Annotated in this window: 54 protein-coding genes and 2 pseudogenes (1 of these 56 running past the window's edge); 23 read left to right on the top strand and 33 right to left on the bottom strand. The window is 47.1% G+C overall.

The features are described 5' to 3' along the window. The 9 genes from DWZ47_RS20765 to DWZ47_RS20720 all read right to left on the bottom strand — a co-directional run. On the bottom strand, positions 1–2,313 hold the 5' portion of the coding sequence (locus DWZ47_RS20765; RefSeq protein ID WP_117514517.1) for a family 78 glycoside hydrolase catalytic domain. Its footprint begins 258 nt before the window's first position; the window shows 2,313 of its 2,571 coding nt (coding positions 1–2,313); the start codon lies at positions 2,311–2,313; its stop codon lies beyond the left edge, outside the window. A gap of 695 nt (positions 2,314–3,008) precedes the next feature. After that, positions 3,009–5,096, bottom strand: coding sequence for a beta-glucosidase family protein (locus DWZ47_RS20755; RefSeq protein ID WP_117514515.1), 2,088 nt, complete (start codon positions 5,094–5,096; stop codon positions 3,009–3,011). Between the two features lie 50 nt (positions 5,097–5,146). Continuing rightward, a complete protein-coding gene (locus DWZ47_RS20750; protein ID WP_158570395.1) occupies positions 5,147–7,741 on the bottom strand; it encodes a heparinase II/III family protein in 2,595 nt (864 codons plus the stop codon). Between the two features lie 12 nt (positions 7,742–7,753). Then, the gene (locus tag DWZ47_RS20745; RefSeq protein WP_158570394.1) at positions 7,754–9,706 is read right to left on the bottom strand and encodes a heparinase II/III family protein; all 1,953 of its coding nucleotides are present in this window, start codon (positions 9,704–9,706) and stop codon (positions 7,754–7,756) included. A 9-nt stretch (positions 9,707–9,715) separates the two neighbouring features. Further along, on the bottom strand, positions 9,716–11,413 hold the full coding sequence (locus DWZ47_RS20740; protein ID WP_147330793.1) for a hypothetical protein: 1,698 nt from the start codon (positions 11,411–11,413) through the stop codon (positions 9,716–9,718). Positions 11,414–11,496: 83 nt separating this feature from the next. After that, complete coding sequence (locus DWZ47_RS20735; RefSeq protein WP_117514508.1) at positions 11,497–13,443, bottom strand: heparinase II/III family protein; 1,947 nt, start codon at positions 13,441–13,443, stop codon at positions 11,497–11,499. A 33-nt stretch (positions 13,444–13,476) separates the two neighbouring features. Next, positions 13,477–14,823, bottom strand: coding sequence for a glycoside hydrolase family 105 protein (locus DWZ47_RS20730; protein ID WP_158570393.1), 1,347 nt, complete (start codon positions 14,821–14,823; stop codon positions 13,477–13,479). A 37-nt stretch (positions 14,824–14,860) separates the two neighbouring features. Beyond that, positions 14,861–16,651, bottom strand: a complete 1,791-nt coding sequence (locus DWZ47_RS20725; RefSeq protein ID WP_117514504.1) for a RagB/SusD family nutrient uptake outer membrane protein — start codon at positions 16,649–16,651, stop codon at positions 14,861–14,863. A gap of 18 nt (positions 16,652–16,669) precedes the next feature. Beyond that, the gene (locus DWZ47_RS20720) at positions 16,670–19,603 is read right to left on the bottom strand and encodes a SusC/RagA family TonB-linked outer membrane protein (protein ID WP_158570392.1); all 2,934 of its coding nucleotides are present in this window, start codon (positions 19,601–19,603) and stop codon (positions 16,670–16,672) included. Between the two features lie 322 nt (positions 19,604–19,925). On the opposite strand from DWZ47_RS20720, the gene DWZ47_RS20715 reads away from it, so the two are divergent. From DWZ47_RS20715 to DWZ47_RS20695, 6 genes are all read left to right on the top strand, one after another. After that, the gene (locus DWZ47_RS20715; RefSeq protein WP_117514501.1) at positions 19,926–23,777 is read left to right on the top strand and encodes a hybrid sensor histidine kinase/response regulator transcription factor; all 3,852 of its coding nucleotides are present in this window, start codon (positions 19,926–19,928) and stop codon (positions 23,775–23,777) included. Continuing rightward, positions 23,716–23,988, top strand: coding sequence for a DUF4861 family protein (locus DWZ47_RS31400; RefSeq protein ID WP_410492098.1), 273 nt, complete (start codon positions 23,716–23,718; stop codon positions 23,986–23,988). Before DWZ47_RS20715 ends, DWZ47_RS31400 begins: the two co-directional genes overlap by 62 nt. 2 nt (positions 23,989–23,990) lie before the next feature. Further along, on the top strand, positions 23,991–24,128 hold the full coding sequence (locus DWZ47_RS30440; RefSeq protein ID WP_158570390.1) for a hypothetical protein: 138 nt from the start codon (positions 23,991–23,993) through the stop codon (positions 24,126–24,128). Positions 24,129–24,476: 348 nt separating this feature from the next. Beyond that, the gene (locus DWZ47_RS20705) at positions 24,477–25,700 is read left to right on the top strand and encodes a site-specific integrase (RefSeq protein ID WP_117514497.1); all 1,224 of its coding nucleotides are present in this window, start codon (positions 24,477–24,479) and stop codon (positions 25,698–25,700) included. A 31-nt stretch (positions 25,701–25,731) separates the two neighbouring features. After that, positions 25,732–27,021, top strand: coding sequence for a site-specific integrase (locus DWZ47_RS20700; RefSeq protein WP_117514495.1), 1,290 nt, complete (start codon positions 25,732–25,734; stop codon positions 27,019–27,021). A 28-nt stretch (positions 27,022–27,049) separates the two neighbouring features. Further along, complete coding sequence (locus DWZ47_RS20695) at positions 27,050–27,415, top strand: hypothetical protein (protein WP_007559043.1); 366 nt, start codon at positions 27,050–27,052, stop codon at positions 27,413–27,415. A gap of 36 nt (positions 27,416–27,451) precedes the next feature. Here DWZ47_RS20695 and DWZ47_RS20690 read toward each other — a convergent pair whose 3' ends face one another. Next, positions 27,452–27,763: a helix-turn-helix domain-containing protein gene (locus DWZ47_RS20690; RefSeq protein WP_004295430.1), complete on the bottom strand. Its 312-nt coding sequence runs from the start codon at positions 27,761–27,763 to the stop codon at positions 27,452–27,454. After that, positions 27,760–28,053, bottom strand: a complete 294-nt coding sequence (locus DWZ47_RS20685) for a helix-turn-helix domain-containing protein (RefSeq protein WP_004319131.1) — start codon at positions 28,051–28,053, stop codon at positions 27,760–27,762. Before DWZ47_RS20685 ends, DWZ47_RS20690 begins: the two co-directional genes overlap by 4 nt. 543 nt (positions 28,054–28,596) lie before the next feature. Between DWZ47_RS20685 and DWZ47_RS20675 the strand changes: the two genes are divergently transcribed. Genes DWZ47_RS20675 through DWZ47_RS20640 form a run of 8 tightly spaced genes read left to right on the top strand, consistent with a single transcriptional unit; the run spans position 28,597 to position 32,638 of the window. Beyond that, entirely contained in the window at positions 28,597–28,848 is a 252-nt protein-coding gene (locus tag DWZ47_RS20675) for a hypothetical protein (RefSeq protein ID WP_004303766.1), read from the top strand. Positions 28,849–28,860: 12 nt separating this feature from the next. Next, positions 28,861–29,853: a hypothetical protein gene (locus tag DWZ47_RS20670; RefSeq protein ID WP_117514493.1), complete on the top strand. Its 993-nt coding sequence runs from the start codon at positions 28,861–28,863 to the stop codon at positions 29,851–29,853. Positions 29,854–29,898: 45 nt separating this feature from the next. After that, positions 29,899–30,309 (top strand): PcfK-like family protein, encoded by a 411-nt coding sequence (locus DWZ47_RS20665; RefSeq protein ID WP_009132163.1) that lies wholly within the window; start codon positions 29,899–29,901, stop codon positions 30,307–30,309. A 2-nt stretch (positions 30,310–30,311) separates the two neighbouring features. Beyond that, positions 30,312–31,595: a PcfJ domain-containing protein gene (locus DWZ47_RS20660; RefSeq protein WP_040311991.1), complete on the top strand. Its 1,284-nt coding sequence runs from the start codon at positions 30,312–30,314 to the stop codon at positions 31,593–31,595. A 41-nt stretch (positions 31,596–31,636) separates the two neighbouring features. Beyond that, a complete protein-coding gene (locus tag DWZ47_RS20655) occupies positions 31,637–31,954 on the top strand; it encodes a hypothetical protein (protein WP_117514491.1) in 318 nt (105 codons plus the stop codon). Positions 31,955–32,000: 46 nt separating this feature from the next. Beyond that, positions 32,001–32,267: a DUF6956 domain-containing protein gene (locus DWZ47_RS20650; RefSeq protein ID WP_117514489.1), complete on the top strand. Its 267-nt coding sequence runs from the start codon at positions 32,001–32,003 to the stop codon at positions 32,265–32,267. Between the two features lie 4 nt (positions 32,268–32,271). Continuing rightward, a complete protein-coding gene (locus DWZ47_RS20645; protein WP_004295439.1) occupies positions 32,272–32,451 on the top strand; it encodes a hypothetical protein in 180 nt (59 codons plus the stop codon). Continuing rightward, the gene (locus tag DWZ47_RS20640) at positions 32,435–32,638 is read left to right on the top strand and encodes a hypothetical protein (protein WP_004295440.1); all 204 of its coding nucleotides are present in this window, start codon (positions 32,435–32,437) and stop codon (positions 32,636–32,638) included. Before DWZ47_RS20645 ends, DWZ47_RS20640 begins: the two co-directional genes overlap by 17 nt. Before the next feature lie 56 nt (positions 32,639–32,694). On the opposite strand, the gene DWZ47_RS20635 is transcribed toward DWZ47_RS20640, so the two are convergent. After that, positions 32,695–33,081 carry a hypothetical protein gene (locus DWZ47_RS20635; RefSeq protein ID WP_117514488.1) on the bottom strand — a complete coding sequence of 129 codons (387 nt, stop codon included), beginning with the start codon at positions 33,079–33,081 and terminating at the stop codon, positions 32,695–32,697. Continuing rightward, positions 33,059–33,256 (bottom strand): hypothetical protein, encoded by a 198-nt coding sequence (locus tag DWZ47_RS20630; RefSeq protein ID WP_004303784.1) that lies wholly within the window; start codon positions 33,254–33,256, stop codon positions 33,059–33,061. The genes DWZ47_RS20635 and DWZ47_RS20630 overlap by 23 nt, the downstream gene beginning before the upstream one ends. Before the next feature lie 197 nt (positions 33,257–33,453). On the opposite strand from DWZ47_RS20630, the gene DWZ47_RS20625 reads away from it, so the two are divergent. Together DWZ47_RS20625 and DWZ47_RS20620 are read left to right on the top strand one after the other, a co-directional pair. Then, the gene (locus tag DWZ47_RS20625) at positions 33,454–34,308 is read left to right on the top strand and encodes a hypothetical protein (protein WP_042971400.1); all 855 of its coding nucleotides are present in this window, start codon (positions 33,454–33,456) and stop codon (positions 34,306–34,308) included. A gap of 11 nt (positions 34,309–34,319) precedes the next feature. Further along, positions 34,320–34,997: a hypothetical protein gene (locus DWZ47_RS20620; protein ID WP_117514485.1), complete on the top strand. Its 678-nt coding sequence runs from the start codon at positions 34,320–34,322 to the stop codon at positions 34,995–34,997. Between the two features lie 33 nt (positions 34,998–35,030). Here the strand turns inward: DWZ47_RS20620 and DWZ47_RS20615 are convergent, their stop codons facing one another. From DWZ47_RS20615 to DWZ47_RS20525, 19 genes and pseudogenes are all read right to left on the bottom strand, one after another. Next, on the bottom strand, positions 35,031–36,992 hold the full coding sequence (locus DWZ47_RS20615; RefSeq protein WP_117514482.1) for a DUF4116 domain-containing protein: 1,962 nt from the start codon (positions 36,990–36,992) through the stop codon (positions 35,031–35,033). 63 nt (positions 36,993–37,055) lie between these two features. Continuing rightward, positions 37,056–37,499, bottom strand: coding sequence for a DUF3872 domain-containing protein (locus tag DWZ47_RS20610; protein WP_004295445.1), 444 nt, complete (start codon positions 37,497–37,499; stop codon positions 37,056–37,058). Between the two features lie 13 nt (positions 37,500–37,512). Next, positions 37,513–38,097: a conjugal transfer protein TraO gene (locus tag DWZ47_RS20605; RefSeq protein ID WP_004295446.1), complete on the bottom strand. Its 585-nt coding sequence runs from the start codon at positions 38,095–38,097 to the stop codon at positions 37,513–37,515. 1 nt (position 38,098) lies between these two features. Next, positions 38,099–39,019: a conjugative transposon protein TraN gene (gene traN / locus DWZ47_RS20600; RefSeq protein ID WP_117514480.1), complete on the bottom strand. Its 921-nt coding sequence runs from the start codon at positions 39,017–39,019 to the stop codon at positions 38,099–38,101. Between the two features lie 72 nt (positions 39,020–39,091). After that, positions 39,092–40,372 carry a conjugative transposon protein TraM gene (gene traM, locus DWZ47_RS20595; protein WP_117514478.1) on the bottom strand — a complete coding sequence of 427 codons (1,281 nt, stop codon included), beginning with the start codon at positions 40,370–40,372 and terminating at the stop codon, positions 39,092–39,094. Then, the gene (locus DWZ47_RS20590) at positions 40,359–40,646 is read right to left on the bottom strand and encodes a TraL conjugative transposon family protein (RefSeq protein ID WP_117514476.1); all 288 of its coding nucleotides are present in this window, start codon (positions 40,644–40,646) and stop codon (positions 40,359–40,361) included. Before DWZ47_RS20590 ends, traM begins: the two co-directional genes overlap by 14 nt. 4 nt (positions 40,647–40,650) lie before the next feature. Next, positions 40,651–41,274: a conjugative transposon protein TraK gene (gene traK / locus DWZ47_RS20585; protein ID WP_004295450.1), complete on the bottom strand. Its 624-nt coding sequence runs from the start codon at positions 41,272–41,274 to the stop codon at positions 40,651–40,653. 11 nt (positions 41,275–41,285) lie between these two features. Beyond that, on the bottom strand, positions 41,286–42,365 hold the full coding sequence (gene traJ / locus DWZ47_RS20580; RefSeq protein ID WP_117514474.1) for a conjugative transposon protein TraJ: 1,080 nt from the start codon (positions 42,363–42,365) through the stop codon (positions 41,286–41,288). Positions 42,366–42,384: 19 nt separating this feature from the next. Next, positions 42,385–43,005 (bottom strand): DUF4141 domain-containing protein, encoded by a 621-nt coding sequence (locus DWZ47_RS20575; protein ID WP_007851777.1) that lies wholly within the window; start codon positions 43,003–43,005, stop codon positions 42,385–42,387. A gap of 35 nt (positions 43,006–43,040) precedes the next feature. Further along, positions 43,041–43,355 carry a DUF3876 domain-containing protein gene (locus tag DWZ47_RS20570; protein WP_004303798.1) on the bottom strand — a complete coding sequence of 105 codons (315 nt, stop codon included), beginning with the start codon at positions 43,353–43,355 and terminating at the stop codon, positions 43,041–43,043. Positions 43,356–43,369: 14 nt separating this feature from the next. Further along, positions 43,370–44,947, bottom strand: a pseudogene (locus tag DWZ47_RS20565) (TraG family conjugative transposon ATPase); the annotation flags it as partial. Between the two features lie 113 nt (positions 44,948–45,060). After that, complete coding sequence (ltrA, locus tag DWZ47_RS20560; RefSeq protein ID WP_004319152.1) at positions 45,061–46,722, bottom strand: group II intron reverse transcriptase/maturase; 1,662 nt, start codon at positions 46,720–46,722, stop codon at positions 45,061–45,063. A 601-nt stretch (positions 46,723–47,323) separates the two neighbouring features. Further along, positions 47,324–48,244 (bottom strand): annotated as a pseudogene (locus DWZ47_RS20555) (TraG family conjugative transposon ATPase); the annotation flags it as partial. Beyond that, positions 48,241–48,567: a DUF4133 domain-containing protein gene (locus DWZ47_RS20550; RefSeq protein WP_032558190.1), complete on the bottom strand. Its 327-nt coding sequence runs from the start codon at positions 48,565–48,567 to the stop codon at positions 48,241–48,243. The gene DWZ47_RS20550 and the pseudogene DWZ47_RS20555, both read right to left, overlap by 4 nt. A 20-nt stretch (positions 48,568–48,587) precedes the next feature. Continuing rightward, positions 48,588–48,890: a DUF4134 domain-containing protein gene (locus DWZ47_RS20545; RefSeq protein ID WP_004303800.1), complete on the bottom strand. Its 303-nt coding sequence runs from the start codon at positions 48,888–48,890 to the stop codon at positions 48,588–48,590. Positions 48,891–49,035: 145 nt separating this feature from the next. Then, entirely contained in the window at positions 49,036–49,776 is a 741-nt protein-coding gene (locus DWZ47_RS20540; RefSeq protein ID WP_117514472.1) for a hypothetical protein, read from the bottom strand. Next, the gene (locus DWZ47_RS20535; RefSeq protein ID WP_004303802.1) at positions 49,773–50,192 is read right to left on the bottom strand and encodes a DUF3408 domain-containing protein; all 420 of its coding nucleotides are present in this window, start codon (positions 50,190–50,192) and stop codon (positions 49,773–49,775) included. Before DWZ47_RS20535 ends, DWZ47_RS20540 begins: the two co-directional genes overlap by 4 nt. Positions 50,193–50,235: 43 nt before the next feature. Then, positions 50,236–50,658: a DUF3408 domain-containing protein gene (locus DWZ47_RS20530; RefSeq protein WP_004295459.1), complete on the bottom strand. Its 423-nt coding sequence runs from the start codon at positions 50,656–50,658 to the stop codon at positions 50,236–50,238. Between the two features lie 6 nt (positions 50,659–50,664). Then, positions 50,665–51,417: a ParA family protein gene (locus DWZ47_RS20525; protein ID WP_015547221.1), complete on the bottom strand. Its 753-nt coding sequence runs from the start codon at positions 51,415–51,417 to the stop codon at positions 50,665–50,667. A 70-nt stretch (positions 51,418–51,487) separates the two neighbouring features. Between DWZ47_RS20525 and DWZ47_RS20520 the strand changes: the two genes are divergently transcribed. The 7 genes from DWZ47_RS20520 (at position 51,488) to DWZ47_RS20490 (ending at position 56,948) form a co-directional block, all read left to right on the top strand. After that, entirely contained in the window at positions 51,488–51,730 is a 243-nt protein-coding gene (locus DWZ47_RS20520; protein WP_008620133.1) for a hypothetical protein, read from the top strand. Positions 51,731–52,120: 390 nt separating this feature from the next. Continuing rightward, entirely contained in the window at positions 52,121–52,543 is a 423-nt protein-coding gene (gene mobA / locus DWZ47_RS20515) for a conjugal transfer protein MobA (RefSeq protein ID WP_004295462.1), read from the top strand. Further along, on the top strand, positions 52,537–53,682 hold the full coding sequence (gene mobB / locus DWZ47_RS20510) for a conjugal transfer protein MobB (protein WP_004319166.1): 1,146 nt from the start codon (positions 52,537–52,539) through the stop codon (positions 53,680–53,682). Before mobA ends, mobB begins: the two co-directional genes overlap by 7 nt. A gap of 37 nt (positions 53,683–53,719) precedes the next feature. Next, complete coding sequence (gene mobC, locus DWZ47_RS20505) at positions 53,720–55,729, top strand: conjugal transfer protein MobC (protein WP_004319168.1); 2,010 nt, start codon at positions 53,720–53,722, stop codon at positions 55,727–55,729. 154 nt (positions 55,730–55,883) lie between these two features. Then, positions 55,884–56,165: an Imm17 family immunity protein gene (locus DWZ47_RS20500; protein WP_004295465.1), complete on the top strand. Its 282-nt coding sequence runs from the start codon at positions 55,884–55,886 to the stop codon at positions 56,163–56,165. A 4-nt stretch (positions 56,166–56,169) separates the two neighbouring features. After that, positions 56,170–56,565 (top strand): hypothetical protein, encoded by a 396-nt coding sequence (locus tag DWZ47_RS20495; RefSeq protein ID WP_004295258.1) that lies wholly within the window; start codon positions 56,170–56,172, stop codon positions 56,563–56,565. Beyond that, positions 56,562–56,948, top strand: coding sequence for a hypothetical protein (locus tag DWZ47_RS20490; protein WP_004319173.1), 387 nt, complete (start codon positions 56,562–56,564; stop codon positions 56,946–56,948). The genes DWZ47_RS20495 and DWZ47_RS20490 overlap by 4 nt, the downstream gene beginning before the upstream one ends. A gap of 28 nt (positions 56,949–56,976) precedes the next feature. Here the strand turns inward: DWZ47_RS20490 and DWZ47_RS20485 are convergent, their stop codons facing one another. Then, positions 56,977–57,567, bottom strand: coding sequence for a DUF4948 family protein (locus tag DWZ47_RS20485; protein WP_004295259.1), 591 nt, complete (start codon positions 57,565–57,567; stop codon positions 56,977–56,979). Between the last annotated feature and the right edge of the window lie 104 nt (positions 57,568–57,671).

The raw sequence follows: 57,671 nt of genomic DNA, 5'->3' as shown, positions 1-57,671 counted from the left end.
GGTTTCCCAAATCCATTCACATACGCATCCGTAGGCATAATGATTGAAGCTGTTCATGCCGCGTGGTCCCATTCCTTTGTCTATCATATAGCTGTTCCACCGTTCCCAAATGGTGGTGGCTCCATTGTCCACAGAATACAGCCAGCTTGGGTTCTTACGTTGAAAGAGTAGTTCATAGGCAATGTCTTCCATGCCATTCTCCGTGAGGGTAGCCATGAGAATGGATGTGCCCAAGAATCCGGTCTGCAAGCAAAGATCGTGCTGTGCGAAGTTTTCACGCAGGCGGTCTATCATCTTCGCTTTGGGTTCGCCTTCCAAAAGCTGGTTCTTTAGGGCAAACAAGGCAGGAGTTTGCATGGTGTTGAGGATGGCGGTTTTGAAGGTGCCGTCCTCGTTGAGGAAGTTCTTTTTGATGTATGCCTTTGCCGAATCGGCCATTTGCTGGTACTTGGCGGCATCGCGACCGGTGGCGGCAGCCATATCCCGCATCATGAAAGCATCTATCACCCAGTAGGAAGCGCTCAAATAGTTCCAATAGCTGACGGCATCAGGAAGCGGACCTTGGGGAGAGAAAGCCAGTCCGCTACAACTTTCCAGCGGTTCGTAGCTCAACCAGTCAGCCCATTGGTAGTTGCCGTTCTCACCGCAGAGGGTCTCGTGTTTATATTTGGTGTCGTTGATGTGGTTCATAAACAGGTCCATGGCGTTCCAGCTCTCCTCAATAATTTGCGTATCACCGAATTGCTTCCATACCGTCCAGGGCACGATGATTCCGGCATCGGCCCAACCCAAACGCATTTTCTCATCACCGTATTGTGCCAAGGGAGCCACTCCGGGGAATCCGCCCAAACTGTTTTGGGTGTCGCGCATGTCACGCATCCACTTGTGGAAGAACTTCATGGTGTTAGCAAAGAACGTACCGGTTTCGGCAAACACTTGTGTGTCTGCTGTCCAGCCCAAGCGCTCGTCGCGCTGCGGACAGTCGGTAGGTATGGAGAGGTAGTTGGATAGCTGCCCCCAATAGGTGTTGGAAATGAGCTTGTTCACAAGGTCGTTGCCTGTGGTGATAGTGCCGGTCTCCAGTTCCTTTGTGATAGAAGTAACGGGGATGGACTTCAACGACTTGATAGAGACATTTCCGGTGGCAGTTATGGAGACGTAGCGGTAGCCGAAGAAGGTGCAATGAGGGTAATAGGTCACATAATTATCTCCGGCAGCAAAGGTGTAATCCAGGCGGATACCAGTGTGGGGAATGCGCAGGTTTTCGCGGTGGCAACTTCCTTCCGGACCGTCCATGCCACGAATCTTAGCACCGTTGCCGTCATTGAGCAACTCTGCGGGAAGGCAGGTCAACACTGTTCCCTCGGCAGCTTTGAATACGAAAGAGGGTACACCGGCACAGTTTTGCCCGAAGTCCACCACTAACGTCTCTCCCGGACTTACGGTCATCTCCTTGCCCGATGCGAACTCACGGGCGATAATCACCTTACCGAACTCGTTCTCTTTCGCTCCTTCTATATTCTTCCAAATATATGCTCTGATAGGAGCAAGAGCAAGATCTGTACGCAGATAGACTTCCGCTCCGTCCGAAGGCAGAATGTCGCCAGAAAATTCGGTGTTCTCTTCGGGTATGGAGAGTTTGTCCACACATTCGAAGCCCATCGGTTCGCGTGCATCGTACTCTTCTCCGTCAAAGATACCGGCATGTTTCACCGGACCGGCAATTCCGGCTTTCCAGTTTTCGAGATCGGTACCGTAGCGCTTCTTGCTTCCGTCAGAAAAAGTCAGTTCCAGTACACCGCGAAAGGCACATTTCTTGCCTATCATGCCGTCATGTCCTCCGGGGGTTATGATTTTATCAGCCCACCATCCCGGCGTCACCTGTACGGAAAGCATGTTCTCGGCGTTTGACTTGGTATGGATAACGTCTGTAATATCATAGGTAAAAGAACGTTTGGTCTTGGCATAGTGTGTGAAGCCCGGTTTCAGGAATTCCCCACCTACAGTTTTCCCATTCACATACAACTCGTAAACTCCCAGTCCAGCAGTCATCCACTTGGCGGAGACAATTTTCTGTTCGTTTTTCACGGTGGACACGAACCAACTGGCACCATCAGCTGCGCGACCGTTGTTATGTCCTTTCACTATAGGGGCGTCTACTGCTGAAATCCATTTGGATTCGTTCCAGGCTGATGCTTCCAATGCGTCAGTACGTTTTCCGACTTCGGTTGCGTTTATCAGTCCGCTATTCGAGAAAAGCGCGAGAATCATTATCGGGATAAGATTCGCAAAACAATGAAGATTCATTTTCATACTTATATGTATTTTTTAGTATTAAAAGATTAACTTGGAAATGCTGTTTAGTTTTACAGGGCTTGCACAACAAAATTACAGAATTATATGATATGACAGACGATTTCTGCATTTTTTTTGACTCAATGCTGGTTTCTATTCAATCCGGAACTGACTCATAAGTCCGATCTGATTGAACAGACGACAGGAGCTTTGTACATTGAATGATCGATTATCAAGCAAAACAATGATATATTGTAAAATAATATAATCAATACAATCATTCAGCCTATTGTACCTATTATTTACCAAATAAGAAAAGAAGATGCCAGTTATTCATTGCAATCATTCTTTCTTCTTTACACAAAAACCTCGAAATCGAATAAACTCTATTCAAGTTTTTAATAAATAACGAAGGGGTTTATTATAAACGGTATCCAAGTTTATTATAAACTCTTTTTTGACACTTTCAATACCTAAAATAGAATTATTGCAACAAAAATGGGCAAGAACCTTCACAGTTTCTTGCCCATTCGTTATCCTCGTTATGCAATTCGCATATTAACCTATTGAATTTTATGTAATAAAATTTATATATCTCATTGTTATTTCTTTATTATTATTGACCTCAAATGTACAAAATAAAAAGAAGAAAGTCAATAGGGAAAGACAGATTTTCTAAACCTTAATATCAAAAACAATAACTTATTCTCTTACTATTTTTCAATGACAAATGACAAGCTGTGTTCAATTGCTTTGGAAGATGTTCCCAACATAATGGTATATCGTCCGGGATTAACTTTCCAGCCATGCGATTGCTCATCCCAAAAAGCGAAATCCTGTTTGGTTAGTTCAAATTCCACAATTCTTTTTTCACCAGGAGATAACGCTATTTTATCAAACTGTTTGAGTTCTTTTACCGGACGCAGCAATGTCGGATTATCTTCCCGGACATACAACTGAACCACCTCAGATCCTTTTCTTTTACCGATATTAGTCAATACGACAGTACATTTTATAGGTTGGCTACCCGTTATCTTTTTCACTGTCAATTCTGGTTTTGTTAAAGAGAAAGTAGTATACGACAATCCGTGACCGAAAGGATATAATGGTTCTATATTCTGGGTATCATACCACCGGTATCCAACGAGTATATCCTCATTATAATGTATATCATATACCTTTATCATAAACTCATTTTTACATTCATTATATAAAGAAGCTCCCTTGGGAAGATACCCCCATGCCGGAGAATCCTTAAAGTCCTTTTCAATGCTTATTGGCAGTTTCCCCGAAGGATTGACTTTTCCTGTTATGATATCGGTCAAAGCCTCAAACCCGGATTGTCCTCCATACCATCCATATATTAATGCTGCCACCTTATCATTCCATGCAGACATATTAATAGCGGAACCTGAATTAATGACAGCAATAACATTTTTATGATTACTTGTGATGTAGCGCATAAATCCTTCTTCCTCATTTGGTAGAGTGAACGGTCTTTCCACCGCTTCCCTATCTCGTGTACCCATACTTAAAATTACAATATCAGCTTCCTGTAACTCAGCTACAGTGGGATGTTCTATGTAATATACAGTACGTCCGAATTCCTTTTGCAAAGCATCTACTAACCGAACATTGTTGTAGCCTATAACTTCTGCCGCCCCATAACCACGTGGAATTTCGGAAACAAATTTACCCGTTAACAAGATCTTTCTGTTAACCGCCGGATCTAATGGCAAAATATTATCTCTGTTTTCTAACAATACAATGCCCTCTTCTGCCACTCTTTTGGCTATTTTTTCATGCATGGGAAAGGTTGATAGCAGAGAAGGCTCATATTTAGGCCTTTTATAAAAATTCATAGCTATGCATGTCGCTAAAGTAGGCAACAGCATATTATCCAGATCTTTTTCCGTTATTTTACCCTGATTGAATAACTCTACTATGGATGTTCCGAAATCATAACTGCCGGGCATTTCAACATTCTGACCGGATTTTACCACCTTTTCCAAATCCCAGACAGAATTCCAGTCACTCATCACCAACCAACTGAATCCAAGTTGTTTTCTCAACAATTCTTTTATCGCATAAGGATTTTGACCTACCCAGTCTCCATTTAATTGGTTGTAAGAGGTCATTACACACATAGCCCCCGCATCTATTCCTGCTTTAAATCCAGGTAAATAGATTTCATTGATTGCCCGTTCACTAATGATAGAATTACTCCGTTTACGATAAAATTCTGTATTGTTACCCAAAAAATGCTTCAAGCAAGCAGCAGTACCCGTACTTTGCATACCTTTTACATATTCCTCAACCATTCTAGCTACAAGATATGGATCTTCTCCGAAATACTCAAAATTACGGGAACATTGCGACTGTCTATAAATATTAAGCCCAGGTCCTAACAGAATTTCGATCCCTCCAGCTCTACATTCCTCTCCAACGGCTTTTGCATATTGATATGACAATTCCGGCGAAAACGTTGAAGCCAATAGAATGGGAGCTGGAAAAGCGGTAGACTTTTCCAGCTGTTTCACCATATTGGGATTCGGTAAGTTGGTACGGATATTAACTCCTTGTGTCGCATCCGACAGGTAAATAGGAGGAATTCCTTTTCTCTCAATACCTTTCAGAAAAAAACTGTTATATCCCCGTACCATTGATGCTTTTTCTTCAAATGTCAAGGTTTGTAATAACTTGTTTGCCTCTTCATAAGCTTCTTTTACATTCATCTCTCGCTGGGCATACAGCCCAACGAGATTGAATAATAAAAGAGCGGTCAAAGCTAGTTTATTCATGGAATTTGTATATAATATATTGAAAACTGATTTACTATAACGTTATCCCTTTATTCCCATACCAAATGATTGAACCCGGGGGGAAGAAGGGTAGAAACGATCCCTGTAGAATCATCGTATTCAAAATCTTGATCTACCCGTGCCATACGTGATTCTATTTTCGCATAATTTTTAAGTCCGGTATAAAAACGGGCTTTCTCTATTTTGTTGTCAAACTCAGGATTGTGTAAGGAGGGAATAGACTCATTGGAGCGCTCTCTTACCATTTTAACAGGTCTCTTGCCTGTATAAAATGAAACTTTGACACGGATGGGAACCGGTGGTTCTTTTCCCTCTTCTATCTTGGGATCATGAATTAATACATATTCATTCCATGGATCCGGCTCCAGGACAAAAGTGGCTCTTTGGGATTTCAATCCCACCAATCCTGTCACTTTATGTTTATATAACTCTTTCCATGGCAAGGAGTATAATTCCGTCTTTATCAATGTACGCCCGGAGACAGACAATTCGTAACCGTTACTTAAAGTATACTCCTGTGGCTGCATAGCACTGTTATTGCAGACGACTGCAAATCGGCCATTTACAAGAAGCTCTTTTTCGTTTGTTTCCTCTGAAATTAAAATATGTCCGTACGCAGATGAAAGTTTCTTACCCTTTTTACCCCAATTTCCTATTGTATAAGGATTCGTTTTATGAAAAGGTATCAATACATTGAAGAAAGCGGTAGAATCTGCTTTTTGAGATTTGACCATAAGCGTATAATTAGCCCATCGTGCATTAGGGCCATCCCAACGAGGTTCATCCTTGAAGTCATTCCGAAATGGATAATAGTAATCGGGAATTCCTTTAGTACCTCTCCCAATTATTGTTGTGGGACTTTGTTTTCCGACTTCGACAATAGCCAATCGTGCTTTTTCATCACCAATGATATAATTTTTATCTGAAGATATCAAATGACCGACAGGATTAAGATACCATTCGTAGTTTTGCATATAAGGACTGGTGAGATTGTCATGCACAATCGTCAGTGAATTCTCACGAAACCAGACAATGGAACGCTCATGTTCCACATTTTCGTAGGTGGTTGCTTTGGCTGACAATAACACAACATCTTCTACATCAGAAAATGACATCAGACGTGTTGAGTTACGATAGGTGTTAATCTGCTCCTTTTCGTACCTGAATTCTTTACCATGCTTATTGATATGTTCCTTGAAAAGTCCGTCTGTACGGCTATATCCATAATCATTCCCCAGTCCGACGGTATTATGCGCAATAGTTGCCTTCCAAAATCCCCCATAAGTCTCATAGTTAGCGTATACCCCCCGATAACCTCCGTCAACAAACATTGGAATGCCATGGTACAACATTTCAATTCCCATACAGTCCTGATGAGAATGTCCGGCAATGACCGGCTTCTTTTCTATTTCCCTGCGTCCGGCCCAGGTAGGCCCGTATTTCATCATGATGAAGTTATCATCCGCATTCCATCCGGAACGGTAAATACCATATCCGCTCCATATATAGTTAGCATAATTATATTGTGGTTTTTCAAGTCTGAATGAAGCGTTGAAGGTGAGCAACTGTTGAGGAGATAAAAGATACCCGCCATGTACCCGTTCGTGGATGGATTTGACAATCCATGCCAATGTGTGGTCTTCCAACAGGTAAGCGGCGTCTAATAATTCTTTTGAACCGACTTCACACCTGTGTGCATCACCTATGGCAACTTTCCGCCCATCTGTAGTCGTAAGATTAGCACGCCATCTCATAAACTTCTGAAAAAAGTTCCTGAATGTATAATCTTTCATATAATCCTTATATCCCAAGTTGTGACTGGCAGTGATATAAAGAAGTATTCCATCTGTGGTCGGAGCCCAATAATGGATAGAGTTCTCCCCATAAGCACCGTCTGCAAAATTCTCAGTCAGCAACAATCGGGTCACTTGATCCTGCGCCTTTTCTACCCAAAGTGCAGATTCTTCAAACTCGGGAAAATACATGCCTATGATACCAAGCATACAAATAGGGTAATACTTGATATTGAAACAGTAGGTTTGTCCTTGGAAAATATAGTTGATAGGACTTTCAAGAGTCCACGCCTCCAAAAAACGTGCGGCTTGATGCAACTCTGATATGATAGCTTCATGTTCTTCTTCCGAAAAGATGGATAGATGACAGGCAATATCATACGCCTGAAGGAACCGTCCCAGCCTTTCACCCTGGTGGATACCTAATTCACGCCAAGAACCTTCATCTTTATGAATACCAATTTCGTATAACATTTTCTCCCGCAGAACGGTTGCTACCTCTTGACTCGGATAGAGGATCATTGCCGCAGATTCAGTCATTAAATCTGGCCGTGTCTTGGTTATTTTGGCTATCTCGAACAATTCGTTCATGGAGTAGGGTGTTGCCCGTTCCGGTATCATCTTTCTCCAGGAACGAAGATTCTTTTCCAGCGTTTGTTGTAATGATTCCACACTCCTTCTTAAGTCCTCGTTATGTACGACTTGTTGTTTGGCCCGATTAATTTGCTGTTCATTGATAAACATATATGGTCTTTGAGCAACCTTACCGGACAACACAGGAACGGAAAAGAAAATGAGAAGCGTTATAAAGGATATTTTTAAATTATACATACTCAAGTTCATTTAGTTATTTGCATATTCAAATGTGTGACTTCCCTTTTTTATATTAATTCCATTCTTAGTAAAACGGATAATGTCCTTACGACCGTCGATTTCTATTTGCAATTCTTTGTTGGAACTGTCATATGAAGTCTTTAACGGTTTTATACCTTTCTTGCGAGGATGAAGAACCGTAATATAGTTTTCACTGGCCTCTCCTTTTATTTCAATGTATTTTTGCGTTTTGAATTTATACCAGCTACGTGTATCTGCAATCTTAGATGTCCAGGCTCCAATCTGGCCTTCACGCTCGTTAGGCTGGAGCTCCCGTTCCGGGAGAACAGCATGTACGTCAAGCCATGTTTTCCAAGGAGTATAAAGACTGAATGAATGCTTATCCCATTCTATACGCTCTGCCGGCGAATGGATCAGAAATGAACTTTCCCTATTTGATTCTATTTCATCCATAATCACAAAATATTGTGGTTTAATAAACACGACATGACGAATATATTTTTCAACTTTGTTGGGGATGGAAGCATCCGTTACCGAATAGTCTATCTGATCGTTACTTTGCCAATTGATTATTTTACCATCTTCCCAAGCTGAACTGTTATATTTCTCTGGGTCTGTTTCACCTGTTTTTCTGAATATGACCAAGTTATGGGCTATTGATCTCTTATTCCATTTTTTATGGTTGGGATCGCCATAATCTCCGGAACCGGCATCAAGCGCAAGCGGAGTACCAAAAGCCATTAAGGAAAATGAATTAGCATCCCCGTTTTCATGTCCGCAAAGCGAAGCCTTTCCACATTTTAGAAGAAACCATATTTCGTCTTTAGTATCATGTTTGTCACGCATAAGAATATGCCCCTTTTGAGCAGCTATGGTACTTTTCAAATGAACATTTGTAGCAGGGAGTGACGGATTAATCAATAAGTCAGTGACTAACTCTTCCGAAAACTTGAATCCTGTCCGTTTCCAAAGCCACATGAGCTCTTTAGAAAGTTGCGGATCGCTGTCTTTAAGATAATACGCACAGATATTGATAACAGACATGTTTTCTCCCCAAGTGGAATCTCCCAATCCTAATGACATTACTACTCCTTTGGAAACATTTGCTGCCGCTCCTGCCACCAAATCCCGTGGAGTAGAGAAATCGATACACCATTTGGCTAAAGATTTCATTGCCGGATGAGTGAAAAGATTAATGCCCGTACGATTGAAAAGAGCAATGAAGAAATTGGAAGTTGTTTTCATCTGATAAAGATGATAACGGGGACATTCGTGCCAGGCACCGTCCCAAGTACCATTTTCTAATATCCACAGAATCTCTTTTACAGAAAAATTAAGCCATTTCTCAGCTTGTGGAAGTTCTGGAAAAGCCAATGCCACAGTCCCGGCCGACAAGGCGACATCTGCCCAGATATTGGATACCCGCCAACCATAAAGTTTTTGACCGGGAAGTTTCAAATTATCGGGATTGCTTCCCAAAGCATATTCTACTGTACGGACTAATGCATCACGAAATTCCAGTCTGTCTTTTTCTGTGAGATACCCATAGCTCTCTACCAAGTCATATAAATGGATACACCGCCATATCCCTCTCATTGATACTCCATCAGGTTTCTCACGTTCAATATTTTCACGCGACCATCGCTTCGTATAATTTTTCCAGTAACGGATAAATTCTCGTGTCGCTGCTTCGCGATCATTTTCATTATCTGAAAACCAAGCTCTTACGATCTTATTTCGTTTTGCATTCGAATCATCGGGAAGTTGTTCGAAATTCCGGCGCAACATTTCATAATCCTGAGCCCTGACAATAATAGCGGGATATTGTTCTATAGATGTCAGAGTAATATGTTCGACAGGGTATTCAGGCACGCCCATTGGAGTGGATAAGGTTTGTGCCTTGCTGCCCAAAGGCAGCAAGGAGCAAATAATCCCAAGTAAAGATATGATATATTGTCTCATAAGCATATTTTAGTTGTTCTTGATTTGGACTGCCTCATCCCAGGTACGTCCTACACGTATGCTACCAATCTGACAGTTGACATTGGCATTATTGGTGTTTTCAAGCGTAAAGAGCGTCCTGACTCTAGAGGCAGTGTTCGTATCATTTTGTGGATTGTTTGTTTCCAAATCTATATAAAGAGTAGGTTCGGGTTGGGCATGGGTCAAAGCCGGATTGATAAATAAGTCAAATCGTTTTGTACCAACATTATATTTCAGGACAATGAAAAAAGTTTGATCGGTTTTATCGAAGAACTCCTTGTCATACCACAATACTTTGCCACCGTTGTTAGAGGCAAGTGTAAGCCCGAACCTATATTTCTCTTCACGCTCCACTTTACCTACCCAAAAAGAGGCTATACGGCTTGTTCCACTGTCAGAGAAGCCCAAAACAGAATATTGTACCGCATGATAATTCCCGGAATTATTATCTCTATAAGGAAGTTGGTCTAATTTAAATAAGAAAGACGCATAGATTTCCCCTTCTGTAATTGGTGTAAACGTAGGACTGACATGCTGGACAGATATAGAATTTTTATCTGCATAATAATTCCTTTGAATAGTACGTCCTATGCCTGAAAGGATATATTCCCCGTTACTGTCACTGTATAATAAAGGTGTCTGATTGAAGGTAAGTGAAGTGTATTCCGCTTTATCTCCTTTGGTACGTTCCCAGACATTTGCAAAATCGGATTCTCCCGTACTGAATGTCTCTTCAAATAATACCTGGCTTCTGGATATGACAATCCCTTTTTCCAGCATCGTTAATCCAGTGGCTTCGCCTATACCTATAATGTTATATCGCGCCGATGTATCAAAAGAAAGACCGTCTGCATTGACAGTTATTGTAAATGAAGCATTCCGGGTTTGGTTATCCGCATATTCCAAGGCAGAAGCACTAATCAGATTATTCGGATCCTGCGCTTCAAGTTTTTCAGAAAGGGCAATTGTACCTTGCGCCATATTGGTAGTGACGTTTACAGTTTCATTTATATTTTTATCACTGACTAAGATAATAGTTTTATCCAGTTGCACAAAGGGTACCTGTTGTCTGATTCCCAGTATCATATTACCTTGTGAAGTATTTTGTATGCGCAGGGCTCCGTTTCTGTCTGTTACCCCATCTCCATTTTTCCAATTGGCAGCAGTCACAATTACTTTTTGTGTGGACTTATCATAAGTATATGTCAACCAGTCATCCCCCACTAATTTGTCAACAACAATTTCTTTTCCGCTTGCCGGAGCCACTTCTAATTCGTATGTTCCTCCTTCCGGATAAAACTCAGTTTCTTTTTCAACGACCTCTCCTTTTGTGTTTTGTACAACCGATAACGAACTGGTACCATCTGCTGATTTAACAACATAATACTCTTGTACGGACGTTTCTTTCTCATTATTCTGAAGCGCGCTAATTTTCAGTTGATATCCCCCTTCAACAGCGATCATCTCATACTTCAAGTTATTAATACTTTGATAATTATTCTTTTTTATTTCATTGTTGTTTATTTCAATAATCGATTCAGTATTAACACTAACCCCATCTATTGAAGTGTAAATTTTGAGATAACTTACACTCGTTTGAATATTTACCACGTCAGAAGAACCGGCCAAGTAATCAAGATTAATCTCGGATTTATCCAATTTGAGAACGAGGCCCTGGTAATTCATATTTTCCGTTTCACAACCAATCATGGTTATAAAAACTATTATTGATACTACTAATGATTTGATTTTCATACTATTTTCATTAATTATTTATATTCGGAAATAATGTTTTTGCTCCCGATCGTAACGTTTATACCTTTCTCTGTGAATGAGATTTGATCTTGACGTCCATCTTTTGTTATATTCAATGTTTGCCCATTGTCACGTGAAGTAACAATCAGGCGTTTTGCTCCGTCTTTCATGGGATGAAGTACAGTGACGATATTCCCGGTTGCAGGTGCTGGAAATTGTATCGTTTGCTGATACTTGAACGGGTAAATAGTTGTATTTCTATCCGGACGTTCTTCTGTCCATGTCCCAAAATGTCCCGGATTCTGATGTTTTACCAATACCGTTGACGGAGAAACAACATGTACATCAAGTGCTGTCCCCCAGGAATTCCGGCAATATATATTATGTTCCTCCCATTGAATATCCTCACAAGGCGTTTGCATCATCCATACAGCTTCTTTACTAGCGGCTGCATTCACCTGATCTCTGATAACAAAATAATCCGGTTTCACAAAAATGACTTCCCGCATATACTTGGAAACTTTAGCAGCTTTTGAAGCATCTGTCACAGAATAATCCATATCATTCTGAGAATCCCAGTGTACTATGACTCCGTCTGTTGCATTCTGACTATCGTATTTGTTGATGTCTGTTTCTCCTTTATTTCTGAAAGTGACAATATTATGGGAGATTGATTTTTTATTCCAGTTTTTGTGTCCCGGATCATTATAATCGGCCGCACCTGCATCAAGTGCCATAGGAGTACCATAAGCAATCAGCGAAAAAGAATTTTTATCCGCATGATCGTGCATGGATGTTTTACCACATTTCAGTAAAAACCATATCTCATCTTCAGTCTCAAACTTGTCACGCATCAATATATATCCTCTTTGGGGACATATATCGCTGCCCATATTTTGGGGAGCAGCGGCAGGAAGCGAACGGTCAATCAAAAGGTCGAGTACCGGTTCTTCAGAATATATATACCCTGACAATGACCAAAGCCACATTAACTCAGCAGATAATTTCGGATCAGTCTTGGCATAATGCGATGCATATTGGTTGACAGGAGCCAGATTTTCCCCCCACGCTGCGTCTCCCAATCCGGGGAATAATTTGACTCCGTCCGCTATGCCGACATTCAAACCGGCCACTTTATCACGCGGACTATTGAAACGTACGAACCAATATGCGAGTTCTTTATTCTTCTCATGCTGAAACATATCTATTCCGGTACGGTTATAAAGAACTTCCATAAATTGTCCCATAAGCTTCATAGTGTAAGCATGATATCTTGGAGTCTCATGCCAACATCCGTCCCATACACTGTGTGACAGTTGCCATTTCAACTCTGCTAAAGCGTAGTTGACCCAATCCTTACTTTGGGGCTGATCATAAAATGTCAGTCCTACCAATCCAGCGGCTAAATATACATCCGTATAAATATTCCCCGAACGGAAATAATCATCCGGAATCCGGGGATTTTTACTATCCGTACCTATCGCCCATTTTATAGCCTGTACCAAAGCCGTTCTGAAATCATTTTCTTCTCCCGCTTTAAGATATCCAAAGCTTTTTACGATATCATACAGATGTATGCACCGCCATACACCCCGCAATGAAACTCCATCGGGTTCTGGTCTTTCCAAGACTTCTTGAGTCCATCTGGATGCATAGTCTTTCCAATACGAAATAAACTCTGCCGTAGCATTCTTTTTTTCGGTTTCCGAATCAGAAAACATTGCTTTGACAATTTTATTTTTTTTTGCAGGACTATTTACCGGAAGCATTTCAAAACGCTGTTTATAAATATCATACATTTCCGCACGTAGAATCAGTCCCGGATAGTTTTCAACAGGCTTGAGCTCTGTTATATCTTCAGGAATATTTTCTTGTGGCGGTTCGCCTGTAATAGTATCTTCTTTGCAACTGTACAATGCAACAGAAAAGAACAGGCTTATATAAATTAGCTGGCGTTTCATATTATTTTGTTTATAGGTAATCTCTTAATTATATCAAGATTCTTCATTATTCAGATTGACTCTGATTGTAATATCCTTCACAATATCTGTATAATTCTGTTTTAGTCTCATAACTTCTATCCCAGCCTCAATAAGTGCTCCCAATCCATGTTTTTCATTAATGCCACATGGACGTGTGTAATAGTATTGCAGATCCTCATGTACTTCAGTACCTTCACATATATTTTTCATATCACCATTGCCAGTAAGCATGTGTTTTTTCAGACCTTCCCATGCAGTAATCGCCAATGATGCATATCGGCTGTCCAGCCATTTGTTATTTACCGCGGAAGCAATAGAATAAGTAAACATAGCTGAAGCAGAAGACTCAAGATAGGAATCATTACGGTCGATGATTTGATGCCATAATCCTTCAGGACTCTGATAGCGGGCAAGACCGCAGACTTGTTTGTTAAGCAAGTCTATTACCATTTGTCTGCGGGGATAATTCTCAGGAGTATGTTTCAATAATTCTATTTTAGCGAACATGAGCCAGCCGTTACAGCGTGCCCAGTGCGCAACTCCATTTCTTTTGAGGTCAGTATAATAAGCATGATAATATAATCCTCTTTGCGAATCCCATAACAACTGATCAAAACTTTCTATCTGATTCAATGCATCATTCAAATAAGTCTCATCACCTGTGATTTGGTATAATCTTACCAATAAAGGTACACTCATATAAAGGTCATCTCCCCAAAGGGTATTCTTCTGCGGAAAGGAACGTACAAATGTTCCATTTTCAGTGCGAAGTTTTTTATCTTTAAGAAACTTTCCCATCTCCATTGCATAGTCAAGATATTCCATTTTTTTTTCACCTAACGGATGCATATAAAGATCAAGCGTACTAGATATCATAGCGCCAAAATCATCAAGTTCGAGCGTATTGAAAAGTTCCCCTAGAGGATATTTCCAATGTTTACCATGCTTCTCCGGTTGGTATCGTGGCTGAAAATACTTGTAATTATCAAATCCGAAAGCAATATGATTGCGGACAAAATCAACATATTTAGGCTCTTCAACAAAGTCAGCGAGGTGAAGCATTGCTATGTTCAACACCCCATTTGTATAATGCCAGTTACAATACTTGTTTTTAAATCTCAATTCTGCATTTTCAGGAGCATCCCAAGCAGAAGTATATTCTTTTTGAGTGTTCGTATCTATAAATTTGAGATCAGCTTTCTCGCATAGATTGTCGGCAATCGTACACAATATTTCTTTATCATCCACATCGGCCATATTATCAGGCGAAGATACTTTCTTGTTGGAGGAGCATCCGCAGAGACATATATAGACTGATATGATAAACAGACTTATGGAAGTTTCAGTTAATATTTTCATGATATAAACCAATGTTGTTATTTTATAAGTTTGATAATTATTGCCCATATCCGGGATTTTGGTCTACTTTATTTGACAAACGGCTAGTCCACTCAAATGGCAACGGGCGTAAATAATGTTTCTCACTGATATTACATGTATTGACATGTCCTGCTTGCAAATTGTATTTCTTGACACGTTCAATGAGTTTGCCTGTCCGTTTCAAGTCTACCCAACAATGAGCCTCTCCGGCAAGTTCACGACCCCGTTCATCAAGAATCAAATCTATATCAACCTCGTTTTCGGACAATTTGTATTCGTCTTTCCAATCTTTCCCGTATGCTCTCTTTCGCAGCTGATTGATGTACGAAGCCGCTTTATCCGGTTCATCATTCTTGTAATAAGCTTCAGCTGCTAACAAATACACTTCTCCGAGACGCAACAGGAACAAATCCCTGATTCCTTTGGCATCATCATACATACCTGGTTCCCAGAATTTATTAAGGAGCGGACGGGCATTATTGGCATCTCCTGCCCAATCATTTGACGTGCGTCGATGATACATATTGTTATTGAGTACTGTATATCCTGCTTTATCTATCCTTTCAAAACTCCATGGCTCATTAGGGTATGGCATATAGATAGCAGTGTCATTTTTTACAATTGTCTTCTTTACATTCGCTTTTTGTGGATTGGCTCCTACTTGCGGAGAATAATTTTTAGCATCTTTGTCAGCTAGTAACATACGTAGGAATGTTCCGTCAAAACGTTTGTCGATTTTAAAACTGGATTGCGGTGGCAAATTCACAACAGCGATTCCATCCGATGTCCCATTTGTTATTTCTGCAGTAAGCGGCTTACCTGTACTTTGGTCCACTCCAAAAAGATATATAAGAAAGAAAGATTCCGAAAATTTATTTAATCGTCTGTTGTAACGAGTTGAACGGTCCATACCTGTCCATCCATCATATGAGCCAAAAAGCGTATGAGTAGTATTTCCTTTACCATTTGTCGTAAGGTCTGAAGAATATTGTACGGAGAAAATTATTTCCGAATTTTCTTCATTTTCCGGGACAAACAAATCCGAATAATCTGTCAGAAGCGAATAAGGGCCTTCGTCAATGACCATACGGGCATATTCTGCCGCTTTTGAAAAGTCCGTACTTTCGGCATAAGATTTATAGCCACGTGTCAGATAAAGTTTCGACAGTAGTGAATATGCCATTCCTTTACTGACACGACCGAACTTGTCTACCTGCCAGTCGAGTGCATATAATACATTTTCTACATCAGATATAATCTGATCGTATATTTTTTCTTCCGGATCCCTTACTGCAGTAGTATTTATATCCTCAGTATGCTTTAACATTAATGGTATGTCCCCGAATTGCTCAACAAGATAATAATAATATAATGCCCGCAAAACAGTAGCTTCTGCCAACCGTGTCTGTTTCAGCTCTTCGTCCATTTCAATGTCTTTGCATTGATCCAGTACAATATTGGTTCTATTTATTCCCTGATAACAACGAGTCCAGAAATTATAGAATACTTTATTGTCAGATGTATGCGTTTGGGTACTATAAACATTAAAATCAGTAGCGGTCCAATTGGCACTTTCCGGAATACCACTTCTTCCGAACAGATCTGTTCCATCAAGCCATAATGTCTTGTCTTCATGTATATCCCTTAAAGAAGAGTAACATGCATTTAGAGCAAGTTCTAGACCTCCAGCAGTTGTGTAAGTGGTTTCAACTGTTCCAATATGAGACGGATCCTCTTCCAAAAAAGAACAACTGTTTAATGATAGTGCTGCAATAAATGCTGTCAGCAAATATTTTTGAAATTTCATATAGTGTGTGTTTAATGGTTAAAATGATAGATTTATACCTCCCATAATAGTCGTATTGGCCAAAGCACTACTATTTACCGAACGTTCTGCCCATTCGGGATCCCACCCGTCATATTCGGTGAAAACAAATGGATTTAAGGCAGTGAGATAGACTCTTAACCGCTCAAGTTTTAAATTCCGTAACATTTTAGGATTAAATTCATATCCTAGTGTAATATTACCGACTTTAACGAATGAACAGTCCTTATAGTTAGCAGCTTTACGGATTTCACTATTTGCCTGCGAACCCGGTGCCCAATGTTTCGCCCCTTGGTTTTCCGGAGTCCAGTAATCATAGTTCAGTACATTGAAACGACCAGAATAATCACTCGCAAATGTTTCATGGAATGTACTCAATTTTTGTTCACCAATACGTGCATAAACAAATACAGACAAATCAAATCCTTTATAGTTGAAGGTATTGGTCATTCCACCTGTCCATTTCGGATCCATATTACCTATAATCTGCTTGTCATATTCTGACGAAATAACTCCGTCATTATTGAAGTCTTTCACCTTAGGCTGTCCGGGAAGCTGTCCGTATTTGTTAGTCGTTGTAAAAGTTGGAGTACCATTAAAATTGTCACGTAAGGCCTCTCCAATCTGCCAGATACCGTCATATACATAAGCATAATTTGTTTTTACCGAATGTCCTATAAAAAGCCCATTGCCAATATCATCTGCATTATCTCCATATAGTCTCTTGATTTTATTACGATTCATTGCAAAGTTGATATTGGTTGTCCATTGAAAATCCTTTGTCGTGATATTCACAGTTGTTAAAGATAGCTCTATTCCCTTGTTATTCAGTGCTCCGACATTATCACTTACTTGATCATAGCCGATATGCGTGGGCAGTTTACGAGTTAAAATCAAATCTTTCGTATCTTTGGTATATATGTCAGCACTGAATGATACCCGATTGGAAAATAATCCTATATCAAGTCCCAAGTTAAACTCCTCGCTCTTTTCCCAACGCAAATTTTTATTAGCGAGAGTTGTTGGGATGAATCCTACTCCGGGTTCTCCTGCGAAATCGTAATCTGCACGTGATAGTAACATATATGAGGAATAGGATTTTGCACGGTCATTTCCACTGATACCATAACTTGCCCTTAATTTCAAATTAGACAAATTTGTAAATCGTTTCATGAAAGCCTCTTCACTAATAATCCAGCCAAGTGCCGCTGAAGGGAAAATTCCCCATTGGTTATCTGTTGATAAACGTGAGGAGCCATCAGCACGCCCGGTCACAGTCAACAGATAGCGATTGTTATATATATAATTAATACGCATCATGGCCGACATCAGGTTTGATTTGGTCAGAGAACTGTCTATGCCACGAACTTTATCTGCAGCTCCCATATTATTCCATAACGTATTCCACAGCATACCTTCAGCTTCCATATTATTCCAATCAGACTCACTAGATTGCATACTGAACAAACCCGTTGCCGTAATTTTGTGATTTCCATATGTCTTATTGAAAGTTAACGTATTATCCCAAGTATATGCATATGATGTCTGCTTTCTGAGTGATGAATATGCCGGATTTCTACCCGCATTGGCTTTGGTGTAAACATCTTCAAAGATTCCCGAACGTAAATAGCTGAAACTTGGATTAATACTAGTCTGAAATGAGAGAAACTTCCAAGGTTTGATATCGACATATATTTTTCCCCAAGCTTGAATTTTCCTGTTCTCACGTGTTGAATTTTCTTTTTCAAAGTATGGATTCGGTATCTGTTGTTCCCACGTATTCAACCAAAATATTGGTTCGGCATTATCGTCAAAGCAACGAGTAGTAGGTCTCGTTCTATATATGGAACGTAATGCTTCACCTCCTGCCAAATTAGTATTTGTATAGTTTACGTTAATACTTCCACCGACATTTATATACTTACCTACCTTTGCCGACATTTTCAGGTTGGCAGATAAACGTTCAAATCCTTCCGGTTCAAGATTTCCTTCTTCCTTTGTATATCCCAAACTCAAATAGTGGGTAGATTTATCATTCCCGCCAGATACTGAAACGTTATGTGAAGTCTGCATACCATTGCCGATTAAAAAGTCTATCCAATCGGTGGTAGTCCCATTCAACACATTATTTCGTTCTTGATTATCAATGCGGTGTTGCCTGTTGACATTCCCCCAATAAAGATCCATAACGTCGTGCATACGAAGAAATTCTTGTGCTGTCATCATATCGGGTTTGTCACGCACTATTTTTACGCCAAAGCTACCATCATAACTAATTCTGTTTTTGCCTTTCTTGCCACTTCTAGTCGTTATGATAATAACCCCGTTGGAGCCTCTTGAACCATAAACTGCTGTTGCCGATGCATCTTTAAGTACATCCATTTTTTCAATACTGTTCGGATTTAATACAGAAAACATTGAAATATCCCCTTCAACTCCATCAATAATAATAAGAGGAGGAGAATCTTGTCCGATAGTATTAGTTCCCCGAATCTCAATCATCATCTCCGAACCAGGCTTACCACCTGTATTCACCACATTAACACCTGCTATTTGTCCCCTCAGCGCTTCGGCTGCGGAAACAGTGGCTTGTCTCGCTATCTCATTTTCTCTCATTGAGGCAACAGAACCGGTCAAATCAGACTTCTTTTGCACTCCATAGCCCACTACCACTACCTCATCAAGAGCTGCTACATCTTCACGTAAAATAATGTCGAGCATCGGTTGCTTTCCCACCTTGACAGTTAGTTTTTGAAATCCCAAATAAGAGAATATCAAAGACTCATCTGGTTTTACTCCTTTAATTGTAAAATGTCCGTTAGCGTCTGTAATTACTCCGTTTTGCGACTCTTTCACTACTATGGATACTCCCGGCAGTGGTTGTTGCTGTGAATCACGCACTATCCCCTGTATGGATTTAGTTTGTGCGAACATTGTAAAAGATGTAAATAGAGCGATTAGCAAAAAAACGTCTTTTAGCAGTTTCCGTTCTCTAAAAAATAGGTGCATAAATTTAAGTTTTAAAAAGGTAATAACTAATCTGTGTTTCACTAAGATAAACCTCGAGTGTATTTATCATTGGCAAAAGTATCGAGTAATAGAGCATAATATTATAAATATTCTTGCAATTGCTACTACTTTCTTTGCATAAAATATTTCTATGTTCTTATTAACAGAAGATTTTGAGAAAAAATATCTATGTTTGTATTACAGTTATGAAAAACCAATATTTTAATCAACGTTCAAATCTTAAGTTATGAATTTCCTGCTGGCATTGATGACACTATTTACCTCCACTAATATGCTAGGGCATAAATATGAGAGTATCACGGTAGACGACGGATTAAGTAATATGATTGTAAGATGCACGTCCCAAGATAATAATGGAGTATTGTGGTTTGCTACCAATAGTGGCATGCAATCTTTTGACGGTACTAATTTTACAGATTACCATATTCAGAATATGGATGGTGCAAGTAGTTCCGATAACCGTTTTCAGCAAGTCTTGACTAACAAACAAGGGAAACTTTTTGCTATCAACCGTTCAAATGTATTCAAATATAACAGACTGTCTGATCGCTTTGAAGCTATTTTCTCCTTTCAGGGAGATTCTACCTATACAGGAATCATTAACTTAATCAACATTTTGGAGAAAGACAGAATATTCGTCTCAACAAATCATGGCTTATATATATCACGTTCTTCCGGTGAACTACCATATGAATATCTTCCTATAGGAGATTGCAACGGAACTGCAGTTTATGATAATAACATTTTTGTAGCAACATCTAATGGAATAATAAAACTCGAAGTTTATGCAGATAAATACCAACCAATTGCCAAACATCGGTTTACTTCTCTTGGAAATGCTCCGGTCAGGTTTATATATGCCGACCGTCACGGAAATATTTGGTTGCAACAAAAAGGAGGCGGAATTGTCTTTTTTGATACAAAAGGAAAAAAAACAATTCCCGAATGGAATTCTGTCCTAGCTAATAAACCTGTACGTGCAATCACTGAGTATGATGGTTTATTTGTAATTGCCATTGATGGTTTGGGATTACTTTATTGTGATTCTCAACTTCATTTTATCGCTATTGACAAACCAAACGATGACGATGAACATTCTTTAACTATCGACGGTATTTATCATCTTTTCAGGGATAGAGACAATTATTTGTGGATATCAACTTTTGCAGGAGGAGTAAACTATATAAATCCTAATTCATGGGGATTCCATCATATTAAACATGAGTTGAATAACAAAAATAGTCTTTCTAACAATAGTGTCAGAGCTATAATGGAAGATAGTGATGGTAATCTATGGTTCGGCAATAAAAATGGAGTAAGTTGTCTAAATGAGAGAACCGGAAAATGGAAGCATTTGAGACAATTACCTTCCAATACCGTATTGGCACTGGCTGAAGATATTGATAATAATATTTGGATATCCGCTTTTTCGGCAGGAATTATTGTTTGTGATAAGAAACTTAATATTCTACGTACGCTAAACCGGGAAAACTCTTCACTTTTATCAGATGATATTTTTGTCATTTTCCGGGACTCGGATTCAGACATGTGGCTGTCTGGAGAAAATGGAATTCTATCTTTAGTTAAAACATCATCAGAGAAAATAATAGAATATAAAACAAATAATGTAGTAAGAAGCATCATCGAATTAAAAACCGGAAAAATTATAGCTGCCGGTTCTGCAGGTATTGATTTGATTCATAAAGAAACAGGAAAAGTCGACAGAATTTATCCCCCTACTACCGGAAACTCAAAAGTATCGATGATTTATTCTATCATTGAGGACAATCGAAAACACCTATGGATTGCATCGGAAGGGGATGGAATAATGAAAATTGATACTATCGGAAATATTCTCGAACATATATCCACAAAGGAAGGTCTTATTTCAAATGTAGCCTATGGTCTGGAACTGTCTCCGAATGGCCATTTATGGATAAGTACCAATAAAGGATTGTCACGTTATGATATCAATAACAAGTCTATTATTAATTTCACAAAAGATGCGGGGTTGGGAATGAGTGGTTTTATGTACTGTTGTCACACTCCTGTCAGTAACGGAAGACTAGCATTTGGAGGAATAGGAGGAGCCGTTGTTTTTAATCCGGCAAATATACATTATTCATACAAAAAACGCCCACTTATATTTACCCATCTCCACGTTTCGAATCAGTTAGTAACTCCGGGCAAAGATGCTCCAATAAAGAAAGCCATTAATGAATGCGAGAATATCATATTGAAACATTATCAAAATGCTTTCTCAATAGGTTTTAATACTGTATCTCCCATTGACGATGTTTCCCAAGAATATGAGTGGATGCTGGAAGGTATTGACCGGGAATGGTCTCCTTCATCTGCAGATAATATGGCAGTTTACAATAATCTTCCTTCAGGAAAATATCTGTTTAAGGTACGTACTTCTCATGTACATTCGGAAGAAACCGTGCAACGTGAAATCAGTATCATAATTTTACCAGCATGGTGGGAAACTTGGTGGGCTTATTTACTGTATACACTTTTCGTTATAGGAACAGCTTTATTTGTTTTTCAGCATCTGCAAGGAGTAATACGTTCCCGGGTTAATGCCAATAAAGTCAAACTGTTTGCCGGCATAGCTCATGATATAAAAACTCCTTTATCAATTATCCGGTTGTTGCTGTCTAATATTAGACATAGATTGCCTGATAATGATTTAGAATCGCATAAAGATATAAAACTGGCTATCTCTCACTCCGATCATTTAGCTGATTTAGCAAATAAATTACTCGAAGTGGAGAAATCAACCAATGAAGTCATGCCTGTAAAGGTTGCCAAATATAGGATTGAAGCTTCCATTGATGGAATTTCATATGCTTTCGCTTCGATTATCGCACATAAAAATATTCAATTAGAATTCAAGTTTCCGGACACACCTACCTGGGCTTGGTTTGATATGAATATGTTCCAAAAAGTTATATACAATTTATTGGATAATGCTATTAAATACACTCCTAATGGTGGAAAAGTAATAGTCAGCACAAGCATAATTTCCAAAGTCTGCCGGATTATTATATCTGACACTGGAATAGGTATTCCTGATTCGGAAAAAAAGAAAATCTTAAAAGAATATTTTAGAGCGACAAATGCTGTCAATTCTTCTGAAAGTGGAAGTGGAGTAGGATTACTGTTAGTAAAAGAATTGGTGAAACATATGGGTGGCAATATTTCTTTTTCATCCAAGGAAGGGGAAGGTACTACTTTCATAGTAGAATTACCATTAGGAAAAGAGCACATCAAACATTCCGATATAGTAATTGAGGATTATGCCCTGCCAAAGCAGTTTCCTGCCGGACACCATAAAATAATGATAGTAGAAGATAATACCGAACTTCGTAATGTGATTTGCCAACAATTGGAAGGTATCTATACCATATTTGCAGTTGGCGATGGTAAAGAAGCTCTTGAAATGTTGGAAGAATCAGTCCCTGATATTGTGATAACTGATTATATGATGCCACGGATGAATGGTATAGAATTATGCAAACATATGAAAAAACAACCACAATTCAAATATATCCCAATTATTATGCTCACTTCCTTGTCATCAAATGAACATAAAATAGAAGGATTTAACGTCGGAGTAGATGCCTATATTGAAAAGCCATTTGATATGAATGTCCTGCTTTCACGGATAGAAAATATTATTCATAACAGGAACATTATTTTAAAATCAAATATAGAACCGCTTTCTGTTGATACAGATTTACAGGAATCTTCTGAAAATCATTTGCTTCGAGTGTTCGAAGCTCATGTTTTAGAACTATTATCCGATAGTGACTTCTCTGTTGAAGACATCTGTAATCAAATGGGTATCGGATATACGACATTTTATCGTAAAATCAAATCTATGACAGGAAAGACACCTGTTGATATTATAAATGAAATACGGCTTAAAAAGGCTGAAGAATATTTATCATCAGGCAAATATACCGCATCACAAGTCGGATATATGACAGGATTTTCCAGTCCCAGTTATTTTGCTAAGGTATATAAAAAATATTTTGGTTACACTCCTTCACAGAAAGTACGCAAAAATTAATAAAATCAACATAGATCAAACAATTACAATTTGGGCGGGACAATACGGATATGAAAATGGCATCAGGACATCTAATTTACCCGATAAAGTACATTTGATAACTGGTATTGTCATCAACTTCAATACAAATCCTTACTATCAACAAATGATGAATGGATATTATTTGATGGCGACTCACGATAAACAAACAAATGACAAAAACAAATATTAGGAATGGCTTTAGCAATAGATTCCACTAATTATGTACGTGTTTTTGACACTCCTAATGAGGGTGAGCTAACTACCACTTGGTGTGCAGAACTTAAACCAAATATATTAAGAACTCGCAAAAAAACGGCAAAATTTGGATAAATAAAGTAAGTGTTTGGTATTGAGGAGAGTTAAGCCAAATTCTTCTATACCTTTCCAAATCGCTAAAATGCAGGATAATGAAAGGTTAAGAGAAAGATTTGCTACTTATCCGTTGCCTTTTTTAGCCCCGGATAATCCAGCAAAATAACGCTTGACCACCTGCGGTTTTACCGTTCACCATGCAAAGAGCCCTATATTTTGCCCGTAAAGATAACCGTTTTTTTCCGTTTTTCATGGAAATACAGGTTATGTTACCGGCATCCGGGGTTTTATTCTTTGTTCCGCTATAATTTTCATAACTGTAAATAACTCTATATCAAGTAATTTTGCAACATAAAAAATAGAGTTATGAAACAGACGGATGTAACGGTTACGTTCTACCTCAAAAAGAGCGAAATGAATGACGAGGGACATTGCCCGGTCATGGCGAAACTTGCCGTCGGCAAATTTTCAGAAGCGGCTTTTAGTGCGAAAATGTCCGTACCTGCTGCACTGTGGGCATCCGGACGTGCCACGGGTAAAAGTAACGCCGCGCGGGAAATCAACCGACAACTGGACGATTTGCGAGCTTCAGCCATTTCCATTTATGACGAACTGTCAGCCACCCGTGAGAATGTAACGGCTGAAGAAATAAGGAATCTGTTGTTGGGGACGGCTTTCGGGCAGGAAACCCTGTTGGGTTATTTCCGGACGTTCATCGAACATTTCGAAAAACGTGTCGGCGTGAACCGGGAAAAGGGAACAGCACAATCTTACCGCTATGCTTGTAACTGTGTGGCTGCTTTCATCCAGGAGAAATACAAGTTGTCGGATGTTCCTTTCACGGCCCTGAACCGTTCATTCATCGACAACTATGACCTCTACCTACGCACGGAGCGCCGCTTTGCCCTGGGAACTATCGTGTTGCTTGTCACACGGTTGAACACGATTGTCGGGGAAGCCATCGCGGAAGGGATTATCACTGCCGACCCGTTCGCGGGGTATGAAGCCGAACATCCCGAGCGGGAACAGAAATACCTTACCGCCGCGGAGTTACAACGGCTGATGACCACACCCCTGCACGACCCGAAACTCTACCATATCCGCGACCTGTTCCTCTTCTCCTGCTACACGGGTATCCCTTACGGGGACATGTGCCGCCTGACGACGGAGGATCTGGAAGTGGCCGAGGACGGTGAGGTATGGATCAAGACCGCCCGCAAGAAGACGAAAATCGACTATGAAGTGCCGTTGCTCGACATACCGTTGCTCATCCTCGACAAGTACCGGGATATGGCCCCGGAAGGGAAACTGCTGCCGATGTACAGCAACAACGAACTCAACCGGACACTGAAACGTATTGCCGCCATTTGCGGGATTGAACGGAAGCTCGTCTTTCACTGCGGACGCCATACCTACGCCACCGAGATCACGCTTTCGCATGGTGTCCCGCTTGAAACCGTCAGTAAAATGCTGGGGCATAGCCGCATTTCCACGACGCAGATTTACGCCAAAGTGACCGATGACAAGATCGACATGGATACCCGGTATTTAGAGGAAAAGATTGCCGGCCGCTTCTCGGTAGCTATTTAATCTATCATTGACAATCAAATTCACAACGATTATGGAAACGAATAATAAAGAGATAAAACGCCGCAGCACGTTCTCCCTGCTGTTCTACATCAACCGCACGAAAGTCCGCAAGGACGGAACATGTAAATTGTTATGCAAGGTAAGCATCGACGCCAAGTCGGCCCCGATCAATATCAACGCGTTTGTCGAGCCATCCCTCTGGAATCCAGAAACCAAAAGGGCGAACGGACGAAGCGAGAACGCCCGAACGGTAAACCTGGCAATAGAGAAACTGACCGAAAAAATCACCGGACATTACCGCCATATTCGTAAAAGCCTCGGTTTCGTGACGGCCGAGCTGGTCAAAAACGCCGTGGAAGGAATCGGGCAGAAACCGTTCACCCTCCTTGCCTTGTTCCGCGAGCATAACGAGGAGTTCCGCAAGCGTGTCGGCGTGGATCGCAAGGAAGAAACCTATAAAAGCTACGAGAACTCCTATAATATTTTAGCCTCCTTCGTGAAAAAAAGGAAGGAAAAGGAGGATGTAGCGTTGCGGAGCCTTGATCGGGAGTTCTACGATGATTTTGAAATATTCCTGCGTACAGATCGTGAAATGAAACCCAAGACAGTACACGAGCATCTTTACCGGTTGAAGAAAATGACCAAGCGGGCTGTCAGTCAGGGCACACTCCGGCGCGACCCTTACGGGAAGCTGCACCCGGAACTGCCCCGGCGCAAGAGCCGCCATTTGAAACTCGAAGACCTCAAAAAACTGATGGAAACTCCCGTCGATAAACCCAACCTCCAGCGGGTGCGGGACTGGTTTCTCTTCGCTACCTTCACGGGGTTGTCCTACGCCGACCTGAAACGCTTGTCCGAAAAAGACATCACGCAGTCGGACGACGGAACGTACTGGATACACATCCGGCGCCAGAAGACCGAAACGCCCTCGGCCATCCGCCTGCTGAACGTGCCGTTGCAGATCATCGAGAAATACCGCCACGAGCGTAAAAGCGACAGGATTTTCAACCTCTATTGCCGGGGGTATCTCATCAAGCTCACCAGAGAACTGGGACGGACATACGGCTTCGACATGACCTTTCACAAGGCGAGGCACAATTTCGGGACACATATCACGCTCTCGTTGGGAGTGCCTATCGAAACTGTCAGCCGCATGATGGGACACAAGAGCATTTCCACCACGCAGATTTACGCCAAAGTGACCGACCGCAAGGTAGACGAGGACATGAAACGGCTGAAAGAACAGACCAAAGGCCGGAAAATAAATCTCTACGAGGAGGACGAACCGGAAACGGCAGATATTATAACGGTAAACGGTTGAACAGTATAACAAAAATTGATAAATTTGTATGACTATGACGACAAGAGAACCTATCAGCATTGAAAACGGGCGGGTGGAAATCCACACGCCGGAGAACCGTGTATGGCTCACGCGCCACCAGATTGCCGACCTGTTCGGAGTCTTCGTTCCTGCCGTGGGGAGCAACATCCGCTCCATACTCAAAAGCGGCATACTCCGTGAGGAGCGGGTTTACCGCCGGGAGCGCAACCGTGACGGCGGTATTGTCGAGCTGTATTCGCTCGAAATGATCGCCGCGCTGGCTTTCCGCTTAAAATCCGGGAATGCCGAAGCCTTCCGACGGTGGCTTGTCCGAAGGGCCACGACGACCGCTGTCGTCTGGCAGCTCCCCGGCATGAACACGATATTGAACTGAAAAAGAAGAACGGCCAACGTTTTGGCCGTTCTTCTTTTATACCCATTCCTGTCCCCCGATACATTTCTTCCGGGAATCTTCCAAGAATTTCTGTATCTCGGATTCCATGTATAGTACCTTGCCCTGAATCAAATAATAGGGAATGATCCGCGCCGTGCGGTATTCCTGCAATGTACGCCTGCTGATTTTCAGCAGCCGGGACAATTCCTCGTCGGTGACGAACCGCTCTCCCTTGAGTGTCCGGCCTCCGGAGGATTCCAGTTTATCCAGTGCCTTGCCGGCCTTTTCCAAACGCCGGAAGAGATCCGCCACACGCGGATCGTGCTTGTCGATGAAATAATGGCTCATAACGCGGCGGTATTAGGATAGTGCGACGATTGCAGCAGTTTCCCGACATCTTCCGGTTTGTAGAAGATTTTGTGACGGATGCGGCTGAAAGGCAGCAACCCTTTCTCCCGGTAGGTTTGCAGGGTACGTTTCGATATACCCAGCACGTCACAGACATCCTGGTTGTCCAGCCATTTTTTCAAACTCACGTCCTCTTGCCTGCGGCATAACGCCTCGGCTTTTCTTTCAATGGCTTCCACGTGCCCTGCCAGCGCGTCGAAAGCCTTCACGTCCATACTTATTATTTCCATGTTCTGTTTCATTTTTTGTTTCCCGGATGCCCAAAAGTACACAAATGGACAGTATCTTGTTATCAGCCAGTGGCATATGGACGTATCCGTCTTAAAAGTGGCAGCGAGTGGCGCCACGTCCGGCGGAAACGATCCTCCGCCGATACGGGATCGGCACGCTCCGATACGCCAATCGCCCGTGAAAGGAAATGTTCGCGGGCGATTTATCATTCCATGCAGGGTGAGCCGTGAACCGACTTTCGCGAGCGTTCACGGCATATCGTTTTCTCCCCGTTTCTCTCCCATAACCTTTTCCTCTCTTTTTTTTCATGCCGCGGAGCGCGGTATGGAAATCTGTTGTCAGTAGCAAAGGTAGTTACGGGGCTCACGCTGCTGCAAGATCGGGCCGCGGGGCGGTTTGCCGCAAAATCTTCCTCTTTCCCTGCGGGCGAGCGTATTTTCCGACAAAATCTTGCAGCAGCTATCCCCGACACCTTTTGATGCTACCGAAACAGATTCCATCCATACCGGCTCCGCTACGGCATAAAAAAAAAGTCAAAGGTTATGAGAAACGAAGAGAAAAATAAATGGAAACAGAAATCCTCCAACCTTCCACTTGGCATAAAGGCAAAGGTCGGGTTGGCGGTAAAGGTCGGGGCGGTGGCTTTGGGCTTCCACGTGTGGGGTATCGACTTTATTTGGGTCGTTTTGGGCTTCACGTTCTGTTATGACATCCTGCGGGGCATTTTCTCCTGCCTTGTTTCTCTCGTGGCTCTAACCGGCTTTTTCTATTTCCTATTCACTCACATCTTCTAAATTATTACAGGTATGACAAAGTACATTTCATTATTCGGAGCGACTACCACGGACACGCAGGTGCAGGTAGTCAAGGAAAACCAGATAATCATCGGTATCGGTGCGGGTGCGAGCAGAAAGCGTTACGTCGTTTACCATGTGGAACACACCGCCCGTGGCTACGTGTACCACATGGTCGATACCGAAACAAAGGAAATCAGCCAAACGGACATTCTGCGACCCCTCTCGCAAACATTCGGTATCGGCAGGTACTACGACGACGTGAACCCCGAGTTCATGGACGCTTTCGAGGTGGCTTTGCTCGTGGGGCAGGCGGAAGAGCAAGCCACGGCGCAGGCCATCGCCGCCGCCAAAGAGAAAGCCGAGCATGACCGCATAGCGGAAATAGGGGCGCAGAGGTTACGCCGCATCATGCCCGAAGGGGTGCAGGGCGTAATCATCGCCGAACTCAACGAAACGGAATACACTGACCCCTCTTACGAGTGTTCGACCACCCGAAGCGTGCGTACCGTCATTCTCGGCTTTTCGGCCACCTCCCGCAACGGCTTCGGGGAGTTGAGAAAGGCGGCGGCCAATTTCCCGCAAACGGCGCACCTCTCCGAATACGACCCCAAGAACGAACACCGCTATCCCGTTTTCACGCTCGGCAAAAGTCCGAAATACGGGTGGAGTGTCTGCAAACTGACCCACTACACCCGTGAAGGGTACATCGACAGGCTGGCATATATCGCAGGAAACGAGGAGAATATATGTCTGCCCGAGCCGAAAGACGAAAAACGGGCGGAACGCACTGAAACGAGCGTGCAAGGCGGGTTTATCATCGTGGACTATTCCGAGAAGGCGATAGCCGTATTCGGGGACACCAAGCCCGTCAAGGACGCCCTTCACGCACTCGGGGGACGCTTCAACGCACGGCTGACGCATGACGGGCAGAAGAAAGCGGGATGGATTTTCCAAAAGACCAAAGAGGACGAGGTGCGGCGGCTTCTCGGAAAGGACGAATAAATGTTGAACACGGGGCGGCTCGCCGCCCCACAATACCAAAAAATCATGGCACAAGGAACAGATTATTTCAAACTGACGATACAGAACTATCTCGACGCACGGGCACGGGAGGACGAACTTTTCGCACCCCGATACGCCAATCCGAAAAAGAACATTGACGATTGCTGCACTTTCATCATCAACCAAGTACGGCAGAGCGGTTGCAACGGGTTTGCCGACGAGGAAATATACTCTATGGCACTCCACTATTACGACGAGGAGGACATCGACATCGGCAAACCCGTCAGTTGCAAGGTAGTGGTCAATCACACCGTTGAACTGACCGAGGAGGAAAAAGCCGAGGCACGGCGGAACGCCATACGGAAGGCCGAGAGCGAAGCCTACGCCAAGTTGGCGAAAGCCAAGTCCAAACCCAAGAAAATCGAAGATAACAAACTAATGCCCAGTCTATTTTAGTTATGAAACCGAGAACAAAATTCCAACAGAGCGTTGTGGCGGCAAGTAAACACCTGCCGCCGCTTACCCCCGCACAAATCGAATGGGGGTACAAGAACTGCATCGAGCATATCGGACGCCGCACGCCGAAAGGACTTATCACCTGCACCGAGTGCGGCCACACGTGGCAGAGCGAAAACGGAGAACTCACGGACAATCTGTTAGGGTGCGAGTGTCCGCACTGCCACACCACGCTGAAAGTGGAAACCACCCTGCGCCGCAAGTTCAACGATTACGAGTATTTGTGCATCGTAACCCGCTGCAAGGGTTTTCAAGTCCTGCGCTTCGTCTATATCGAGTGTTGGGCGAAAGTGGGACAGACGCCCGTTTACACCCATATCGAAGCCGTACAGCGGTGGATTGCCCCCGACGGACGCTCCGCAACCTTCGCACGGCTGCGCCCGATGGGCTTCTTCGTTCACGGGTGGAGTTGGTCGAGCGCATTGGAGCTGCGGGCGGAGAACGACGGGAAATACAACATCACGCCCACACGCATCTATCCCCGGCAACGGCTTATCCCCGAACTGCGCCGAAGCGGCTACGGCAAACAACTCCCCGATGTAACCCCTTTCGACCTTATCCACCTGCTGCTCTCGGAGAACAAGGCCGAAACGCTGCTTAAAGCAGGACAAACGGCACTCGTGCGATTTTTCGCCCGTTCCTCCCGCAATATCGCAGACTATTGGCCGGCCATCCGTATCGCCATCCGTAACGGGTACGCTATCGGGAAACCGACGGAATGGTGCGACTACATCGACCTGCTGCGATTTTTCGGGAAAGACCTGCATAACGCCCATTTCGTGTGTCCCGCAGACCTGCCCGCAGCGCATGACCTCTACATGGCAAAAAAACGGCGGCACATGCAAATGGAACGGCGGCAGGAGGAACGGCGCAAGGCGTTGGAACAGGAAGCCTCGTTTGTCAAAGCCAAAGGGCGGTTTTTCGGAGTGGAGTTTTCCGACGGGGAAATCTGCATCAAGGTATTGGACAGCGTTGAAGCCATACGGCAGGAGGGCGAGGCCATGCACCACTGCGTGTTTACCAACGAATACTATCTGAAAGCCGACTCGCTCATACTCTCGGCCACAATCGACGGCAAACGTATCGAAACGATAGAGGTGTCCCTAAAACGCATGGAGGTCGTGCAGAGCCGTGGCGTGTGTAACAAGAATACCCCATACCACGGGCAAATACTGAAACTGATGAAGGGGAACATGTCCCTTATACGGAAACGAATGACAGCATAAAAATCGGGGCGGCGAAAGCCGCCCTACAAAAAAACAAAACAATGAAAATCATCTATAAAAGCTACATGGCACGCCCGCTCAAACCCTTCGGGGAATGGGATTGGGAAGTTCGGGAAGCAGTCAAGACAGTCATTGCGCTCGTCGAGGGGAAAAACGGGTTCAGAACCCATTCCGAGATATGGCGAAGGTGTAACCTCGTCATTACCGTGGGACACAACATCTACACCACGAGTATCGAGATACGACCACCCGAGCAGGACGTGATACGCCGCAGGAGCAACTGGCATAACGGCTACGCCTACTACTGCAACGGCGTGTTCTGGGCAAACATGAGCAGGGTTAAAGTGGAACTTGTCTGATTAAAAAATTTCGGGGCGGCAAAAGCCGCCCGTAAAAAGCGAGAATATGAAAACGAATGAAGTAAACAAGGAAATCTCCTATGAAACGCTGCTCGTAACCTTCGGCGAGGGTATCGGGCGGCTCAACACCATGTTCGACGACCCGCAGGTGTGGGGCGTTGCCACGCTGAAGCAGTGGATCGACGGGTATGAAACTACGCGCTTCACCGAAATCGACGACCGAACGGCGGTTATCACATCCGAATACAACATGGACAGCGTGAAGGAATGGCTGCAAAAGAACACACCGATTATCAACATGGAAAAACGATAAAATCATGCGCAAGTACAAATTATTCATCGGCTACCGACTGCTGGGAGAGTTTTCCGGTATATGGGAAGCCAAAAATTTCGCCGCTGAAAGCGGCATGAGCGGAATTTTCTCGCTCGTGGGAGAAAATTACCGGGACAGTTGGTACGAACCCAAAAAACAGGACAAGAATGGAAACAAAGATTAAAGACATCACGGGAGCGGAAATAACCGTTACCGACTTAAAAGAGGCGGTACGCCAATGCCGGGAGTGCCTCGCAAGTCCCTACCTGATGCCCTCGGGGCATACCGTGGGGGAAAACCATGCCTACATGTTGCGGCAACTGCTCGCCCTGCAAAGGCGGAAACGGGAACACGGCAGGCAACGGCCGTGAAAATACGACGCGAAAAAAATCGGACGATAACAACCGTCCGATTTTTTTGTTTCCCGTCAATCGACCGCCGTATGGTCGCCCAGCTTCCCGTGCAGTTCATGCCCGATATGTCCGGCAATGCCACGGGGAGAAATTTCAGAGATTGAACCCCACCCGCCATGCGTGTATATGCACGTCTTGAGCGGTTCGGTACGGGAAAGGTAGAACAGATAGCCGTTGCGGAGCAGGATGCCCACGAACACCGAGCCGACCTCGATGTCGGCGATCTCGTCAAAACGTATCTTCCCGTCATTGTATAATACTGCCGTGCCATCCGCATCGGGAATGACGAACAGATCGTCTTCCATGACAATCCCGTGCAACTCGATTAGCGACCCCAGGCATTCACTCGCCGATACCCGGTCGTAATCACCCTTTACCTCATTTGTCGATTTCGTTTCCATATCGCTTTTCTTTAGGTTCAGACAAATACCATACGAAAAAGGCGTGAGAATACGTTAAATACCGGCATTGAGGTACAGCCAAGCACCCATCCACTCGATAGATAATTTCTCCCCACGCCGCTATCGCATACGCTTGACGCATATAGACACGACGATGAAGAAGAGAACTACCCATTATTTTGCGAGCGGATTAAAATTTGGCTGTTTTCAATGCCCCACCATAATGTGTTCCTTCCGTATGTAAATCGCCCGGCGGCACGCCGCCGGAGGATTCGATTGCAAATATAACGATTCTGATTCAAAAAAGTGATATATAAATAGGCTTTTCAAAGGGTATGAGTTATATTTGCATAAACAATGAATCAAATAATAATGGAAGACGATACTTTATCCTTAAAAGAGTTATTATCAATAGATTTAACAAAGGTGCCAGAGCAAGAATCTCTGCAAATTTTGGATAATAATTTTCCTTGTTGTTATATAATAAGAATTGGGGATAGCTTGGAAATAACGCTTGAAGAACATATTTATACTAAATACTGGTTTCACAAATATCATGCTTCTGTATTTGCAGAAGCAATGATAAAAGCAGTTAAACGATTAGCAACAGAGGGGTTTCCCTATTTCAGCGAAGAGTTAGATAATGATGATGATGTACATTTATTTGTAAGATGGGCATTAGCAGAATCTATTCATATACCTAATCAAACACTCATAGATAATATTGAATTGTCATTTAATAAAGTGTACGAAAGGGCTAATAATATGCTGGAAAACTCCGATAGTATTCTCATTTTGGGCAAAGATACAGGAGAAAGTATGGAGCTATTAAAGAGGATACAGACGTATTTAGATAATAAAGGTTTTTATACTTATATTATTAAAGAACAACCAGATCTTTTAGGAGAGAGTGTAATGCAAAAAGTTTTGCGATATGCCCTTTCTTCAAGATTGGTAATAATTGAGAATACAGAACCGAGTGGGCATTTATACGAATTTCCACATATTGTCAAGATGGCAGAAATGCCTACTGTCGTATTACAGCAAAAAGATAAAGGAGCAACGTGGATGTTTGAAGATTTATATCAAAGAATGACTAATATAAAAAAGATAGAATATACAAATGATAATATGGAGGAACAAGTAGATGCCGGAATAAAATGGGCGTTTGACTATTTAACACAATTTGGTATTTATCAAAAAAACACTATTCCCTGGTTGAAATAAATGTAAAGAATATGAGTGAGGAACGAAATTCAAACGATGTAAAGGATAAAATCTCTATTAAAGAAATACATGAAACTTTTTGGCGTTGTAGAGATTTTGAATTATCCCATTTATGGCAAAGATCAATATTTCTTTCAGCTTTCTTGATCTTATGTTTTACGGGATATGGTAGTTTGCTAATAACTATGCTTGAAAAGGCGTCGTTATTTGCATATGCAAATTTGTTAGCATTTTCAATAGGAGTTATAGGAATTATTTTTTCATGTTTATGGATAATGATGGGAAAAGGTTCTAAAGCGTGGTATGAAAGATATGAGAATGCTATTTGTGCTTTTGAGAGAAAATCCCAGTATATGACACCTAAAGCTTCTCATATAGGAGGGTTTCATTACCAAAACATACAAGGATATGAACGTCCTCAAATTCAAAAATCCTTTTTCAAGGGAAATGGAGGCGCCTATTCTCCTTCTAAAATAAACATTGCCATTGGGCAAATCACTTTGTGTTTATGGAGTATTATTGTATTATTTCACGGGGCAGTGGCTATTTTGGGGAAGGATATTATTTCATTAAAGGCATTTACTTATATAATCTTGATAGGAGGAAGTATTGTCATTTTATTATTCTTTTGTGCTGTTTTTTATCGGAAAATATATTGGCTACATAGTAAAACCTTAAATAACGAATAAGCGATAGATTTTTCTATCGCTTATTCATTTTATTTAGGAGATTTTTCTTTTCCCTTTTTTCGCTGATTTAGGAGAAATACGTGTAGACATGATATTTTTCTTCCGCTGCGGCTCTACGATCCGCAGTTTGAGTTTCTCCGCCTTGCGGTCGTAACGCACCTCGCAGCAGTCAATCTCACCCGCAACCGACGTCCACACGTTGTTCACACGCACCGCGCCGCCCGAGTAGAGGGTCTTGTATTGTTCGTATTCGAGCGGTTGCCGCAATTTCGCGTCCACCTGACGGTGGAACGAATAGATATTACGTCCCTTTGCTATCTCGTCGGGAACGTAAACCCGTAACTCGGGATGGGCGGCCTCGGCATAGAGGCACATATCCGCCGTGCGAAGCTCCCTCGGAACCCACTGGAGCATCCTCGGGTCGCCCCGCACGGCCGTATCGGCCACGAGCGGCGTGATGGCCGTCTGGGGAATGTCGTACAGCACCCCCGCATCCTTGCGAACGGCCTCCAACGCCACCTCCTCCGTTACAAGCCGGCGGTTCAGGTGCAGGACACTCATCAACCGGTGTATCTGCTGCGGGTCGTCCTGCTCGCGGAACACCTGCAAGACCAGGGCGGGGTCGCTCAACGCGCTGATAACCGAGAAATCGGTTTTGTCCTTCCCGTAGGTACGCTCGAAAGCCTCCCGGCTCATCTCCGGCGTCCGGGCTTCGCGGGGGACGCCTTTCAGGTTTTGCGGGTTCTCCCGCACCAGGCTCATGTATAGATCCGGGCTTTTCATGCTCTCGGGCAGGTGGGCGATGGCATAGGGACTGCGCCGTATGGCCTCCATGCACAACTCCGGCGTTTTCCACTTCTCGGGGACATATTGCAGGTAGCTCCCGTCATACCCGACGGCCCGGCGGCACATCTCCTCGTTCTTGGCGTGATCGGGAAGGTTGTAGAACAGCTCCGGCTCCAGGGCGAAAATTTCCCGGGCCACCCTCGGCGTGAGGAACCAGGGGTTCATGTTCTCCAAAAAATCGAAGGTCTTATCGTAATTCGTGCAATAGAACCCCAACACTTTCAGGTGTATCTCCTCGAAGGGGATATAGCGGAGGACACGCAGGTCGTCGGTACGGGCCAACGCCCGGTTGCAGACCTCCGGCGTGAGCTGTTCGGGGTTGAAAAAGCGGATGGCCAGGGGATCGCGCTCCAGCGCCATCCCGCACAGACGGTCGGTTTTCAGATGCTTCGGAACGTACTCCAGCGCCAGGTAGTTCGAGGACACGGCGGCCTCGCAGACCCGTTCCGTGCGTAATTCCTCCGGCACTTCATGGAGCAGGATGCCGTCCCCACTGACGGCACGCAGGCAGACTGCCTCCGTGCGCAGTTCCACCGGCACGAGCGAAAGGCAGGACGCGTCCATCCCCACGCCGTGAAGGGCCAGCTCCCCGGTCATGACCTCCGGGGCAATGGAGGCGAAAATCTCGAACTTGTCCACGAACGACATCCCGAATTTTTTCAGCCCTTCCAGGCATATATCGGGATACGGAATGTAAGGGAGTATCTTGTAATCGGCACTGTCCACCGCTTTCAACGCCGCACGGCATATTTGCGGCGTCCTCAATTCCCCGGGAACGACCTCCAGCACCAGGCCGTTGCGCTTCACGGCCGCCATGCACAGTTCGGGGGTCTTCAACCCCTCCGGAACGTAATACAGCGCGTAGCTGTTGCTATCGACGGCGGCACGGCACATTTTCGGTGTCTTCAGACGGTCAGGGACGAATTTCAGTGTTTCGCCCCGGTGGCCGGCCGCGGCAAGACAAAGTTCCGGCGTTTTCATCGCTTCGGGAACGAACTCGATGTTGAAAGCCGATTTCTTGATGGCGAAACGGCAGACCTCCGCCGTTTTCCGATCCTCGGGCAGCGTCTCGAAAAGGTTCTCACGCCACGGGTTCTCGTACACCCCCGTATCGAGATAGGCTATATCTATTCTCTCTTGCTCTGTCATGGTTTTCAGTATTTATGGAAAGCGCCCGGGTGACGGGCGCTTCTCTTGGTTAGACATATTCCGTTATCGTTCCGTTTCCTCCGTCCCGTTCTCGCTCTGGAACGTGAAGGAGGTCTTCACGACCTGACCCGTGTTGTCCTCGACATAGACGTCGATGGTCTGCTGGTCATCGCTGCGCGATGTGTAATAGAGGCGGAACACCTCACGGTCGAGCGGATAGCGGTCGTTGGGCAGGAACACCGTACCGTCGTCCATCCTCAACTCACCGCGCCCGTCGGGCTGGAAATAGCGGATCGTGTAACGCGCGCCGTCATATCTCCCCTCCCGCACGAGCGTGCAGCGGATTTCAGCGGTTTCACCAACGGAGATTCGCTTCTGAACGGGCATCGTTTCCAGAGAGAACGTGTACGCCTGCTGTATATCCAGCCCGTTGTCGCAGGATGCGCATAAAAGACCCAGGGCGGCGATCCAGACCGCCAGGGCCAATATCTTTTTCATCTTTTTCATGTCGCTTGCAAGTTTAATGGATTATGAATTTCACGCCCAGGCCGAACTGCGCGTGGAAATGTCCCGTTGTAGTGCCCCATAGGATACGCTCACGCCCCGTCAGCGAGAGGATAATCCTGTCGGTCAGGTACGCATCGACCTCCAGCGTGACGGCCCCGCCATAGAGGAAACGGTCGCGGTGGCGGAGCGTAGAGCCGTCATAGAGCCGCCTCTCGCCCCGGTTCACACTCTCGTAACCGGCCAGCGCCGAGCCGCCGAGGTAGAAGAAAAAAGTCCTGGACGGGTCGGCGAGGAACTTGTAATAGTAACCGCCCTCGGCCGTGAACTGCGCCACCGGGATACGTTCCGACTTGTAGGGGTAATAACGGTTCAGGAACTCCGCGCCGAACACCCACTTGTCGGCATTCTTCGCGTAGCGGCTCATGGCCAGCCCGAACCAGTAGCCCGTTTCGCTGCGGCTGTCCCGGGTATAGAAGCCGTCGGTCATGCCTCCCCGTATTTCCAGCCCGCGCATGGCGGGCAGGGCACGCTGGGCGTGCGCCCCGTCCGAAAGGAGGAGGCATAACCCCAGCGTGAGAATGAATATCGCCCGTTTCATATCACTTTACCTTTAACTCGTTGATAACACGTGCGCGCACCAGGTCGGCATTCTCCACCGTGAAAGTCTGGTGTCGCCCGCCCTGCTGCTCGTGCAGTTCCACGACCAGCTGCTTGTCGTCGGCCAGCATGAACTTCGGGAGCGTGAAGACCATGCGCTCGGTACGCTTGCCGCCGATGACCTGCACGTTGTTGTACGCACGCACGGGCCATACGACCTGCTCCTGGATGGCCGTGCGTTTGGCCACCTTCTTGTCCGTAATCTTGAACGTCAGGTAGTCCACGTTGAAAGGCACGTTGGAGGAGTTTTTCAGTTGGAGGTGGAAATAAAGCAGGTCGTTATGCACGTAGATACCTTTGAGGAGGTATTGTACCCCGAAACGCTTGCAACCGATATGCTTGATCTCGCGGCGGTCATTCTTGTAAATGGACTGCATGATCAGTTTGACCAGCAGCGGAGATTCGCATCCCAACTCCTGCAAATAGATGTCCAGCGCGTTATTGGGGCGGTTTACCGCCTCCCCGTCATGCAGGAAGTCCGCCATCTCGACCGACAGTTTCACCGGCTCGTCGGCATACTTGACATTGAAGCTGTAATAGGCCCCGTCCTCGGTAATGACCGAAAGGTTGCTCTCGCGCGAGAAATCACGCAGGGCCGCCTTTACACGCAGCACGTTTTCCGTGCCGTCGGCTTTCGCCGCCAGAAGATCCGAAGACCCCAGATCGACGTAACGGATGGCCGAGGGGAAAATCACATGCACGGTCTTGCTGAACGTCACCTCCAGCGCGTAGGGCGGGATAACCCGGTTGAAAGTCAGCGGACGGGTAAGACCGTCGTACAAATCGCCCGTGGAGGGCTTTTCCTGCGCGTGGGCAGCGAACATGCACCCGATAAAAGCGAGTGCCAGAAGAATCTTTTTCATACTCGATAAATTTTTGATTGTTGATAAAAATGGATTTTTTCAGTGGTGTACGGAAGTACGTCGTTTGTACCCTTATTGAAGGGGCGGGAGCAGCAGGACGCTGTAACCGGCCTTGAGCGTGACCTTGACCGAGCGCATCTTCTTGCTCACGTATTGCGACACGCCCTGGATGGCGCTGCGGCCCAGGTCGGAGAGCAGTTGCGAACCGGCATCGTCCGTGATCGTGATACTGCTGCCCATGCCCGCGCCCATATTGGCGGCGATCTCCTTCACGGCATTGAGTTCTTCCGACCCCGGCACGGGAATACCCTCGTTGCCGTTCGTGTCATAGACCGACAGATCGACCGGAACGACCGCCCCGCCGTGCTGGACAGCGCTGACCTTGACCGTCAGCCGTTCGCCGTTGATCCTCGCCGCCCCCGTTACGGGCGTACCCGAGGGGATGAGCAGATCTCCCGCCATCATCGGTTCCAACAGACGGAAAGTAACCTCCCCGCCATCGGTGAGCGTCACGGTTTGCTGCACGGCGGCACGGATACTGTTGCGCTCAGGCTCGCGAAGGTCGCTCCCCACCGTGTTGAACCCCCAGTTCCGGGGCTTGACGAACTCACGGGCGAAGACCGAATCGGGCAGCGGGGCGGCGAGCAGCGACACGATGTTACGGCGCACCTGGCGCACGGGCTGCACGGAAGCCTTGCCGGAAACGGAGGTCTTCTGACGCGGGGCTTCAGGGGCCTGACCGCCGTTCATGTAGCGGGCGGCGATCTCGTAGGACTTCTCCAGCAGCGCCACCTGCTCCTCCTGGGCCGTTTTCTGCGCCTGCTGTTCTTCCAGGCGGCGTTCCAGTTCCTCGATGCGGGCCTGCATCTCGCGCTCTTCCCCCGTTTCACCGGCGGTCTCCTCGTAGAAACTGCCTAACTGGCGGTTGATGTCGGCATAGGCGGCACGGGAAGTCCGGAAAGCTCCCGACGAACCGCCGGCAGAGCCGGAAGACTTATCCGGCACGGCAGCGGGCATGACGGGCTCTTCCTCCTCGTCCTCCATCCCGAACGCGAAATCCTGCAAGGAGCGCATCTTTTCCCGCTCCCTGCGCCGCATCTCCTCCTGCACGTAGGCATCACGCTTGTCCGAGAGGATACCCTCCGATTCCGGGGTCGGCAGCTCCGTGTTGAAACCCGCCGAAGGCTCCTCCCGTTCTTTTTCGCCGGGGGAGAAGATCAGCCACATGCACCCGGCAAAGGCCAGGAAAAAGAGCGGGAAGACCACCATCTTCTTCCGCATCTGTATCTGCCGGGGCGTGAGTTCCTTTTTCCCCACCTCCGGCTGTTTATTCTGTTTTTCATTCGTCGTCATAATTGAAATCTTTTAGATGTTTTACACTGTCGGCCTCCTGCCGTTGTCTTAATTCCAGCTCCAGCCGCTCGATATGCCGTATCTGCATCCGTTCCCCGGCTCCCTTGCCGAAGCGGTAGATGGAAGACACGGTAAAGTAGAGCGACAAGACGGAAAAGAACAAGAGCAGCGTGAGGATCACGATAATCCGCTTATCGGGCGAGAGCGCCCCGCAAGCGCGGCGCAGGTGGTCTTCGACCCACTCCCCGAAAGCCTTTATTCTCTTCTTTGCCATAGCCTTATCTTTTTAATGTACGTAAATCGCGGTTCTCCAGAATCTCGAATTTCTCCATGATGAAACCCTGCGGGTTATTGTCCGAACGCCCCGAGTTGATCAGCTCGCAACGCGTGACCAGCGAACGCTCGGTGATGTTGCTCTCGCGGACAATCATTTGCCGGGCATAGGTCATGGCCCGGTAGGGATAGGCGTTGAAGTCGCACACCACGGAGTCCACCTCGATACGCTGGCTGATGTTCCCCGACACCACACGGTTGTAGTAACCTTTCTCCTGCATGTCCTGGTAATAGGCGAAGGCGCTCTTATCGACCAGGAACAGCGCGCGGTTGATGTTGCTCTCGATGGCCGCACGGTCGGGCGAGAGGGTGAAGAACAACTCGTGAAAACGCCGGATATGTTCGCGCGCCTCCACGGGGCGGTTCTGGCTCAAATCCTGCGAGAGCGCCAGCATCAGCGACTTGCCCCCGTCCAGGACGTAGATCTTCTCGCGCTGCTTTTCGGCGAAACGGAAGCTCGCGACCACGCTGAACACGGATACCAGCGCGCACAGGCAGAGGAACACGATACCGAAAAGCCGAATCTGCCTGAAACTTGTTTCGATGTTTTTTAATGACTTGAATTCCATTGTCCAAATTGTTATGAATGATTACTGTTACCTTGTGTTGCCAGGTTGCGCCCGTTGGGGGCACTGCCCGAAGCCGGGCCACCGCCGCCGTTACCGGAGGAGGAACCGCCACCGCCGCGACGCCCGAACGTGCGGCCGATCATGTTGCCGGCGATACCGCCCGCGACACCCGTGGCGAATGCCCCGGCCTTGTTGATACCGCCCATAGCCCCGCCGGCTCCGCCCGACTGGATCACCCACTCGGCAACGGTGGGGATCGTGAAATAGCCTATGATACCTATAATCAAAAAGATAATATAGACACCGCTGCCGCTGTCGGGAATGTAGTTGGGGTCTTGCAGGGCCAGGACGTCCGCCTGGAGCATCAACGTCTGGATCTTGGCCAGCACCGCGGAGAACAGGTCGGCGATGGGAAGCCAAAGGTACACGCTGATATAGCGGGAAATCCAGCTCGCGAGCGTCGAGTGGAAGCCGTCGTAAATGGAGAGGGCGAACGACAAGGGCCCCAGAATCGACAGCACGACTAAAAAGAATGTCCGCAGCGTGTCGATGGTAAGCCCCGCGGCGTTGAACAACAACTCGAAGAAGTCCCGGACAAGCTGCCGGAAACCGGCCTTGATGTCGTACCACGTGCGTTCGGCCCACATGCTGATAATCTCGCCCAAATCCGTGATACCCATATCCGCAAGCCGTTGTTCATACACCTCGTCGTCCACTAACCAAGCCTTGCCCTCGCGCCTGCGGGCCTCGGCTTCCAAATCGTCCTTCTGTTGCTGGTATACCTGCAAATCCAATGTCTGCCCCTCCAGTATGGCGTGCGTGCCCTGCACCACGGGCGACATCACGGCGTTGATCGTCCCCAGAACCACGGTGGGAAAGAACATCACGCACAAGCCGATGGCGAAAGGCCGCAGGAGCGGGAACACGTCGATAGGCTCCGCATTGGCCAGTGCCTTCCATACCCGGTAAGCCACGTAAAAGAGCGCACCCAGGCCGGCGATACCTTTCGCCACCCCGATCATGTCGCCGCATAGCGGCATCATCTCCTGATACAGGTTCCGGAGAACCTGGTGTAAATTGTCGAAATCCATGACTGCCTCCGTTTTCAGGTTACCAATATCTGTCGTTCGGGTTCCCGTAAAGTGCCAGCACCCGGTGCGCGTCGCCCTTTTCGCGGCTGCGGATGAAGGACACGGAGATGGTCTTGCGCGTGTAATAGCGCGTGAGGTTGCGGTACTCCAGCATCTTCGTGTAAACCTGATCCACCACGTCCATCCGCTCCTTGTCCGAGAGCGAGAGGCCGTTGCCGCCGGTTATGACCGTCTTGAGTTCCGTCACCAGCGCGCCGCCCTCCTCCAGCAGCCGGGCGTAACCCGCCGAGATCGCCGCCAGCTCGTCCACCGTGAAGTTCGGGTCTGAAACCATACGGTTGAATCCCGAGGTGTAGATTTCCGTGATCTCGCTGACCATTTCGAGCGTCAGCTTCACCTTCCGGGCATCCTTGATGATGTTATGCACCGATTTGAGGGCGTCGTAGTAAGCCTTGCTTTGGTTATAAATCTTGATACTCTCTTGCAGCGACTTGACCATGTTGGTCGCCGTGGTCGAGCTTTGAACCGCGCTCTTGATGTTCTGAACGAGGTTCGACGGGTCGATGACCGTCCACTGCGCTTTTGCCTGGTACGTGAAGCAAAGAAGCCCCACGAACAGCGTTAAAATCAATCGTTTCATCCTTTTCATTATTTAATTCGTGAATACTTGGGCGGTCATTCCGACGCCCGGTAATAATCCCCGTAGGCGGAGAGCTGGAGCACCTCGCGCCCCGCATCGTAGGCCAGGGCGACATACCCGTAGAGGTCGAAGTAACGGATACCTCCCCAATACTTCCTCACGGGACGGGAGAAGCGTGTCCCGTCCTTGTAGGACACCTCCACGTAAAAACCGCCGCCCCGGCGTCCCGGGTTGCGGTAGATGCGAACCCGGGGAGAACCCGAGCGGCTTTCCCACTCGCCCGCCACCTCGTACAGCGCGAAGTCCAAACGCGCCGCCGTGGGGTCTGATCCGATACACTTGCGATACATGGCCTGCCCTCCCTTTAACGTTTGCCCTCGGCGAGCTGCCTGATCGCCAGTTCCATATCACCGCCCAGCTCCCCGGCAAGCCGCTGTACCTCCACTTTCTCCGTTTCCTCGGTCGTGTAGGCCAGGTACTCCGGGACGCTGACCTCCGTGGCATAAACCGCCGACTGAACGCCGCCCAGACCGATCCAGACCTCCTTGTATTTACGGGAAGGGTCGTTGGACTGGTTGATCGAGAGAATCTGCGCCTTCTCCTTGTCGGTCAGCCCCAACAAGGACTGAATCGCATCGAAACGGTTCATGAACTTGCGCTGGTCGAGCAGGATCTTGCAGTCCGAGTTGTTGATGATCGCCTCCTTGACCACCGGGCTGGAAATGATGTCCTCGACCTCCTGCGTCACAACGATGGCCTCACCGTAGTATTTGCGGACGGTTTTATACATATAACGCAGATATTCAGCCATATTAGCCGTAGAGAGCGCCTTCCAGGCCTCCTCGACGATGAGCTGTTTGCGTACCCCCTTGAGCCGTCTCATCTTGTTTATGAAAGCCTCCATGATGATAATGGTGACCACGGGAAAAAGCTCCTTGTTTTCCTTGATGGAATCCACCTCGAAGACCACGAAGCGCTTCGAGAGCAGGTCGATGTTGGCCCGGGAGTTCAGAAGGAAGTCGTAGCGTCCGCCCTTGTAATACTGCCGCAGGGTGATGAGCATATTGTCGATGTTGAAATCCTCGCGGCTGACCCGGATCTCCCGCTCCTCCAGCTCGCGGCGGTAGTCGTCCCGCAGGTACTCGTAGAAACTGTCAAAACACGGCACGATATTCCGGTCAGCGCGGATACGCTCGATATAGGCGTTCACGGCACTGCCCAGCTCGCCGCTCTCGGTCTTCGTAATCTTGTCGTCCTCGGTTTTCCAGAGTGTCAGCAGCAGCGTCTTGATGCTGTCCTTCTTCTCCACGTCGAAATAGTAGTCGTCGGTGTAGAACGGGTTGAAACTGATGGGATGTTCCTCGGTATAGGTAAAATACACGCCGTCCTCACCTTTGGTCTTACGCCGGATCAGCTCGCAAAGGCCCTGGTAGCTGTTACCGGTATCCACCAGCACGACATGCGTGCCCTGCTCCCAGTATTGGCGAACTAAATGATTCATAAAGAATGACTTGCCTGACCCCGAGCCGCCTAACACGAATTTATTCCTATTCGTAATGATCCCTTTTTTCATCGGTTCGTCCGAGATGTCCAGGTGCAGGGGCCTGCCGCTTACGCGGTCGCACAGCTTGATGCCGAAAGGGCTGGACGAGGATTTATAGTTGGTCTCCTCCGTGAAGAAACAGACTGCGGGCTCGATGAACGTGTAGAACGATTCCTCGGCGGGGAAATCCCCCGCGTTGCCCGGCATACCCGCCCAGTAGAGCGTGGCGGCGTCCACGGTGTTGTGGCGCGGGCGGCACTCCATCAGAGCGAGCTGGCTGCCCACATCATTGCGGATATGCCGGAGCTCCTGCACGTCGTCCGACCAGGCCAGCACGTTGAAATGGGCCCGGACGGATTGAAGACCGAACGAGTGCGCCTCGTTGAGATACTGGTCGATGTCGAGTAGGTCAGCCCCCTTACGGGAGCTTTCCCCTCTAAGAACCGTACGTGAGAGTTTCCCCTCATACGGCTCAAGCAATTCAAAACTTTTATTTGTAACTAAAAGCCGGCTCATAGTAACTTCCATTTATTTCTGTTAGTAATTCGGCTGCAATGGTCATGTATTAGGACTTTCGCCTTTCTACTGCTCCCTGTCATTTCAGTAATTTTCCAGGGAGTTTCCCGTGTGATGTGCTTGCCACACACAGGGCAACATTGCATTTGCTGATTCCACAGGCGATAGATATATTGCTTGCCGTCTAAGTGTGCAAGCATTCTTCGGGTCTTGTATTGATCGAAGAAATCTTTCCAATCGGCATCATATGGGTTGGCCTCACTGCGGATTTTGATATGTCGCTTTATTTTCGTATCCGACAATCTCACAAGAGTGTGGTATTTATCCACTTTCCTGTTTTCAAGCGGTACGGCAAAAGTCCAGCTTCTACCTCTTACAGTGTGATAATACTTGTTGGCAATCCATCGTTTACCTTTTTTGGGATGTCTTCTGCGAGACCATCGCCATAGTTTGTTGAAAATTTGTGCATCTGTTTTACGGAAAGTTTCCGATGCAGAACACCCCTTGTAGTAGTTCGCCCATCCTCTAATGACTGGGTTTAGCAATCGTATCAAAGATTGTTGCTTAGAAGACTTGTTCTTGTCCACTATTTCACGAACCTTATCTAAAAATCTCTTTCGACTCTTCTTGGATGGTTTTGTGATAAACTTGCCTTTATATTTTCTGATATTGAACCCAAGAAAATCAAACCCTTCTTCTATATGAGTTATCTTAGTCTTTTCTTCTGATAAGGTAAGCCCTCTTGCTTGAAGAAACTCAATGACTAATGGTTTAACATGGTTCTCCAACAACTCCTTACTCTCTCCTGTGATAATAAAATCATCCGCGTAGCGAACAAGATTTATCATAGGAGTATAGTAATTTTTCTTCGAGCGGTTTATCGGAAAGCTATCGGCAAGCAGTTTTTCCAGTCCGTCCAAAGTCATATTTGCAAGAGTTGGGGAGATGATGCCGCCTTGAGGAGTTCCCTCCTCTGTCGGAAAAAGTTGCTTGTTGAAAATAAATCCACTTTTCAACCATTTACGGAGCAAAACTTTATCCATAGGGATATTGTCAAGCAACCATTCATGACTGATATGGTCGAAACAACCTTTGATATCACCTTCTAAGATCCATTGTGGGGATGTCGTCCTTGCCAGGTCATTGAAGCATTGTTGAACGGCATCTGCCGTGCTCCTTTCTTTTCTGAAACCATAAGAATTGGCATCAGCCGTTGTTTCAGCTACGGGAGCCAGTGCCATCAGATACAATGCCTGCATAGCCCGGTCTTTCATAGTTGGTATACCCAATGGTCTTAATTTCCCGTTACTCTTTCTGATATGTACTCGTCTCAGAGGTTGGGGTGTATAACCTCTCCTTTTCAGTTCGGTTATTGCACACACTTTAGCATCTGGCGTTTTCCATGTTACCATATCGACGCCAGCCGTTTTACTCCCATTATTGGAAGTTACACGTCTTACCGCTAATGCTTTAGCGTAAAACGAGTGGGTCAGTGTCCACTGCAAGGCTTTGACCTTGTTGTGGCGACCCTCTTTTTGAGCCTTTACAATACGCGCTTGTAGCTTTTGAACCGCAGCTTCGCATTTGAGCCAATTTATACTGTCCCATTTGCTCTGCGTTTGGTCAGTCGATGCACACGATTTTTTAATTTCGTTCATTTGCTTTTCTCCTTTTAAAAGTTCTAAAAGTTTCTTGTAAAGAATCACCTACCGCAGAAGTCAGCCTGCTTTCGCAGCGGGATGATGTTTCAATCCCTATTCACCCCATTACAGGGTGGCATTCGCTTTTTCTGCAATCCTATACCCGCACTCCATTCGGCATTCCTTACGGTCTGCTTACCTGTCATTGGCAGGAGAAATACGGGCTTACTACGTTCCGTGCAAGTAACTTATAAGTGGGTTAGGTTCTGTCTATTACACCGGCAGTACTCTGTTCGTGTATTCCCAGAATGGAGAGGAATAACCGACTGCTTCCCTTTTGGGCTGAAGCCTATCAGTATCTTTGGCTTCTTCAACCTTACGACGTTTAGACGACAGTTCGCTTACGCTAACCATACCACCCAAGCCAAGCTCCCTGACTGTATGATACTAACAGCCATTGTCTTTCCCTCACGGTTCTGACTGCTCCTTTCGGAAGGGCTACCTTGTCTGGACAGCTTTGATACAGTATATTACTATTGGTGCATCTGTCCATAGGCTACCGTTGACGAAACAACGGGTTAAATCTAAGTTTAACAATTACTTACACAGCGACGTATCGCACCCACTCCTTGTTTATCTGGTTCCCGCGGGAGTAGCGGGAAAGGGACTGCATGTTACGCGCACGTTTCTCGAACATACGCAGGTTTTCGTCGCTGTCTTCCAGGAACACGTACTGGTTGTAAAGGTGGTCGCAGGAAAGCAGAAGCCCCACGGGGGCCGCGAACGAGAGCAGACAGTCCGAACGGTCGGTGGAAAGACGCTCGTAACGGGTGTCCGTACCCACGCGCCCCGGCAGGTCTTCCGTGTCCGAGAGCGTGTGCAGGCACACCCGTTTGTTACCCACGCGCAGAACCTCGGCCCCCAGCTCGATGTCCTGAAGAGAAGTCGTCTCCGAGAGCGAGAGGGAAAAGTACCGCTCCAGCAGGCCCGGACAATCCGCCGTACCCGTGATCTCGTCCCCCGTGAGGCGGACAAGGTTCAGGAAACCCGAATCGTTCAGAATACGCTCGAACTGTTCCGCCGCCTCCAGGAATTTTGTCGCCGACTCCCGGTTTACCTCTTTGGGAATGATGTTGCCCCGGCAGAGGGTCGAGAAGTCTGAACGCATGTGCATACGCTCCCTCGTCGTTTTCGTCAGGTAGAGGAAGCAGGCGTGGGTCAGGAACGGACGCTCGTTGAAATGCCGCTCGTAACTGCGGGAGAGGAAACTCATGTCCCCCTCGCCCGTGGCCGGGCGGTAACGCTCGCGGATGAACCAGTCCTGCTTGTGTACCACGCTGTATTCGGGCAAGACCTTCAGGGCCTTGCACCAGGCGGCGTGGATCGCCTCGTACTCGGCGGACGTGACGGTGAACAGCTCCGGGAGTTCGACCCGATAGACGACCGTTATGTCCGCGTCCTTGCTGATGATACAACCGCCTTCCACGGCCAGGAGCGGGAACTTGCTTTCCAGCGTGGTAGCTTTCAAGATGTTTCTCATACGCGGCCCCCCTTTCTTTTCAGCAACCGGCGCAGGGACTTGCGGTTGAGCAGGTAGCGGGGATGCCGGCGCGCGGCGAGCAGCTTCATCAGCCCGTGTTCCCCGTAACGGGCGTTCAGGCGGAAGGTAAGCCAGACCAGCACCGAAGCCGCCGCAACGCCGAAAGCGATACATACCCACTGATCGACCCCTGCCATGTAGAGGATGACGAACACCACGAAGACGGCCAGCAGGCCGCCCGCGAAGATGAAGAGGTACTGCGCCTTCAGGCCCCGGAACTCCACGCTCTTGCCGATTCCCTTGTTGATTCCATATTCCATAATTATTTGCATGACAGGTTGGACTACAAGAAGAAAGAGCGTAGGATCGTCGCGGCGACAATCAGGAAAATACACGCGCCGAACCAGCTCGCGGCGGTCTTCGACGTGTCGGGGTCGCCGCTCGAAAACTTGTTATAGACCTTGATCCCCCCGATAAGGCCGACCACAGCCCCAATCGCGTAGATGAGCTTCGTTCCGGGATCGAAGTAGCTGGTTACCATGTTGGTAGCCTCCGTAATGCCGGCGATGCCGTTGCCCTGCGCGAAGGCGGAGGAGATGGCGGCAAAGAGAAATGCCGCCGGAAGAAGAATCTTGTTCTTTCTCATAACTCGATAATGTTTGAATTGTGGCGCGGGGATGGATAGGCCCCGCACCGGGTTAAACTTCTTGATTCGGATTTTTTCAGTGGTTCGAGGATAGCCTCACGCGCTACCCGTAGTCTTTTTCTTTCATCGTGATGTCATTATGGGGTTAAACAAACTCACGGACGTCGAAACCCGTGGGAATCGAACCCTGCGGAGATGGGCTTTCCGCAGACCTCTCGGACATACGCCGGTGAAAGGCCGAGAGGTAGGTGTCGATCAGGGATTTTACCCTGTCGTTCCCGTCGGGGCGGCCCGAAACGATGACCTCGAACATGTCGGTCTGTTTCAGGCCCAGGAGGACACGTCCCGTTTCCTCCCTTTGCTCGTCTGTTGAAGGTGGATCGTGTACCACGTGGCGGTAGGCTTCGCCCATCTGTTCAAAACTAACCCCCTGGGCAAGCGAGCGGCCCAAAAGGGGCAGCTCTTCGGTGTCGTCTTCATCCTCGTCATAATCCGGCTCCTCCGCGTCCGCATCCGGGAAAGATTCATCGTACAGCGGAAAGTCGATTTCCAGAGGTTCGTTAGGCTCCCCCTCGGGAGCGACACCGAACACTTCATCCAGGTCTTCCGGCGGAATCTGCCGGGGGTGTTCGGGTACATTCGTGGGCACAAATATATCGGCTTTTTCCGTAACTTTTTCAGTTTCAGATTCTACGGCAGCTTGTGGCCGGGAGTGGCGCGGGTCGAGGACAAAGCGGCTCCTGCCGATGATCTCCTGCCGGCAGGGCGTGTCTTCGGCAACGATCCCGTCTGCCGGTTCGTTACGTTCCATCCGCCGCAGGCGGAAAAACGCCCACAAGGCATACCCCACGGCAAAGAGGGGCAGCAGCCACAACGCCCCGTTCATCGCTCCTCCGCTTTGGGTTGCAGGGAGGCCACGGCCTCACGCTCCTCGAAAAGCCGCTCGATGGTTTCCCGGTTATCGTCCAGGTGCGCCTTGAGAACCTTGTCCACGTAGGCCGTGATCGTCACGTCGCCACGACCGATGACACGGGTGATCTCGCGGATACGCTCGTGGTACGACGGACGTATCTTCACGTGCTTGTTACCGGCGAAAGGCAGCCGCAGCAGGCAGATGTAACGGGCCAGGTACTCGGCCTCGGGGGTGGGGACAGTCCCCACGGCGACCTCCCCCGAAGGGCCGTCGGGGACGATAAGGGTTTTCATCCTGCGCCGGTAGCGGCACACGCGGAAGATGAAGGGTACGGCGACGCAAAGGACGGCCGCCAGGATAACAGATAAAATAATTGCTTTGTCTGACATGATGGATTGTTTTTAATGGATTGTAAAAATATTGGGTTCATAACTAAAAAATATCGGAGTTCCGTTTCTTGTAGAGTTCCGAAATTTCCTCCTGATAGGTCGCGAAATGCTGCTCCAGCACATTGTCCAGGTAGCTATACAGCGAGAGTTCGTTCTTACCGATAACCTGCACTATCCGGGTTATACGCTCGTGAAACTCCTTGCGGATATACACCGTTTTGCCGCTTCGGGTATTGGAGGGGGCGTTCCGGATAAAAAGACGCTCGTAATCCTGGCCTTTCCCTCTTCGGCGGCGTCCCTCCTCTTTCGTAGCCGACGAGGAGGCGGCCTCGCCGGACGGTTCCGATAGAGCCGATGCCTCCTCCTCTTTTTCCGGCGTGTAAGGATGTAGTGGCCGGTTTCGGCTTTTGGCCTGGCTGATGATGAAGGAAGCGTCCAAACCGTCGTCATGTTCTTTTCCGCTCATAAGATTCTACTTTAACAGTTCGATCAATTCATCCACGAGTTTATCCAGGTTGCTGCCCCGGATCAAAGAACGGTCTGCCGGGAAGAGCGTGGAGCGGAAGACAGAGCGACGGCTGGCGTTCTGCTCACGACGAAAACGCTTGGTGTCAGGCAGGAAGGTCTTCAGAACAGGAAGCTCCAACTCTTTCATTACCGCCTCGTAAACCTGATATAATTCTGTCTTTTCACGTCCGTCCACCATGTTCCATAGCATATACAGCCCTTTCATCCGGGACTTCTCGCGGCCCATTATATGCTCCTTTACCACAACTGCGTAATTCAGGGTGCTTTCCATGACAACCCGGTCGGCACTGATCGGGGCGACGAGATAATCCATTCCGGCCAGGGAATGAATCAGATCCTCGTTATTGATCGTACCGGGAAGGTCGAAGAACACATAATCGAAATCACCTTGCGGCAGGAGGTAGTCGGCATCGGCCAACGCCTCTTTCGTGTTGCTTTCCACGACAGGATAGGCTTTCTTTTGAAGCCGGGTGAATTGTTCGTAAGCTAACCTCTTGTAATGTTCGTCTTCGAGGGCAAGCTTCAGGTCACGTTCCCGCATCTCCACGATGGAGTGTTGGGGATAATCGCAGTCGATGACCGCGACATTGAAACCCTTTACATAGTGCAGGTAAGAGGCTGCCAGCACCGTGAGGGTGGTTTTGCCCGCTCCGCCTTTTTGGGTGGAGAAGGCCACGAATTTCGTTTTCTCTTTCATTGTTCCATGCGTTTTTAGTTATACAATCGGGTAATCGTTCATCTCTTCACGTATCCGGGCAAGTGACGGCATGAGATTTTATGCAGGTATGCCGGCACGCATATATGCTGGTGCGCTGGCAGGCTGTTACGCCGGTATGCCGGTGCATGGGCGCGTGTCCGATTTTATACTCATGCGCAACCGCATTTGCTTATCCGGACAAAGACCCGCTTTTTCCTCTGCACACGGTGTTTTCTGCATCCGTCCGCACGTGTGCGGACAGGAGGATGTGTCATTGCCCGTATCCGTTCTCACGTGCAAAGTAAACCCTTAAAAACACGGGTTGTATGCTCTTTTTCCGCTATGGCCGCGTGTGGCGTCAAAGTGGACGCAAGTGGCATAATCGCTTGTGGTACAAGCGATTGAATAGGTCGGTATCTTTGCCTCGTGAACGATCCCGACGCTAATGAAGCCGTCCTTGCCCCGTTTTACGGCGGCTCTTTCAATGTTCTGTCCGCGAGCGGGCAGAAGGTATTTGCAAAGGGCAAATAGCAAGCTGTGTTTTCTGCTGCACGATTCTCGTTTTGCAGCAGAAAACAGCTTGCCCGCAAGGGGGAGAAAGCACCTCCGGAGTCGGTGCTTTTCAGAAGGGCGGCAAGCCGCGAAGGGATCGGAATTTTCAGGAACCGGTGGGGCCCTGGCCTCTCCTTAAAATTTCGATGCGATGGAAAAGAACAGAAAGCCCCGAGGGGGCAAAGGGGGACGACCCGCGAAAAACGACCCGGCCGTTTACCGCTTTTCGGTAAACTTTTCAGCCGTGGAACATGCCCGTTTCCTCGACCTTTACGAGCAGTCCGGGCTATTGTCCAAAGCCGCTTTTATCAAAGCGAGAGTGTTCAACGAGGCGTTCCGGGTGGTAAAGACCGACCGGGGAACGCTCGAATACGTGGCGAAGCTGACCGCTTTCCACGCCCAATTCCGTGCCGTGGGAACGAATTACAACCAGGTGGTGAAGGAGCTGCACGCGCATTTTTCCGAGAAGAAAACACTCGCGCTGCTCTATAAACTGGAGAGAGCGACACGTGAACTGGCGGCCGTCGGGCAGCAGGTCGTGTCGCTCTCCGAAGAGTTCAAACAGCGATGGTAGCCAATATCACCACCGGAAAAGACGTGTACGGCGCGCTGGCGTACAACCAGGAGAAAGTCGATCGGGGCGACGGGAAGGTGCTGCTGACCCACATCGTGAGGGAGCCGGCGGATGGGCGCTTCAACGTGGCCGCGACGGCAGAAGACCTCCTGCGCTGGATGCCCTCGCACTACCGGACGGAAAAACCCGTCGTGCACGTGTCGCTCAACCCGGCTCCCGAAGACCGCCTCGACGACGGGCAACTCGCGGAGATAGCCGGGGCCTACATGGAGCGCATGGGCTGGGGAGGACAACCTTATATCGTATTCAAGCATACCGACATCGGACGGGAGCATATCCATATCGTGTCGGTGCAGGTGGCCCAGGACGGGCGCAAGATAAACGACAGCAGGCGCAACGAACGCAGCGTGGCCGTTACCGAGGAACTGGAACGGGAGTACGGACTGCATCCCGCCAAAGGGAGAAGGCGGGAGAAAGGGCAAGGGATCGTCCCCGCCGATTACACGCGGGGCGACCTGAAACGCCAGGTGGCAGCGGTAATAAAACCGGCCGTGGCGACATACCGCTTCCAGACCCTCGGCGAGTTCCGGGCATTGTTGTCCTTATATAATATAGGTATAGAGGAAGTCCGGGGAGAGCGGAACGGAACCCCCTACCGGGGATTGCTCTACACGCTGCTGGACGAGAACGGGGACAAGGCAGTGGCCGCGCCGCTCAAATCCTCACTGTTCGGTAAAGAGGTCGGGTATGACGGGCTGGAACGGCACATGGAGCGCAACGCCGAACGGTTCGGGAAGGACGACACGAGGAGGCAAATCCGTGGCCGGGTCGATAAAGCGCTTCGGGGAGAACCCACGGAGGAAGAACTGCGCGAACGCCTGCGGGGAGCCCGGGTGGATCTCTACATACGACGCAACGAAAACGGCCGCATCGTGGGAGTGACGTTCATTGACCACGAAACACGGACGGTCGTGAACGGATCACGGCTGGGAAAGGCATACTCGGCCAACGCCTTCGAGCTGCGCTTCGGCGGGAAACGGAATCCCGGGGAAAACACGAGGGACTTGTCCCCGAAACAAGCGCCTGCCGGACGGGACGGGCAACGGAAGCGGAATACCTCACGACGGAGGAAAGTATAACATCTCAATTATCATTCATTTATTAAATTTTACGGTTATGCAACAGGAAGACGACCTTCGGGGTCTTGCAAAAACAATGGATTTCATGCGGGCATTGAGTATCTTGTTCGTGGTTATCAACATCTACTGGTTCTGTTACGGGCAGATACGGGAATGGGGAATCAATATCGGCGTGGTCGATAGGATTCTGCTGAACTTCGACCGCACCGCGGGGCTGTTCCGGAATATACTATGGACGAAACTTTTCGCCGTCGTGTTCCTCGCCCTTTCATGCCTCGGGACAAAAGGAGTAAAAGAGGAGAAAATTACCTGGCGGAAAATCACGGCATCGCTGGCCACGGGAGGCGTGCTGTTCTTCTTCAACTGGTGGCTGCTGGACTTGCCGCTGACGGCGATGGCGAACGCGGCTTTCTACATACTGACCCTATCGGCCGGGTATATCTGCCTCTTGATGGGCGGCGTGTGGATGTCCCGCCTGCTGAAGAACAATCTCATGGATGACCCTTTCAACAACGAGAACGAATCATTCCAGCAGGAAACACGCCTGATCGAGAACGAGTACTCCATAAATCTGCCGACGAAATTTTACTATAACAAACAGTGGAACAACGGGTTCGCCAATGTCGTAAACCCGCAAAGGGCTTGCATCTGCATGGGAAGCCCGGGCAGCGGGAAGAGTTATTGTGTTGTAAACCAGTTCATTAAACAGCAAATCGAAAAGGGCTATACCCAATACATCTATGACTACAAGTTTCCCGATCTTTCGGAAATCGCTTACAACCACCTGCTGAATCACCAGAAAGGTTACAAGAAAATCCCGACTTTCTACGTCATAAATTTCGACGACCCGCGCCGCTCGCACCGCTGTAACCCCATTCACCCGGACTTCATGACCGATATTTCGGACGCCTACGAGAGCGCCTATACCATCATGCTCAACCTGAACCGAAGCTGGGTGCAGAAGCAGGGCGATTTTTTTGTGGAAAGCCCCATTATCCTTTTTGCGGCCGTGATCTGGTTCCTGCGCATCTACGACAACGGGCGGTATTGTACCTTCCCGCACGCCATCGAGTTCCTGAACAAGCGGTACGAGGATATTTTCCCGATTCTGACATCCTACCCGGAACTCGAAAACTACCTCAGCCCCTTTATGGATGCCTGGCTCGGAGGCGCTCAAGACCAGCTCCAGGGCCAGATAGCATCGGCCAAAATTCCGCTTTCCCGCATGATTTCGCCCCAGCTATATTGGGTCATGTCGGGCGACGATTTCACGCTCGACATCAACAACCCGGACGATCCCAAGATACTCTGCGTGGGGAACAATCCCGACAGGCAAAACATTTACGGAGCGGCTTTGGGATTGTATAATTCCCGGATTGTCAAGCTCATAAATAAGAAAGGCCAGCTCAAATCGGGCATCATCATCGACGAGTTGCCGACAATCTACTTCAAGGGACTCGACAACCTGATCGCCACGGCCAGAAGCAACAAGGTCGCCGTGCTGCTGTGCTTCCAGGATTTTTCACAGTTGAAGAGGGACTACGGGGACAAGGAGGCCGCCGTCGTGATGAACACGGTGGGCAACATCTTCTCCGGGCAGGTCGTAGGTGAAACGGCCAAGACACTCTCGGAACGGTTCGGTAAGGTATTGCAGAAGCGGCAGAGCATGACGTTGAGCCGCAGCGACAAATCGACATCCATATCCACGCAGCTGGACAGCCTGATCCCGGCCTCGAAGATCTCGACGCTCACGCAGGGAATGTTCGTCGGGGCCGTGGCGGACAATTTCGACGAACGTATCGAGCAGAAGATTTTCCACTGCGAGATTGTCGTGGACAACGAAAAAGTGAAAGCGGAAACGGCCCGGTACAAGAAGATACCACAAATTACCGATTTCACGGACGAGAACGGGACGGATCACATGAAACAGGTCGTGCAGGAAAACTACGAACGTATCAAGGCAGAGGCCGGCCGCATCGTCGCCGAGGAACTGGAACGTATCAAGAACGACCCGGTGCTTTGCAAGCTCCTGCCGGAACAGAACTAAATGAACACAAACACCCCCGCAAACAACCTCCGTGACCTTAACCGGGGCTGTTTCCTGGTTTTATAACCGTACAGCCGGTGTTTTGGAGCATAAAGTAGTGATTATGTGAACGGAAAACATTATTTTTGTGTTCGGAATCCTTTTAATTATAAGTATGACAGTTACCGATATATACGAAGCAATGAACAGCAAGGCGGAAGCGTTTTTCGAGTGGTTGCAGGCTCACCCGAAATACGGGTTGCTGTTTGGTGTCGGGTTGCTTGCCCTATGGCTTGCAGGGTTGCTGTTCCGTTGGAAATGGGCGTGTCATTGGCAGTTTAACAGCAAACTGTGGTTATTTGATGATTGCAAGCCTGAAACACGCCGCAGGGTTCAGATTGTGTTGGTCAGCGTTCTGATTATACTTATATTGGTTGGTTTCTTTGTATGGAGATAACGGTATGGAAAAGGACAATCGCAAATACCGGATCTGCTTCATCGACTATATGTGGTATGTAGCCGAGATATGGCACGAAAGGGAGCGTACCAATCTCAACGGACGTATGCTACTGTTTTGGTGCTGGCTCTTCGTCCTACTCATACCGCTTGGGTTTCCACCGATATTGCGCCTTTTCGGCTGGATGATTGGTTTGGCCATAGTGATTCCTCTCTGCTTTCTTCCCGATTTATTCTGCAAGCTACGCTATACAGCCGGACGGCGTGAAGCACTCCGTGAACATTACGGGAAGATGAAACATCCCGGCAGGAAGCTCGCCAAAATAGTTCTTATCGCTATCGCCCTGATCGTGGCAAATGTAGCGCTGATGTTCCACCTCGGATTTATACATTGGGCATGATGAAACGGCAGGAGAATAAGCAACGGTTTTATCTCTGGGACTACCTCTGGTGGATGGGGGAGAAATGGAAGCAGGCAAGACGAACAGGCAGGGTCGATGGCGAAATGATGCTCTCGATTTATATCTTCGCTCTTTTGATATTCCCTATGATGACTGTTACTATCCGGCTTTTTCCAGGTGTGTCGGCATTGTTGCCATGTGTCGTTTTTAGCATTGTCACATTTGCCGTTATGTCGCTCGTCAGCAGGATTTACAAATGGCGAGGCAAAGCAGTGATGTCTCACTATGCCAAGTGCAGGTTTAACGAACTCCTTGCGGTTCTGTTATTTTTCCTTGCGATGGCCATTATCTGCTTTATGATGTATCTTCTTGACAAAAAGTGATACATACTTTGATACGGACTCCGGGCCGTTATATCGAATGGTCTAACTCGATGTACCAGTTTCCCTTGATGGGCTTGTAAAGCGTGGTGTCGTTGTACGTCCTGCGGTAGATCTCGTTCAGGTCGCCATGTTCGGTGATACGGATATTCCGACGGCTTCTCAATCCGGGATCGTAAACGAAACTCTTGGACGTTCCGGCATCCACGATGCCGTGGGAGTAGTACGGCATAACGAGGCTCACATATACCGAATCTGCCGTTCCCCATTCCCTGCGATCAACAAGGATAAAACCGCATCCAATCTCTGATAACAGGGAGTCGAGTAGGATTCGCTCCGGCTTCAACAGTCCATATACCGGGATGTCTTGTTCATCATTCGTTTCATGGGATGTATCGCTTTGCTCCATTGAATCAAGTATAATAACCTCTTCCGGAGAAAGCGGCGGGTAGTGAAAACTACCTTCTGAACTCTCTGCCATGATTTCGTACACCTTACGGAACGCCACCTCGTGCGTGGTGAAATGGCGTATCATTTCCTCGTCCGACGGCGGCATGGGAGGCTCTCCGCAGCTTACGGCAAGCAGGATTACAAATAACAGGATTATGACTGGTGTTCTCATTTTCTAATGTTTAATGTTCTGTGGCTAACCAATCTTGTTTAGGGAGTTGAGCCATTTGTTAATAGCATCCAATCTGTTATTCTGTTTAATGGTATCTTCATTTC

The organism is Bacteroides sp. AF32-8BH (genome assembly GCF_003435205.1).
Classification (GTDB): Bacteria; Bacteroidota; Bacteroidia; order Bacteroidales; family Bacteroidaceae; genus Bacteroides; species Bacteroides ovatus.
This window is presented reverse-complemented; position numbering and strand designations above follow the sequence as displayed.

What these genes read in the sequence shown, in the direction of transcription:
- DWZ47_RS20615 (WP_117514482.1), bottom strand. Translation starts at nt 36,992, where the DNA reads ATGACAGAGCAAGAGAGAATAGATATAGCCTATCTCGATACGGGGGTG.
- DWZ47_RS20575 (WP_007851777.1), bottom strand. Translation starts at nt 43,005, where the DNA reads ATGAAACGATTGATTTTAACGCTGTTCGTGGGGCTTCTTTGCTTCACG.
- DWZ47_RS20485 (WP_004295259.1), bottom strand. Translation starts at nt 57,567, where the DNA reads ATGAGAACACCAGTCATAATCCTGTTATTTGTAATCCTGCTTGCCGTA.
- DWZ47_RS20705 (WP_117514497.1), top strand. Translation starts at nt 24,477, where the DNA reads ATGAAACAGACGGATGTAACGGTTACGTTCTACCTCAAAAAGAGCGAA.
- DWZ47_RS20520 (WP_008620133.1), top strand. Translation starts at nt 51,488, where the DNA reads ATGAGATTTTATGCAGGTATGCCGGCACGCATATATGCTGGTGCGCTG.
- DWZ47_RS20670 (WP_117514493.1), top strand. Translation starts at nt 28,861, where the DNA reads ATGACAAAGTACATTTCATTATTCGGAGCGACTACCACGGACACGCAG.
- mobC (WP_004319168.1), top strand. Translation starts at nt 53,720, where the DNA reads ATGCAACAGGAAGACGACCTTCGGGGTCTTGCAAAAACAATGGATTTC.
- DWZ47_RS20620 (WP_117514485.1), top strand. Translation starts at nt 34,320, where the DNA reads ATGAGTGAGGAACGAAATTCAAACGATGTAAAGGATAAAATCTCTATT.
- DWZ47_RS20740 (WP_147330793.1), bottom strand. Translation starts at nt 11,413, where the DNA reads ATGAATTACCAGGGCCTCGTTCTCAAATTGGATAAATCCGAGATTAAT.
- traN (WP_117514480.1), bottom strand. Translation starts at nt 39,019, where the DNA reads ATGAAAAAGATTCTTCTGGCACTCGCTTTTATCGGGTGCATGTTCGCT.
- DWZ47_RS20625 (WP_042971400.1), top strand. Translation starts at nt 33,454, where the DNA reads ATGGAAGACGATACTTTATCCTTAAAAGAGTTATTATCAATAGATTTA.
- DWZ47_RS20495 (WP_004295258.1), top strand. Translation starts at nt 56,170, where the DNA reads ATGGAAAAGGACAATCGCAAATACCGGATCTGCTTCATCGACTATATG.
- DWZ47_RS20640 (WP_004295440.1), top strand. Translation starts at nt 32,435, where the DNA reads ATGGAAACAAAGATTAAAGACATCACGGGAGCGGAAATAACCGTTACC.
- DWZ47_RS20645 (WP_004295439.1), top strand. Translation starts at nt 32,272, where the DNA reads ATGCGCAAGTACAAATTATTCATCGGCTACCGACTGCTGGGAGAGTTT.
- DWZ47_RS20540 (WP_117514472.1), bottom strand. Translation starts at nt 49,776, where the DNA reads ATGAACGGGGCGTTGTGGCTGCTGCCCCTCTTTGCCGTGGGGTATGCC.
- DWZ47_RS30440 (WP_158570390.1), top strand. Translation starts at nt 23,991, where the DNA reads ATGGCTTTAGCAATAGATTCCACTAATTATGTACGTGTTTTTGACACT.
- traM (WP_117514478.1), bottom strand. Translation starts at nt 40,372, where the DNA reads ATGACGACGAATGAAAAACAGAATAAACAGCCGGAGGTGGGGAAAAAG.
- DWZ47_RS20605 (WP_004295446.1), bottom strand. Translation starts at nt 38,097, where the DNA reads ATGAAACGGGCGATATTCATTCTCACGCTGGGGTTATGCCTCCTCCTT.
- DWZ47_RS20675 (WP_004303766.1), top strand. Translation starts at nt 28,597, where the DNA reads ATGAGAAACGAAGAGAAAAATAAATGGAAACAGAAATCCTCCAACCTT.
- DWZ47_RS20530 (WP_004295459.1), bottom strand. Translation starts at nt 50,658, where the DNA reads ATGAGCGGAAAAGAACATGACGACGGTTTGGACGCTTCCTTCATCATC.
- DWZ47_RS20490 (WP_004319173.1), top strand. Translation starts at nt 56,562, where the DNA reads ATGATGAAACGGCAGGAGAATAAGCAACGGTTTTATCTCTGGGACTAC.
- DWZ47_RS20720 (WP_158570392.1), bottom strand. Translation starts at nt 19,603, where the DNA reads ATGTTCGCACAAACTAAATCCATACAGGGGATAGTGCGTGATTCACAG.
- DWZ47_RS20665 (WP_009132163.1), top strand. Translation starts at nt 29,899, where the DNA reads ATGGCACAAGGAACAGATTATTTCAAACTGACGATACAGAACTATCTC.
- DWZ47_RS20700 (WP_117514495.1), top strand. Translation starts at nt 25,732, where the DNA reads ATGGAAACGAATAATAAAGAGATAAAACGCCGCAGCACGTTCTCCCTG.
- DWZ47_RS20750 (WP_158570395.1), bottom strand. Translation starts at nt 7,741, where the DNA reads ATGTATAATTTAAAAATATCCTTTATAACGCTTCTCATTTTCTTTTCC.
- traK (WP_004295450.1), bottom strand. Translation starts at nt 41,274, where the DNA reads ATGGAATTCAAGTCATTAAAAAACATCGAAACAAGTTTCAGGCAGATT.
- DWZ47_RS20755 (WP_117514515.1), bottom strand. Translation starts at nt 5,096, where the DNA reads ATGAATAAACTAGCTTTGACCGCTCTTTTATTATTCAATCTCGTTGGG.
- DWZ47_RS20535 (WP_004303802.1), bottom strand. Translation starts at nt 50,192, where the DNA reads ATGTCAGACAAAGCAATTATTTTATCTGTTATCCTGGCGGCCGTCCTT.
- DWZ47_RS20685 (WP_004319131.1), bottom strand. Translation starts at nt 28,053, where the DNA reads ATGGAAATAATAAGTATGGACGTGAAGGCTTTCGACGCGCTGGCAGGG.
- ltrA (WP_004319152.1), bottom strand. Translation starts at nt 46,722, where the DNA reads ATGAACGAAATTAAAAAATCGTGTGCATCGACTGACCAAACGCAGAGC.
- DWZ47_RS20650 (WP_117514489.1), top strand. Translation starts at nt 32,001, where the DNA reads ATGAAAACGAATGAAGTAAACAAGGAAATCTCCTATGAAACGCTGCTC.
- DWZ47_RS20715 (WP_117514501.1), top strand. Translation starts at nt 19,926, where the DNA reads ATGAATTTCCTGCTGGCATTGATGACACTATTTACCTCCACTAATATG.
- DWZ47_RS20525 (WP_015547221.1), bottom strand. Translation starts at nt 51,417, where the DNA reads ATGAAAGAGAAAACGAAATTCGTGGCCTTCTCCACCCAAAAAGGCGGA.
- DWZ47_RS20745 (WP_158570394.1), bottom strand. Translation starts at nt 9,706, where the DNA reads ATGAGACAATATATCATATCTTTACTTGGGATTATTTGCTCCTTGCTG.
- DWZ47_RS20695 (WP_007559043.1), top strand. Translation starts at nt 27,050, where the DNA reads ATGACTATGACGACAAGAGAACCTATCAGCATTGAAAACGGGCGGGTG.
- DWZ47_RS20630 (WP_004303784.1), bottom strand. Translation starts at nt 33,256, where the DNA reads ATGGGTAGTTCTCTTCTTCATCGTCGTGTCTATATGCGTCAAGCGTAT.
- DWZ47_RS20730 (WP_158570393.1), bottom strand. Translation starts at nt 14,823, where the DNA reads ATGAAAATATTAACTGAAACTTCCATAAGTCTGTTTATCATATCAGTC.
- DWZ47_RS20610 (WP_004295445.1), bottom strand. Translation starts at nt 37,499, where the DNA reads ATGAAAAAGATGAAAAAGATATTGGCCCTGGCGGTCTGGATCGCCGCC.
- DWZ47_RS20635 (WP_117514488.1), bottom strand. Translation starts at nt 33,081, where the DNA reads ATGGAAACGAAATCGACAAATGAGGTAAAGGGTGATTACGACCGGGTA.
- DWZ47_RS20725 (WP_117514504.1), bottom strand. Translation starts at nt 16,651, where the DNA reads ATGAAATTTCAAAAATATTTGCTGACAGCATTTATTGCAGCACTATCA.
- mobB (WP_004319166.1), top strand. Translation starts at nt 52,537, where the DNA reads ATGGTAGCCAATATCACCACCGGAAAAGACGTGTACGGCGCGCTGGCG.
- DWZ47_RS20690 (WP_004295430.1), bottom strand. Translation starts at nt 27,763, where the DNA reads ATGAGCCATTATTTCATCGACAAGCACGATCCGCGTGTGGCGGATCTC.
- DWZ47_RS20735 (WP_117514508.1), bottom strand. Translation starts at nt 13,443, where the DNA reads ATGAAACGCCAGCTAATTTATATAAGCCTGTTCTTTTCTGTTGCATTG.
- DWZ47_RS20590 (WP_117514476.1), bottom strand. Translation starts at nt 40,646, where the DNA reads ATGGCAAAGAAGAGAATAAAGGCTTTCGGGGAGTGGGTCGAAGACCAC.
- mobA (WP_004295462.1), top strand. Translation starts at nt 52,121, where the DNA reads ATGGAAAAGAACAGAAAGCCCCGAGGGGGCAAAGGGGGACGACCCGCG.
- traJ (WP_117514474.1), bottom strand. Translation starts at nt 42,365, where the DNA reads ATGGATTTCGACAATTTACACCAGGTTCTCCGGAACCTGTATCAGGAG.
- DWZ47_RS20500 (WP_004295465.1), top strand. Translation starts at nt 55,884, where the DNA reads ATGACAGTTACCGATATATACGAAGCAATGAACAGCAAGGCGGAAGCG.
- DWZ47_RS20655 (WP_117514491.1), top strand. Translation starts at nt 31,637, where the DNA reads ATGAAAATCATCTATAAAAGCTACATGGCACGCCCGCTCAAACCCTTC.
- DWZ47_RS20660 (WP_040311991.1), top strand. Translation starts at nt 30,312, where the DNA reads ATGAAACCGAGAACAAAATTCCAACAGAGCGTTGTGGCGGCAAGTAAA.
- DWZ47_RS20545 (WP_004303800.1), bottom strand. Translation starts at nt 48,890, where the DNA reads ATGAGAAAGAACAAGATTCTTCTTCCGGCGGCATTTCTCTTTGCCGCC.
- DWZ47_RS20570 (WP_004303798.1), bottom strand. Translation starts at nt 43,355, where the DNA reads ATGTATCGCAAGTGTATCGGATCAGACCCCACGGCGGCGCGTTTGGAC.